General features: G+C 29.5%; 51 protein-coding genes, 6 tRNA genes, 1 pseudogene, 1 riboswitch and 1 other annotated feature. Of the genes and pseudogenes, 11 read left to right on the forward strand and 47 right to left on the reverse strand.

Annotated features, from left to right (window positions below):
• Together B3N22_RS19430 and B3N22_RS19435 are read right to left on the reverse strand one after the other, a co-directional pair.
• Positions 1 to 132 (reverse strand): annotated as a pseudogene (locus B3N22_RS19430) (sulfide/dihydroorotate dehydrogenase-like FAD/NAD-binding protein); the annotation flags it as partial.
• A 173-nt stretch (positions 133 to 305) separates the two neighbouring features.
• Positions 306 to 1,472, reverse strand: coding sequence for an iron-containing alcohol dehydrogenase (locus B3N22_RS19435; RefSeq protein WP_286909701.1), 1,167 nt, complete (start codon positions 1,470 to 1,472; stop codon positions 306 to 308).
• Positions 1,473 to 1,673: 201 nt separating this feature from the next.
• Between B3N22_RS19435 and ilvA the strand changes: the two genes are divergently transcribed.
• Positions 1,674 to 2,873 (forward strand): threonine ammonia-lyase, encoded by a 1,200-nt coding sequence (ilvA, locus tag B3N22_RS19440; protein ID WP_286909703.1) that lies wholly within the window; start codon positions 1,674 to 1,676, stop codon positions 2,871 to 2,873.
• 74 nt (positions 2,874 to 2,947) lie between these two features.
• On the opposite strand, the gene B3N22_RS19445 is transcribed toward ilvA, so the two are convergent.
• The 6 genes from B3N22_RS19445 to B3N22_RS19470 all read right to left on the reverse strand — a co-directional run bounded on the left by B3N22_RS19445 (position 2,948) and on the right by B3N22_RS19470 (position 8,658).
• Positions 2,948 to 3,796: a 3-hydroxybutyryl-CoA dehydrogenase gene (locus B3N22_RS19445; RefSeq protein WP_021800324.1), complete on the reverse strand. Its 849-nt coding sequence runs from the start codon at positions 3,794 to 3,796 to the stop codon at positions 2,948 to 2,950.
• A gap of 88 nt (positions 3,797 to 3,884) precedes the next feature.
• Positions 3,885 to 4,895, reverse strand: a complete 1,011-nt coding sequence (locus B3N22_RS19450) for an electron transfer flavoprotein subunit alpha/FixB family protein (RefSeq protein ID WP_286909705.1) — start codon at positions 4,893 to 4,895, stop codon at positions 3,885 to 3,887.
• Positions 4,896 to 4,913: 18 nt separating this feature from the next.
• Positions 4,914 to 5,693, reverse strand: a complete 780-nt coding sequence (locus tag B3N22_RS19455) for an electron transfer flavoprotein subunit beta/FixA family protein (RefSeq protein ID WP_021800322.1) — start codon at positions 5,691 to 5,693, stop codon at positions 4,914 to 4,916.
• A gap of 19 nt (positions 5,694 to 5,712) precedes the next feature.
• Entirely contained in the window at positions 5,713 to 6,852 is a 1,140-nt protein-coding gene (locus tag B3N22_RS19460; protein WP_021800321.1) for an acyl-CoA dehydrogenase, read from the reverse strand.
• A 28-nt stretch (positions 6,853 to 6,880) separates the two neighbouring features.
• On the reverse strand, positions 6,881 to 7,663 hold the full coding sequence (locus B3N22_RS19465; RefSeq protein WP_286909709.1) for a short-chain-enoyl-CoA hydratase: 783 nt from the start codon (positions 7,661 to 7,663) through the stop codon (positions 6,881 to 6,883).
• Between the two features lie 362 nt (positions 7,664 to 8,025).
• Entirely contained in the window at positions 8,026 to 8,658 is a 633-nt protein-coding gene (locus B3N22_RS19470) for a redox-sensing transcriptional repressor Rex (protein ID WP_238903328.1), read from the reverse strand.
• A 349-nt stretch (positions 8,659 to 9,007) separates the two neighbouring features.
• Between B3N22_RS19470 and B3N22_RS19475 the strand changes: the two genes are divergently transcribed.
• The gene (locus B3N22_RS19475; protein ID WP_286909712.1) at positions 9,008 to 9,520 is read left to right on the forward strand and encodes a ferritin; all 513 of its coding nucleotides are present in this window, start codon (positions 9,008 to 9,010) and stop codon (positions 9,518 to 9,520) included.
• A gap of 445 nt (positions 9,521 to 9,965) precedes the next feature.
• On the opposite strand, the gene B3N22_RS19480 is transcribed toward B3N22_RS19475, so the two are convergent.
• The 5 genes from B3N22_RS19480 to B3N22_RS19500 all read right to left on the reverse strand — a co-directional run bounded on the left by B3N22_RS19480 (position 9,966) and on the right by B3N22_RS19500 (position 14,793).
• Positions 9,966 to 11,678: an ABC transporter ATP-binding protein gene (locus tag B3N22_RS19480; protein ID WP_286909714.1), complete on the reverse strand. Its 1,713-nt coding sequence runs from the start codon at positions 11,676 to 11,678 to the stop codon at positions 9,966 to 9,968.
• A gap of 116 nt (positions 11,679 to 11,794) precedes the next feature.
• Positions 11,795 to 12,346 carry a DUF3867 domain-containing protein gene (locus B3N22_RS19485; RefSeq protein ID WP_286909716.1) on the reverse strand — a complete coding sequence of 184 codons (552 nt, stop codon included), beginning with the start codon at positions 12,344 to 12,346 and terminating at the stop codon, positions 11,795 to 11,797.
• An 81-nt stretch (positions 12,347 to 12,427) separates the two neighbouring features.
• Complete coding sequence (locus B3N22_RS19490) at positions 12,428 to 12,970, reverse strand: restriction endonuclease (protein ID WP_286909718.1); 543 nt, start codon at positions 12,968 to 12,970, stop codon at positions 12,428 to 12,430.
• A 10-nt stretch (positions 12,971 to 12,980) separates the two neighbouring features.
• A complete protein-coding gene (locus B3N22_RS19495; RefSeq protein WP_286909721.1) occupies positions 12,981 to 13,484 on the reverse strand; it encodes a restriction endonuclease in 504 nt (167 codons plus the stop codon).
• A complete protein-coding gene (locus tag B3N22_RS19500) occupies positions 13,477 to 14,793 on the reverse strand; it encodes a hemolysin family protein (RefSeq protein WP_286909723.1) in 1,317 nt (438 codons plus the stop codon). The genes B3N22_RS19495 and B3N22_RS19500 overlap by 8 nt, the downstream gene beginning before the upstream one ends.
• A gap of 120 nt (positions 14,794 to 14,913) precedes the next feature.
• On the opposite strand from B3N22_RS19500, the gene B3N22_RS19505 reads away from it, so the two are divergent.
• Complete coding sequence (locus B3N22_RS19505) at positions 14,914 to 15,594, forward strand: DUF554 domain-containing protein (RefSeq protein WP_286909725.1); 681 nt, start codon at positions 14,914 to 14,916, stop codon at positions 15,592 to 15,594.
• Between the two features lie 32 nt (positions 15,595 to 15,626).
• Here the strand turns inward: B3N22_RS19505 and B3N22_RS19510 are convergent, their stop codons facing one another.
• The 4 genes from B3N22_RS19510 to B3N22_RS19525 form a co-directional block, all read right to left on the reverse strand.
• Positions 15,627 to 15,923, reverse strand: a complete 297-nt coding sequence (locus B3N22_RS19510) for a hypothetical protein (protein ID WP_073021549.1) — start codon at positions 15,921 to 15,923, stop codon at positions 15,627 to 15,629.
• A 102-nt stretch (positions 15,924 to 16,025) separates the two neighbouring features.
• Entirely contained in the window at positions 16,026 to 16,451 is a 426-nt protein-coding gene (locus tag B3N22_RS19515; protein ID WP_073021547.1) for a MarR family winged helix-turn-helix transcriptional regulator, read from the reverse strand.
• Between the two features lie 169 nt (positions 16,452 to 16,620).
• Positions 16,621 to 24,069, reverse strand: a complete 7,449-nt coding sequence (locus tag B3N22_RS19520; RefSeq protein ID WP_286909728.1) for a glycoside hydrolase family 3 N-terminal domain-containing protein — start codon at positions 24,067 to 24,069, stop codon at positions 16,621 to 16,623.
• A gap of 36 nt (positions 24,070 to 24,105) precedes the next feature.
• Positions 24,106 to 25,425, reverse strand: coding sequence for an ABC transporter substrate-binding protein (locus tag B3N22_RS19525; protein ID WP_286909730.1), 1,320 nt, complete (start codon positions 25,423 to 25,425; stop codon positions 24,106 to 24,108).
• Positions 25,426 to 25,632: 207 nt separating this feature from the next.
• On the opposite strand from B3N22_RS19525, the gene B3N22_RS19530 reads away from it, so the two are divergent.
• Together B3N22_RS19530 and B3N22_RS19535 are read left to right on the forward strand one after the other, a co-directional pair.
• Positions 25,633 to 27,468, forward strand: coding sequence for a sensor histidine kinase (locus B3N22_RS19530; protein ID WP_286909732.1), 1,836 nt, complete (start codon positions 25,633 to 25,635; stop codon positions 27,466 to 27,468).
• Between the two features lie 24 nt (positions 27,469 to 27,492).
• Positions 27,493 to 29,100: a response regulator gene (locus B3N22_RS19535; RefSeq protein ID WP_286909735.1), complete on the forward strand. Its 1,608-nt coding sequence runs from the start codon at positions 27,493 to 27,495 to the stop codon at positions 29,098 to 29,100.
• A gap of 59 nt (positions 29,101 to 29,159) precedes the next feature.
• Here B3N22_RS19535 and B3N22_RS19540 read toward each other — a convergent pair whose 3' ends face one another.
• Together B3N22_RS19540 and B3N22_RS19545 are read right to left on the reverse strand one after the other, a co-directional pair.
• A complete protein-coding gene (locus B3N22_RS19540) occupies positions 29,160 to 29,447 on the reverse strand; it encodes a putative quinol monooxygenase (RefSeq protein ID WP_286909737.1) in 288 nt (95 codons plus the stop codon).
• 74 nt (positions 29,448 to 29,521) lie between these two features.
• On the reverse strand, positions 29,522 to 30,592 hold the full coding sequence (locus B3N22_RS19545) for a mannose-1-phosphate guanylyltransferase (RefSeq protein WP_286909739.1): 1,071 nt from the start codon (positions 30,590 to 30,592) through the stop codon (positions 29,522 to 29,524).
• A 208-nt stretch (positions 30,593 to 30,800) separates the two neighbouring features.
• On the opposite strand from B3N22_RS19545, the gene B3N22_RS19550 reads away from it, so the two are divergent.
• Complete coding sequence (locus B3N22_RS19550) at positions 30,801 to 31,421, forward strand: hypothetical protein (RefSeq protein WP_286909741.1); 621 nt, start codon at positions 30,801 to 30,803, stop codon at positions 31,419 to 31,421.
• Positions 31,422 to 31,511: 90 nt separating this feature from the next.
• Positions 31,512 to 32,594 (forward strand): [FeFe] hydrogenase H-cluster radical SAM maturase HydE, encoded by a 1,083-nt coding sequence (gene hydE, locus B3N22_RS19555; RefSeq protein WP_286909743.1) that lies wholly within the window; start codon positions 31,512 to 31,514, stop codon positions 32,592 to 32,594.
• Between the two features lie 322 nt (positions 32,595 to 32,916).
• Here hydE and B3N22_RS19560 read toward each other — a convergent pair whose 3' ends face one another.
• The 6 genes from B3N22_RS19560 to B3N22_RS19585 all read right to left on the reverse strand — a co-directional run bounded on the left by B3N22_RS19560 (position 32,917) and on the right by B3N22_RS19585 (position 38,808).
• Positions 32,917 to 34,065: an ABC transporter permease gene (locus B3N22_RS19560; RefSeq protein WP_286909745.1), complete on the reverse strand. Its 1,149-nt coding sequence runs from the start codon at positions 34,063 to 34,065 to the stop codon at positions 32,917 to 32,919.
• The gene (locus B3N22_RS19565) at positions 34,062 to 35,189 is read right to left on the reverse strand and encodes an ABC transporter permease (RefSeq protein WP_286909748.1); all 1,128 of its coding nucleotides are present in this window, start codon (positions 35,187 to 35,189) and stop codon (positions 34,062 to 34,064) included. The genes B3N22_RS19560 and B3N22_RS19565 overlap by 4 nt, the downstream gene beginning before the upstream one ends.
• A 13-nt stretch (positions 35,190 to 35,202) precedes the next feature.
• The gene (locus tag B3N22_RS19570) at positions 35,203 to 36,138 is read right to left on the reverse strand and encodes an ABC transporter ATP-binding protein (protein ID WP_286909750.1); all 936 of its coding nucleotides are present in this window, start codon (positions 36,136 to 36,138) and stop codon (positions 35,203 to 35,205) included.
• A gap of 99 nt (positions 36,139 to 36,237) precedes the next feature.
• Positions 36,238 to 36,858 (reverse strand): response regulator transcription factor, encoded by a 621-nt coding sequence (locus B3N22_RS19575; RefSeq protein ID WP_286909752.1) that lies wholly within the window; start codon positions 36,856 to 36,858, stop codon positions 36,238 to 36,240.
• A 10-nt stretch (positions 36,859 to 36,868) separates the two neighbouring features.
• A complete protein-coding gene (locus B3N22_RS19580; protein WP_286909753.1) occupies positions 36,869 to 37,990 on the reverse strand; it encodes a sensor histidine kinase in 1,122 nt (373 codons plus the stop codon).
• Between the two features lie 98 nt (positions 37,991 to 38,088).
• Complete coding sequence (locus B3N22_RS19585; protein ID WP_286909755.1) at positions 38,089 to 38,808, reverse strand: DUF3298 and DUF4163 domain-containing protein; 720 nt, start codon at positions 38,806 to 38,808, stop codon at positions 38,089 to 38,091.
• Between the two features lie 190 nt (positions 38,809 to 38,998).
• Between B3N22_RS19585 and B3N22_RS19590 the strand changes: the two genes are divergently transcribed.
• Positions 38,999 to 39,886 (forward strand): polysaccharide deacetylase family protein, encoded by an 888-nt coding sequence (locus tag B3N22_RS19590; RefSeq protein ID WP_286909757.1) that lies wholly within the window; start codon positions 38,999 to 39,001, stop codon positions 39,884 to 39,886.
• A 26-nt stretch (positions 39,887 to 39,912) separates the two neighbouring features.
• Here B3N22_RS19590 and B3N22_RS19595 read toward each other — a convergent pair whose 3' ends face one another.
• The 12 genes from B3N22_RS19595 to B3N22_RS19650 form a co-directional block, all read right to left on the reverse strand.
• Positions 39,913 to 40,284, reverse strand: a complete 372-nt coding sequence (locus B3N22_RS19595; RefSeq protein WP_286909759.1) for a response regulator — start codon at positions 40,282 to 40,284, stop codon at positions 39,913 to 39,915.
• Complete coding sequence (locus tag B3N22_RS19600) at positions 40,266 to 41,219, reverse strand: sensor histidine kinase (RefSeq protein ID WP_286909761.1); 954 nt, start codon at positions 41,217 to 41,219, stop codon at positions 40,266 to 40,268. The genes B3N22_RS19595 and B3N22_RS19600 overlap by 19 nt, the downstream gene beginning before the upstream one ends.
• Before the next feature lie 130 nt (positions 41,220 to 41,349).
• Complete coding sequence (locus B3N22_RS19605) at positions 41,350 to 41,667, reverse strand: PTS sugar transporter subunit IIA (protein WP_021800293.1); 318 nt, start codon at positions 41,665 to 41,667, stop codon at positions 41,350 to 41,352.
• A 126-nt stretch (positions 41,668 to 41,793) separates the two neighbouring features.
• Positions 41,794 to 43,116 (reverse strand): PTS sugar transporter subunit IIC, encoded by a 1,323-nt coding sequence (locus tag B3N22_RS19610; RefSeq protein WP_286909764.1) that lies wholly within the window; start codon positions 43,114 to 43,116, stop codon positions 41,794 to 41,796.
• Between the two features lie 64 nt (positions 43,117 to 43,180).
• Positions 43,181 to 43,480: a PTS sugar transporter subunit IIB gene (locus B3N22_RS19615; protein ID WP_021800291.1), complete on the reverse strand. Its 300-nt coding sequence runs from the start codon at positions 43,478 to 43,480 to the stop codon at positions 43,181 to 43,183.
• A 26-nt stretch (positions 43,481 to 43,506) separates the two neighbouring features.
• Positions 43,507 to 44,949: a glycoside hydrolase family 1 protein gene (locus B3N22_RS19620; RefSeq protein WP_286909766.1), complete on the reverse strand. Its 1,443-nt coding sequence runs from the start codon at positions 44,947 to 44,949 to the stop codon at positions 43,507 to 43,509.
• A 124-nt stretch (positions 44,950 to 45,073) separates the two neighbouring features.
• On the reverse strand, positions 45,074 to 45,820 hold the full coding sequence (locus B3N22_RS19625) for a MurR/RpiR family transcriptional regulator (RefSeq protein ID WP_073021498.1): 747 nt from the start codon (positions 45,818 to 45,820) through the stop codon (positions 45,074 to 45,076).
• A 139-nt stretch (positions 45,821 to 45,959) separates the two neighbouring features.
• A tRNA-Lys gene (locus B3N22_RS19630) sits at positions 45,960 to 46,035 on the reverse strand.
• Positions 46,036 to 46,041: 6 nt separating this feature from the next.
• Positions 46,042 to 46,115, reverse strand: a tRNA-Gly gene (locus B3N22_RS19635).
• A gap of 51 nt (positions 46,116 to 46,166) precedes the next feature.
• Positions 46,167 to 46,241, reverse strand: a tRNA-Gln gene (locus tag B3N22_RS19640).
• Between the two features lie 7 nt (positions 46,242 to 46,248).
• A tRNA-Arg gene (locus B3N22_RS19645) sits at positions 46,249 to 46,325 on the reverse strand.
• A 48-nt stretch (positions 46,326 to 46,373) separates the two neighbouring features.
• The gene (locus B3N22_RS19650) at positions 46,374 to 47,042 is read right to left on the reverse strand and encodes a hypothetical protein (RefSeq protein ID WP_286909979.1); all 669 of its coding nucleotides are present in this window, start codon (positions 47,040 to 47,042) and stop codon (positions 46,374 to 46,376) included.
• Between the two features lie 211 nt (positions 47,043 to 47,253).
• On the opposite strand from B3N22_RS19650, the gene B3N22_RS19655 reads away from it, so the two are divergent.
• Positions 47,254 to 47,658, forward strand: coding sequence for an HNH endonuclease (locus B3N22_RS19655; protein ID WP_238903353.1), 405 nt, complete (start codon positions 47,254 to 47,256; stop codon positions 47,656 to 47,658).
• Positions 47,659 to 47,689: 31 nt separating this feature from the next.
• Here the strand turns inward: B3N22_RS19655 and B3N22_RS19660 are convergent.
• The 3 genes from B3N22_RS19660 to B3N22_RS19670 all read right to left on the reverse strand — a co-directional run bounded on the left by B3N22_RS19660 (position 47,690) and on the right by B3N22_RS19670 (position 48,935).
• A tRNA-Gly gene (locus tag B3N22_RS19660) sits at positions 47,690 to 47,764 on the reverse strand.
• 5 nt (positions 47,765 to 47,769) lie between these two features.
• A tRNA-Leu gene (locus tag B3N22_RS19665) sits at positions 47,770 to 47,853 on the reverse strand.
• A gap of 305 nt (positions 47,854 to 48,158) precedes the next feature.
• Positions 48,159 to 48,935, reverse strand: coding sequence for a hypothetical protein (locus B3N22_RS19670; protein WP_286909770.1), 777 nt, complete (start codon positions 48,933 to 48,935; stop codon positions 48,159 to 48,161).
• 120 nt (positions 48,936 to 49,055) lie between these two features.
• Positions 49,056 to 49,260 (forward strand) — a binding site (T-box leader).
• Between the two features lie 58 nt (positions 49,261 to 49,318).
• On the opposite strand from B3N22_RS19670, the gene thrS reads away from it, so the two are divergent.
• Positions 49,319 to 51,256, forward strand: coding sequence for a threonine--tRNA ligase (thrS, locus tag B3N22_RS19675; RefSeq protein WP_286909772.1), 1,938 nt, complete (start codon positions 49,319 to 49,321; stop codon positions 51,254 to 51,256).
• Between the two features lie 28 nt (positions 51,257 to 51,284).
• Here thrS and B3N22_RS19680 read toward each other — a convergent pair whose 3' ends face one another.
• Positions 51,285 to 52,496, reverse strand: a complete 1,212-nt coding sequence (locus tag B3N22_RS19680) for a homoserine dehydrogenase (protein WP_286909773.1) — start codon at positions 52,494 to 52,496, stop codon at positions 51,285 to 51,287.
• A 171-nt stretch (positions 52,497 to 52,667) separates the two neighbouring features.
• A riboswitch (SAM riboswitch) is annotated at positions 52,668 to 52,776 on the reverse strand.
• A gap of 173 nt (positions 52,777 to 52,949) precedes the next feature.
• On the opposite strand from B3N22_RS19680, the gene B3N22_RS19685 reads away from it, so the two are divergent.
• Positions 52,950 to 54,041 carry an SIS domain-containing protein gene (locus B3N22_RS19685; protein ID WP_286909775.1) on the forward strand — a complete coding sequence of 364 codons (1,092 nt, stop codon included), beginning with the start codon at positions 52,950 to 52,952 and terminating at the stop codon, positions 54,039 to 54,041.
• Here the strand turns inward: B3N22_RS19685 and B3N22_RS19690 are convergent.
• The 6 genes from B3N22_RS19690 to B3N22_RS19715 form a co-directional block, all read right to left on the reverse strand.
• Positions 54,032 to 54,589 carry a 5-formyltetrahydrofolate cyclo-ligase gene (locus tag B3N22_RS19690; protein WP_286909777.1) on the reverse strand — a complete coding sequence of 186 codons (558 nt, stop codon included), beginning with the start codon at positions 54,587 to 54,589 and terminating at the stop codon, positions 54,032 to 54,034. The two genes, B3N22_RS19685 and B3N22_RS19690, sit on opposite strands and share 10 nt — an antisense overlap.
• A 44-nt stretch (positions 54,590 to 54,633) precedes the next feature.
• On the reverse strand, positions 54,634 to 54,903 hold the full coding sequence (locus tag B3N22_RS19695) for an ATP cone domain-containing protein (protein WP_021800282.1): 270 nt from the start codon (positions 54,901 to 54,903) through the stop codon (positions 54,634 to 54,636).
• Positions 54,904 to 55,039: 136 nt separating this feature from the next.
• Positions 55,040 to 55,228 carry a hypothetical protein gene (locus B3N22_RS19700; protein WP_286909780.1) on the reverse strand — a complete coding sequence of 63 codons (189 nt, stop codon included), beginning with the start codon at positions 55,226 to 55,228 and terminating at the stop codon, positions 55,040 to 55,042.
• Positions 55,229 to 55,349: 121 nt separating this feature from the next.
• Positions 55,350 to 56,144, reverse strand: a complete 795-nt coding sequence (locus tag B3N22_RS19705; RefSeq protein ID WP_286909783.1) for an EFR1 family ferrodoxin — start codon at positions 56,142 to 56,144, stop codon at positions 55,350 to 55,352.
• A 121-nt stretch (positions 56,145 to 56,265) separates the two neighbouring features.
• Positions 56,266 to 56,550 carry a hypothetical protein gene (locus B3N22_RS19710; RefSeq protein WP_286909785.1) on the reverse strand — a complete coding sequence of 95 codons (285 nt, stop codon included), beginning with the start codon at positions 56,548 to 56,550 and terminating at the stop codon, positions 56,266 to 56,268.
• 76 nt (positions 56,551 to 56,626) lie between these two features.
• The gene (locus tag B3N22_RS19715; protein WP_286909788.1) at positions 56,627 to 57,106 is read right to left on the reverse strand and encodes a hypothetical protein; all 480 of its coding nucleotides are present in this window, start codon (positions 57,104 to 57,106) and stop codon (positions 56,627 to 56,629) included.
• Positions 57,107 to 57,671: the final 565 nt, after the last annotated feature.

Raw genomic sequence — 57,671 nt, forward strand, 5'->3', positions numbered from 1 at the left:
TCTTTCACCTTTTTCATCCATCTTAACTATGATAAATTGTCCTGGATTTGATGATTTTGCTACTCTTGGTGCTTCTATATCCATTAGATAGATATTTTCGTTTAGTTGTCTTTTTTTAACTATCTTGTACACACATATCCCCCCAGATTATCTATTAATAAAACTTTTGCCATGATAATATATTAACATATTTTTCGTTATTCTTTAATTAATTTATTAATGTTTTTCTTATTTTATTATTAATCATTAAATTATATATAGAGAAATTAGCTTAAGGGAATCTATTCCCCTAAGCTAATTAATTTTTAGAAATCTACTTTAGTTCCGTAGTAAGCACATTCATATACTTTTTGCATTTGCTCTTTATCTATTGTTCTTGGATTAGATCCAGTACAAGCATCAGCTACAGCTCTTTCAGCCATAAGTGCTGCTTTTTCTTTAAATAAATTTTCATCAATTCCATACTCTTTTAATGTAAGTGGAATATCCATTTTTCTATTTAATTCTCTAATGGATTCTGTTAAAGAATCTACTAATTCTTCATCAGTTTCACCCTTTAAGCCTACGCATTTAGCTATATGAGCATATCTATCCATACATGCTTTTTTATTAAAATCTATAACATATGGAAGGTATATTGCATTAGCACAACCATGAGGTATATGGAATACTGCTCCTGATTTATGTGCCATAGAATGAGTTATTCCAAGTAGTGCATTTGTAAATGCCATTCCTGCTAAACATTGAGCATAATGCATTTGTTCTCTTGAAGACTTGTCCTCATTATAAGAATCAAATAGGTGTTCATAAACCATTTGTATAGCTTTTATTGCTAAAGGATCTGAGAAAGGTGAATTTAAAGTTGCTACATATGCTTCTATAGCATGAGTTAAAGCATCCATTCCTGTATGAGCTGTTAACTTTTTAGGCATAGTTTCAGCAAGGTCTGGATCAACTATAGCAATATCTGGTGTTATATTATAATCCGCTAATGGGTATTTTATTTCTGTCTTATAGTCTGTTATTACAGAGAAAGCAGTTACTTCTGTAGCTGTTCCTGAAGTGGAAGGTATTGCTAAGAATCTAGCTTTGTTTCTTAGTTCTGGAATAGTGAAAGGATCTTTTATGTCATCAAAAGTTTTTTCTGGATGTTCGTAGAATACCCACATAGCCTTGGCAGCATCAATTGGTGAGCCACCACCCATAGCTATAATCCAATCTGGTTCAAATTCTCTCATTAATTCTGCACCTTTAAATACTGTTTCTACTGATGGATCTGGTTCAATTCCTTCAATAAGTTTAGTTTCTATTCCTGCCTCTTCTAAGTAGCTTATAGCCTTGTCTAAGAACCCAAACTTCTTCATGGATCCTCCCCCTACAGCTATAATTGCTTTTTTACCTTTTAGAGTTTTTAAATACTCCATAGAGCCTGATCCGAAATACAAATCTCTTGGCAAAGTAAATCTGTTCATATACATCCTCCTCAAAATAAATTCCCTCATTTTATCCTACATTTACCACAATATATATTATATACCTGTGTGATAATCTTAACAATATGTCTTATAATATTTAATAAATTGTTGAAATAATATACTCTTAATTATGTAATAAATTCTTCCTTATATGTGCTATAATATTCTACAGTAACTTATTCATAAGGGGGCAGAACAATGTATTTGGACAAAATAAAAGAGGCTAGAAATACAATAAAGGATGTAGTTATAAAGACTCCCATAATGTATAGCGATATTTTTTCTAAAGAAACTAATAACAAGGTTTATATGAAGTGCGAAAATCTTCAATTAACTGGAGCCTATAAATTAAGAGGAGCTTTAAACAAACTTCGTTCATTAACTGAAGAGCAAAAATCTAGGGGAGTTGTATGCTCATCTGCAGGTAATCATGCTCAAGGGGTGGCTTATGCTGCAACACTTGAAGGTGTTAAGTCAAAAATAGTTATGCCTAAAACTACTCCACTTATAAAAATTCAATCCACTAAAAATTTTGGTGGAGAGGTAGTTCTTCATGGAAACGTGTATGACGATGCCTACGCTGAGGCTAGAAGAATTGAGGAAGAAGACGGCTTATACTTTCTTCATCCTTTTAACGACATAGATGTAATATTAGGACAAGGAACCCTTGCTCTAGAAATTTTTGAAGAGATAGACGATATAGATGTAATAGTTTGTCCTATAGGTGGAGGGGGACTCATTAGTGGTATTGCTTTAGCTGCAAAAGAATTAAAGCCTTCTATTAAAGTAATAGGTGTTCAGGCAGAGGGAGCTAATGCTATGGAACTATCCTTTAAAAAAGGTTCTTTAATAAGCCTCGATACGGTTAGCACAATAGCAGATGGTATAGCTGTTAAGGTGCCTGGTGATTTAACCTATGAATTTATAAAAACCTATGTTGACGACATAGTAACAGTATCTGATGCAGATATAGCAGAAAGCTTTATTCTTCTTACAGAAAAACATAAACTTTTGGCTGAGGCTTCTGGTGTAGCTTCATTAGCTGCTTTAAAGAAATTAAATCTAGAAAATAAAAAAATTGTTTCTATTATAAGTGGTGGAAATATAGATATGGTTACTATCTCAGCACTTATTAATTCTGGTCTAGTATCTAGAGGAAGACTTTTCTGTTTTTCAGTTGAACTTCCTGATACCCCTGGACAACTTCTAGAGATCTCAAGAATACTTACTTCAGTTAGAGCTAATGTAATCCAGCTTGAACATAATCAATTTAAGGCTATAGATAGACTTAAAAATGTGCTTCTAGAAGTTACAGTTGAAACTAATGGACACTCACATATAGAAATGATTAAGAATGAATTATCTAAAAATGGATATGTAATAAATCATGTTTATTAAATCCAAAAAAATCCCCCTGCAATAAATTGCAAGGGGATTCTTTGGATTTATATAGTGGTAAAATGTAAGCTAAATTAAGCGTTGTAGTTGTGGAATCCTCTTCCACTCTTTCTTCCTAACCATCCAGCTCTAACATACTTTCTAAGAAGTGAGTGAGCTCTGTACTTAGTGTCACCTGTTTCAGTGTAAAGTACATCCATGATAGCTAGACAAACATCTAGACCTATAAGGTCTCCTAATGCTAAAGGTCCCATTGGGTGATTAGCACCAAGTTTCATAGCTGTATCTATGTCTTCTGCAGAAGCGATATCTTCTGCAAGTATTCCTACTGCTTCATTAATCATAGGGATAAGGATTCTGTTAACAACAAATCCTGGAGCTTCTGCTACTTCTACTGGCTCTTTGCCAATAGCTACAGAAACTTCTTTAACCGCTTCAAATGTTTCATTTGAAGTAGCCATTCCTCTGATTACTTCAACCAATTTCATTATAGGTGCTGGGTTGAAGAAGTGCATTCCTATAACTTTATCTGGTCTTTTTGTAGCTGCTGCTACTTCTGTTATTGAAAGAGATGAAGTATTTGAAGCTAAAATAGTTTCTGGCTTACAAATCTCATCTAATTGAGCGAATATTTCTCTTTTAATTTTCATGTTTTCTACTGCTGCTTCAACAACTAAATCACAATCAGCTGCTAAATTTAAATCAGTAGTTCCTGAAATTCTTGAAAGGATTGCATCCTTATCTTCTTCAGTTATTTTTCCTTTTGCTGCTAGTTTTTCAACATTCTTTTGAATTCCAGCAAGTCCTCTATCTACAAATTCATCTTTAATATCTCTTACTATTACTTCAAAACCTTTTTGTGCAAACGCTTGAACAATACCTGCTCCCATAGTACCTGCACCAAGAACAAAAATCTTTTCCATATTACTAACCTCCATTATTTTAAGGTATTTTCTAAGGGGGGGATTTCTCCCCCTATATTATTGTAACCTAAATTTAGGTAATTAACAATTATGCATTTTCTTTTAATGCTTTTACTTGAGCTGTTAATTCTGGAAGAACTTTTGTTAAATCTCCAACTATAGCATAGTCAGCTAACTTCATTATTGGTGCGTTAGCATCTTTGTTTATTGCTATAATTAAATCTGAATCTTGCATACCAGCAACGTGTTGAATAGCTCCTGATATACCACATGCTATATATATAGTTGGTCTAACTGTTTTTCCTGTTTGACCTACTTGTAAATTTTTATCTAACCATTCTTTTTCTATAGCCGCTCTTGAACCACCAACAGTTCCACCTAAAGCTTCTGCTAACTCTTCTAATAGTTTGAAGTTTTCTTTAGATCCAACTCCTCTACCACCAGAAACTATGAAATTAGCTTCACTTATATCAACTATATCTTTTTTCTCTTTTACTATTTCTATAACTTTTGTTCTTACATCTTCTTGTGTAAGCTTAACATCAACTTTGATTACTTCAGCATTGTTTCCAGCTTTTTCTGATTTTGAGAAAACGCCTGGTCTTACTGTAGCCATTTGTGGTCTGTGATCTTGGCAAGCTATAGTAGCCATTAAGTTACCACCGAAAGCTGGTCTTGTAGCTAATAAGAACTTTCCATTTTCATCTATATCTAATGAAGTACAGTCTGCTGTTAATCCTGTTGTTAATCTAGCTGCTACTCTAGGACCTAAATCTCTTCCTACAAATGTAGCTCCTATAAATAATATTTCTGGTTTTCTATCATTTGCAAGGTCACAAATAACCTTTGTATATCCGTCAGTTGTATAATGAGTTAGTAATTCATGTTCAGCTACTAAAACTTCGTCTGCTCCATGAGTAGCTAATTCTTCTACTAAATTTGATACATTATTTCCAAGAAGTAAAGCCGTAAGTTTTACTCCTAATTTATCTGCAATTTTTCTACCTTCGCCTAATAATTCAAGAGAAACCTTTTGAAGTTCTCCTTCTCTTTGCTCAGCGAAAACCCAAACTCCTTTGTAATCTGCTATATTACTCATTACTCTTACCTCCTAATATTAGATGTAGTGTTTTTCTTTTAATTTTTCTAAAACGTAACTAGCTGCTTCTTTTGCTGGTTTTTCAACTAATTCTCCAGCTCCCTTAGTTTCCTTAGTCATAGATTTCTTAACCTTAGTTGGAGAACCTGGCAATCCAAGCTCAGCTTTATCTACATCAATATCATTCACTGACCAAACTTTAATTTCAGCATCTTTAGTATCAAATATACTTGCGATGTTCATGTATCTTGGGTTATTTAATTCTTTTATTGCTGTTAATAATACTGGTGTTTTTACTTCAACTAATTCATATCCATCTTCTAATGCTCTGTTTATAGTTAATAAGTCACCATTTACTTTTACTTCTTGAACGTAAGTTACTTGTGGAATATCTAAATGTTCAGCTATTTCTGGTCCAACTTGTGCAGTATCTCCATCAATCGCTTGTCTTCCAGCAAATATTATATCGTATTCTAATTTCTTTAAAACTCCTGCTAGTGCTTTTGAAGTTGCAAGAGTATCTGATCCTGCAAATGCTCTATCAGTTATTAATATAGCTTCATCAGCTCCCATAGATAATGCTTCTCTTAAAGCATCCTTTGCTTGTGGAGGTCCCATACTTACTATTGTAACTGTTGCTCCGTAAGTTTCTTTAAGAACTAATGCTTCTTCTAATGCGTGTTTATCTTCTGGATTTATAATTGATGGAACTCCATCTCTTATAAGTGTTCCTGTTTTTGGATCTATTCTTACAGCTGTTGTATCTGGAACTTGCTTTAAACAAACTACTATTTTCATATTATTAAGCCTCCCTTAATTACTTTATAACATTTGCAGCGATAACCATTCTTTGAACTTCTGAAGTTCCTTCATAGATTTCAGTTATCTTAGCATCTCTCATTAATCTTTCTACTGGATATTCTTTAGTATATCCGTATCCACCAAATATTTGAACTGCTTTAGTTGTTACTTCCATAGCTACTTCTGACGCAAATAATTTTGCTCTTGCAGCATCTAATGAATATGGAAGTCCTTGATCTTTAAGCCATGCAGCTTTATAAACAAGTTGTCTTGCAGCTTCTACTTTAACATCCATATCAGCTATCATCCATTGTAATCCTTGGAATGCTGAAAGTGGTCTACCAAATTGTTTTCTTTCTTGCATGTAAGCAATTGCTTCTTCTAAAGCTCCTGCAGCAAGTCCTAATGCTTGAGCAGCTATACCAATTCTTCCTCCATCAAGAGTTTTCATTGCTATACCAAAGCCTTTTCCTTCAGCTCCTAATAAGTTTTCTTTTGGAACTATACAGTTTTCCATGATAAGTTCTGTAGTTGAAGATGCTCTTATACCCATCTTGTTTTCTAATTTACCTATTGAGAATCCTGGGAAGCTTTTTTCTACTATGAAAGCAGATATTCCTTTTGTTCCTTTGCTTCTATCTGTCATAGCAAATATTATGAAAGTTTCTGCAACTCCACCATTTGTTATGAATATTTTTGATCCGTTTAATATATAATTATCTCCATCTAAAACAGCAGTAGTTTGTTGTCCTGATGCATCTGTACCAGCACCTGGTTCAGTTAATCCGAAAGCACCAAGTTTTTCACCCTTAGCTAATGCTGGAAGATATTTTTCTTTTTGTGCTGCATTACCAAATGCGTCAACTACACATGCACATAATGAAGTATGAGCTGAAACTATAACGCCGTGAGTTCCACATACCTTTGATAATTCTTCTACTGTCATTATATATGATAAGGTGTCTCCACCAGCTCCACCATATTCTTTTTTAAATGGAATACCTAACATTCCAAGTTTAGCCATCTTTTTAGTGTTTTCCATTGGAAACTCTTCTGTTTCATCAATTTCACCTGCTATAGGCTTTACTTCATTTAATGCAAATTCTCTAACCATTTGTCTTACTAATTGTTGTTCTTTTGTCAATGCGAAATTCATATTTTTACCTCCTTAATTCGTACCTTAATTATTTATTTTGGAAGCTTTTAGCTCTTCTTTCGATAAAAGCATTCATTCCTTCTTTTTGATCTTCTGTTGAGAAACATTTGCCGAAATCTTGTGCTTCTATTGCTATTGCTTCATCTATATTAACTTGCATTCCTCTGTTTATTGCATCTTTGCATAGCTTAACTGCTATAGGTGCATTTTCTGCTATTTTATTAGCCATAGCAAAAGCTTCTTCCATAAGATTTTCTAGAGGAACAACTTTATTAACTAATCCTATTCTTAATGCTTCGTCAGCCTTGATAATGTCACATGTATAAATTAATTCTTTAGCTTTTCCTAATCCAACTAATCTTGGTAATCTTTGAGTTCCACCAAAACCTGGAGTTATTCCTAGACCAACTTCTGGTTGTGCGAATTTTGCTTTTTCAGATGCTATTCTTATATCACATGCCATAGCAAGTTCACAACCTCCACCTAAAGCAAAACCTGATATAGCAGCTATTACTGGCTTGTCTAAATTCTCTAATCTTCTAAAAACTTTATTGCCTAAAATACCGAATTCTTCACCTTGTGCTTCGTTTAAATCTTTCATTTCTGAAATATCTGCGCCTGCAACAAATGACTTTTCACCAGCACCTGTTAAAATAACTACATAGCAATCTTTATCATTTTCTAATTCGTTAATAACTACGTCTAAATCCTTTAATGTTTCTGAATTTAAAGCATTTAAAGCTTTTGGTCTATTGATAGTCACTACCGCAACTCTTTCTTTCTTTTCAAGAGTAACATTTTTTAATTCCATGGTGGTAATCCTCCTTAAAATATAAAGCTAAATTTTTAGTAGGTTTCATAATACAATTTTAGACAAATTATTGGTTTTTTGTTAAATTATATAACCGTTTTATTAACTCTTTGTTAATATTATAACAATTAATTTCAAAAAAAATGACCAACTCTTTGACTTCAATATGATTATAATATGTATAAAAGTTATTTGCAAGGCTTTTATGGCATTTTTCTCTATTAAATAAATTAATATCAAAGTTGTTTTATCTATCATCAGGATAAAATTGTATTGAATATAAAATTTATCCTATCTATATTGATAATACTCTGTCAAATAAATTCACAGTTTTTTTAATGAAAAAAGAGAGGTTTCCCTCTCTATTGCTCTTTTTCATTCAATAAATATATTAACGTAAGTACACTTTCACTTAAGTGAACATTTTCTATTGTTATATCCTCTGGAGCATCTAAATCAATAGGTGCAAAATTCCATATTCCTTTAACTCCACCTTGAACTAATTTATCACATACCTTTTGAGCATTGTTTTTAGGTACACATATTACCCCTATATCAACTATATTATTTTTCAAATACTCAGGCACTCTATCTATGTCTTGTATCTCTATGTCTCTTATTTTTATTCCTACAAGTTTAGGATTTGCATCAAAAATACCAATTATATTAAAACCAAATCTATCAAATCTATAGTTAGCAATTGCCTGCCCTATATTACCAGCACCTATTATTATTGTGTTATAATCTTTATTTAACCCTAAAATGGAGCTTATTTGGGCATGAAGTTCTCTTACATTGTATCCGTAACCCTGTTGTCCAAAATCGCCAAAACAATTCAAATCTTGACGTATCTGTGATGCTGTAAAGCCTATCTTTTCACTTAATTCTTTTGAGCTTATTCTATCAACATCGTTTCTTAAAAGTTCTCCTAAGTATCTATGGTATTTAGGCAATCTTTTTATAACTGCCATTGATATATTTTTTTTCTTTTCCATATTAGCACCTCTTTCAATATTTCTCTATACACCAAATGTCAAATTCTAAATTGTGAAATTATTATATATTTTTACTCATATTTATATTCTTAAATAGAATTATCAGTATATTTATTATAAATACCCTATATTAATTCTTAACTATACTATTTTATCATAAATACTGCATATTATCTAGTATTGTAAATGTTTAATATAATTATTAGTATACTAATAATTATATATCAATATCCATTTAATAACAAAACTTTTGTTTTAAACTTATAGTAATACTACTTTTCTCATAATTATTGAATAATAATTCTTCAAATAGTATAATTTAACTAAAGAATATTTTGGAGGTGTTTTAATGTTAAGTGATAAATTACAAGCCGCTTTAAATGAACAAGTAAACTATGAACTTTATTCTTCTTATAGCTATTTAGCTATGTCTGCTTATTGTGAAACTTTAGATTTACCTGGTTTCGCTAATTTTTTCAGAGTTCAAGCCCAAGAAGAACTTTCTCATGCTATGAAGTTCTATGATTACATATTTCAAAAAAATGGAGAAGTTAAACTTAAAACTATTGAACAACCACTTTTAGGTTTTGATAGTGTAATCCATGCTTTTGAAACTGCCTATGAACACGAACAAGGTGTTACAAAAAGAATTTACAATCTAACAGATTTAGCTACAGAAGAAAAAGAACATGCAACTATAAGTTTATTAAAATGGTTTATAGATGAACAAGTTGAAGAGGAAGATACTTTTAACAAGCTTATAAAGAAGTTAAAAAGATCAATAGAAAATCCTGCTGCACTTTATATGCTGGATGATGAGCTTGCTCAAAGAGTATACACTCCCCCAACTACTACTGTATAAAATCTAGTTACTATATTAAAAAATGAGACTTATATATAGCTCAACCCTTGCTATATATAAGTCTCACAATTTTAATTAAGATTCAAACCTAATTGTTGATAATCTAAAACAGGAAATTCCTGTAGCTACTCCCTTATGCCTGAAAGTATTCTCAACCAAATAGATTATATTTAAAATATCATAGTTTGTCAATATAAATCGAATTATGACTTTTAATATTTATCAGCTCTTCTTAATCCCATAATAGTAAAAATGATTCCTAACATTATAATTATAATGCTCATATTAAATAACATAAAAACACCTCTATATTTAATTCATCTAAAGTATATTACTTACATTTACTTTCTTCAATAACTATATATTTAACTATTAAACTTTAAATCTTACTATAACTAGCTATTAAATCAAATACCTTCGTTTTTCTCAATATAGCAGTATTTTTCTATCTTTCTGAAAGACTATATAAAGAAGCATATATCCCATCATTTTTTATTAACTCTTTATGAGTTCCTTTTTCAGCTATTCCCTCTGGAGTTAATACAACAATCTCGTCTGCATTCTTTATCGTTGATAGTCTGTGAGCTACTATTAATGTTGTTCTACCTATTGTTAGTTCTTCTAAGGATTTTTGTATTATCATCTCAGTTGTGTTATCAAGTGCAGATGTAGCTTCATCTAAAATAAGTATCTTAGGATTCTTTAAAAACACTCTAGCTATTGATAATCTTTGTTTTTGTCCACCTGAGAGCTTTAATCCCTTTTCTCCAATATAAGTATTATATCCATCAGGTAAATTTATAATAAACTCATGTATATTAGCTCTTCTAGCAGCCTCAACTACTTCTTCTTCTGAAGCTTCTGGATTTCCATAAAGAATATTTTCTAATATAGTTCCAGTAAATAAGAATACATCTTGCTGAACTATCCCTATATTTTTTCTTAAAGATTCTCTATTCACAGTAGTTATATCTACTCCATCAATCTTAATTATACCTCCGTCTAGTTCATAGAACCTAGGAACTAAGTGACAAAGAGTAGTTTTCCCTCCACCAGATGGACCAACTAACGCAACTGTTTGTCCAGATTTTATATTTAGATTTAAATCTTGTAATACATGTGTTTCTTCGTCATCATATTTAAAACTTACACCTTCAAATTCTATATTTCCGTCTACAGTTCCCATCTCAATAGCTTTTTCAGAATCTTCCTCTTCTTGTTCAGCCATAAGTTCTTGGAATCTTTCAAATCCTGTCATTCCCGATTGTAGCTGTTCTACAAAATTTATTAATCTCTTTATGGGATCCATAAACAGTTTTATATATAATAAATATGCAACATAGTCACCTATAGTTATATATCCTTTGAATGTAAAGAATCCACCTATACCTAATACTATAAGATTAAGTATATCAACAATAAAGAACATTCCAGAATAAAATTCTGCCATAGCTTTATATGCATATTCTCTTGCTTTTCTAAATTTATTGTTACCTACTTGAAATTTGTCTATTTCGTATTTGGTATTTGTAAAAGCCCTTGATACTCTTATTCCTGCAATAGAGTTTTCTAACGACGCATTTACATCTCCTATTTCTATTCTAGTTTTCTTAAAGGCATCATTCATTTTAATTCTTTTCTTTATTGCATACCATATTAAAACAGGTATAAATGCAAAAGTTATAAGTGTCAGTGGTATATTTATAGTACATAAAACTATAAATGATCCTATAAGCATTATTAATGATATAAATAAATCCTCTGGACCATGGTGTGCTAATTCTGATATCTCCATTAAATCATTCATTATTCTAGACATTATAACACCAGTTTTATTATTATCAAAATAATTAAATGGAAGCTTTTGTAGATGTTTAAAAATCTTTTTTCTCATGTCAGCTTGCATTCTTACACCGACTACATGTCCCCAATATTGAATAAAGTAGTTTAATACTAATTTTAATGCATATATAAATATTAAGGTTATGCTCCAAACAACAAGTAATCTTAAATTTTGATTTGGTACATAATCATTTATTATATTTCTGGTAATCATAGGATAAAATAAATCACATATTGATACTAAAAACGCACAGAACATATCAATAGCAAATAATTTTTTGTGTGGTTTATAATACTTTATAAATTCTTTAATCAAAATATCCCTCCTTAGTTAGATAATTTCATCATTCTATTATAGCATTTTGAAAATTTATTGCAAATTTCAGAAAATACAATTTCTAAAAGAATAAAAAAATAGCTATAAAAGCTATTTTAATAAATGTAATTATTCACATTTTCACATAATGATATATTAAGCTTATCGTCTTTTAATATCTTTTTATATGAGCACAAAAATTCATTTAATTCGTTATCTGTTAAATCTATCTTTCCTGAGCTATTAATCATAACTTGATTATTATCTAAATATATCGTAATATCATTTTTGCTATTTTTTATAGAATAATTCTGTATGCTTTTAGTAGTAAGTCTATTTTTATATTTTTCTTGAAAACCTATTACTTTCCTAGCTTCCTCATAGTTTGCTCCATTTAGATCTACTCCCATAGTCTTCATCTGAGCTTCTAGGTTTTCAGCATCAAAACCGTATCTTTTCATAATTTCTTTTTGTATATTTACTAGCTTTTCTTGAGATATGTTATTTTCAGCAGTATATTTATTAATTTCTTTCATCATATCTGCCATAGTTATTTTCCCTTGTGTTAAGTCATAATATAAGGAATAAATATATGTTTCAAATTTATCTATATCTTTATCTCTAGCTTTATTCTTGAGGTCATTAAAGTCTATAATTCTATCATCCATAGCCATTCCTCCAATATTCTGTATACTACCTATTATAATAGATTTTTATCTATAATGGAACTAATTGAAACTTAATAACATTTAATTTAAACCATCTATTATATTATATTCCTTATTTGCTTCAGTTTTTAAAATTTCTTCAATATCTACAAAAACAATAGAAAACTTATTTTTATTGCTTTCACTTATCTTAATTGCCTTTGTTTCAACTTTCCCGCAATATACTATTACACCTTCGAATATATTATTTTTTATCATAGCACCTATAAAATCCAATACCACTTCACTATCAACCGATTCCTTACTGCATCTTAATAATACTTTCTTATCTTCTTTTCTACATATAATCTCTTTTACTGTATTTTTATTATTAAGTATTCCAAAGTTCTCATATCCTAGTTCCTTAAAATAACCTTCACAAAATAATATATACTCGTAATCAGTCAACCTATTTACTTCCTTAATATTTAGTCGTTTATTCTTAAGCGCTTCTAATCTCTCTTCTTTTCCCCTAATAACTTTTACACTATTAATAAAGTTTTGTAACAAAATTATTGATTTTAAAGATACTATAACTAATAGTGTTCCATATATAACTCCATAAAAACTATCTAAAATACTCATGACACCCTCCTCAATACCACAATTGTCTTTTTTTATTGCATATAGAATCTCCATCAATTAAACTTATATTAAATTTATCTGATATTGATTTAATATACGCTTTAGATTCATCATCAAAAGCACTCGATGTTATAAATACTCCCTGAATCAGATTCTTTGATGCCATAAACCCGACCTCTTGTTGTAAAGATTCTACCCCTATCTTACCAGAAGAACTATAGATCATTTTCATCAACCCTAAAGAAGAGTTTTTTTCATAAATAAACTTAGTTTCACTTTTATTTTTATTTGCATATTCACGTATGAACTTGTATCCCATTTTATTTACAAGCTCTTTAATCCAATCATAGAATTCATACTCATCTAATTCTTTTAAATCCTCTATAGATATAAACCCATATTCTAAAAAATCTCTATTAAACTGCTTTTCTTTGTATATGTTAAAATTATTAAGACTTTTCTCTAACAGATTAATTATAAATATAGCAATTAATAAAATAATTATTTTAGTCATTTATTTTCTCCTTTTTCTGAATAGCTAACTTTACTCTCTCTATTCTCTTATCACCTAAAGTATCAACATTTATTAGTAGATTATCATATTCTATTAAAGTATTATCTGTTTCTTTAGGTATATTCCCTAACTTCTCCAACATAAATCCACCAATAGTTTCTGCATATTGAGAAACTATCTCTATATGTAGTTCTTCATTAATATCTTCTAATGAACACTTACCATCTATACTGTAAGTACTAGAATCAAGTTTTATAATAGAATTTTCTTCTTCATCATATTCATCAGATATATCTCCCATAACCTCTTCTATTATATCTTCTATAGTTACTACCCCCGAAAAACCTCCATATTCATCTATTAAAATAGCCATATGATTTTTACTTGTTTTCAGTTCTTTAAACAATTCGTCTATATTTTTATTCTCTGGTACAAAATAGGCTGGTTTTATAATATTTCTAATATCTGTACTTTCTATATCTCCTTTAGACAAATGAGTTAGTATATCTTTTATATTAAGTACACCTATTATATTATCTATATCCTCTTCATATATAGGTATCCTTGAAAATTTTTCATTTATTAATTCATCAATCAATTCAGTAAAATTATCTTCTGCATTAATCATATATACTTCTGTTCTAGGCGTCATTATTTCTCTTGCAACTTTATCATCGAACTCAAATATTCCATCTAACATGTCTCTTTCAGTTTTATTTATTACTCCATGCTCTTCTCCTATATTAATAAGAGACTTTATCTCCTCTTCTGTTACTTTCTCCTCCAATCCTTCTGTGCTTATCCCTAATATTCTTATTAATAGATTTGTGGATGCCGAAAGAAACTTAACAAATGGCTTAGCTATTTTAGATAAAAATACAATTATATTAATTGAAAACATAGCAACAACTTCAGCCTTTTGCAAAGCTATTCTCTTAGGTAACAGTTCACCTAAAACCAAAGTCAAATATGATATGACTATAGTTGTTAGTATTAATGCTATTTGCTGACTATAGGGAATATTATAATAGCTTAATTTATTAGCAAAATTATTAGAAATGCCAGTAGCTGCTGAAGCACTAGCAAAAAATCCAGCTAATGTAATTCCAACTTGTATAGTAGCTAAAAAATTACTTGGTTCATCTAGTAGTTTTATTAATGCTTCTGCTTTTTTATTTCCTTCAGCTGCTAACATATTTATTTTATTTTTATTTAAAGAAACTATTGCCATTTCTGAGGCAGCAAAAAAGGCATTTATACACACTAATATCAAAATTATAATAATACTGCTTAACGAATTTTCTTCCATTAAAAACACTCCCTCATAATTGCATTTTACTATTTTAAGTATTGAACTATTTAGGCTTTGTTATTCAATATTATCGATTAATGTTATAATATTTATGTTAATAAGAAAGGGGCTTTAAAAATGTTAGGAACTATAGTTAATTTTTTTACTATTTTTGTTGGTGGAATAATTGGGGTGTTATTAAAAGGTGGACTACCTAAGAGATTTACCGACACTATTATGAGCGGTGTAGCTTTATGTGTAATATACATAGGTATTTCAGGCACTTTAAAAGGTGAGAATATGTTACTAATTGTAATTTCTATAGCCATTGGTTCATTACTTGGTGAATTAATAAATATTGATGAGAAATTAATTCTTTTAGGTAACTTCATAGAAAATAAAGCTAAGAGTTTTTCTAAAGATACATCTATATCATTAGGTTTTGTCACTGCTAGTTTATTATTTTGCGTTGGAGCTATGGCAGTTGTTGGTTCGCTTGAAAGCGGACTTTTAGGCAAATATGATATTTTGTTTACAAAATCAATTTTAGATGGGGTTACAGCACTAATTCTTTCTTCTACCTTAGGTATAGGTGTTATATTATCTGCTTTTAGCGTATTAGTTTATCAAGGTCTTATCACTCTAGCAGCATCATTACTGCAAAATATTTTAACTACCCCTATTGTAAATGAAATGAGCGCTGTGGGTAGTCTTTTAATCATTGGGATTGGGCTAAACATGTTAGGAATTACAAAAATCAAGGTAGCTAATATGTTACCTGCTATATTTATACCTATCATCTATGGGTTATTCTTTTAAAGTTAAAAGCGAGCTATATTAGCCCGCTTTTATTATAATCCTAAAAGTTTAAGTATATTATCTATTCTTCTTAATCCAAAATCTACTGGTTTGATGTCTAAATATTTTACGCCTCTTTTGCTTAAATCCTCTTTTACCTTTGCTTGTACTAATATCATTTCTGGTGACATCAAAACCACATCTACACCGTCTAGCACGTCAACATATTCATTTTCATCAGCGAATACCCATTCAAATGGCAGATTATTATTTTCTCTATAAGCTTCTGCATCCTTTTTAAAGGCCTTAGATTGTCCTGTTTTTTTGCACATTACTAATACTTTATTCATTTAAATCATCCCTTCTTGCTACTAAAATTATAAAAAATATTTTACCCACTACTATTTTATCACTTATAATAACATTTACAAAGAGTTCCTGAATATTTTTTATTATTCTATTGAAATTATTAGTTTCTTAACAATATTCTCAATAGATTGTCTTTCTTCTACAGTAATAATATTATTTTCAGCTTCACTTTCATTGTATATTTTTATAAACAAAGCCTCGTTTTCTCTTCCTTTATTACTTAACATCATGTAGCACATTCTTTTATCTGATTCCGAATATTTTTTTTCAATTAAATCATATCTTATAAGCTTATTTACTAACTGAGTTACTGTCGACTTATCTTTATTTATAAAAGAAGCTATCTCTTTCATACAAAGTCGTTTTTCTTTAGAAAATATTATTCCAATTAATATAGCAAAATGTGATGCTCCTAATCCAATAAAATTTTCTTGTTTTAATTTGTTTTCTATAGAATTATTATATTTGTCCAAGAATTTACTAAATAAAACACTTATTTCTCTATACACTACGCAACCCTCATATCTATATGTATTTATTTTCCTATAATACTATTATCGTACATGTAGTAGAAACTTTAGAGTAAAAATTAGCTATTACACCAACATTAAATAGCTAGTGTAATAGCCTCACATTATTTTATCAGCAATTAATTAAATATCTTAGGTTTTATTGTTTTTAATAATTTTCTTTTCTCTTTCTCTTGATAACAAATATCCCAGCCAATGTTGCCATCATTCCCAAAGCTAATAATCCATTCATGTCAAGGGTACCACCTGTTTGAGGAAGTACTTCACCATTATTACTATTGCTAGCCTTTTCAGCTACTATGAATTTTGAGAAGTGTGAAGTTGTAAATATAACTTTATTTCCATCAATCTTAGTATCCATAACTTCAAACTTGTTTGTTTCTTCATTATAATAGAATACAGCTAACTTTGATTTATCTAATCCCTTTAATTCTTCATCTGTTAATGTTATTGTTATCTCTGCAAGCCCATCTTTAAAGTTATGCACTTCTACAATACTATCTCCATTAACTACGGATAAGCTGAAGTTAAATACTTTCTTTATCCCTTTGATATTTTTAGTTAAATCATTCCTATCTTCTATAGAAGTTTTAAATATCACTTTTGATCCATCAGTAAGAAGGCTTCTATCTATTAATTCAAATGGTAAACTTATATTTAACTTATCGCTCTTTATTTCTAAACTTCCTTTACCATTTCTTATTGCTTCTATATCCGTTATTTCTACTATAACATCTTTGCCTTCATTTTTAACTTCCGCAACATTTTTACCATCTTTGTTGCTTATCTTAGAAATTTCAACAACCATATTTCCATTTTCATCAGTTATAATTGTCACTGGTTGCTCTCCTGGGTTTCCTGGTTCTTCAGGATCTGTTGGGTTACCTGGATCTGGATTCCCTGGTTCTACTACTTTTTCTACTTTAACAGATCTTTCAAGAGTTACTACATTACCATCTTTATCTACTATTTTATATACAACTTTATATTCTCCAGCTTTTGAGGTATCAACATTATTTGATAAAATTTCTATTACTGAAGTTAAATCTTCTCCATCTATATCATATGCCTTAACCTCTTTAAGTGGATCAAAAGTTTCTCCAACCTTTAATGTAATATTTCCTGCTTCAATAACCCCTTTATCAAGAACTCTAACTATAAATATTCTTTCAGATTTATTCCCTGCATTATCTACAGCTTCAACTTTCACTCTAAATACACCATTTTTAGACGTATCTACCACATGTGTAATTACTGCTTTTGAAGTTATATCTCCATCTTTATTATCAGTTACCTTTAAGCCTAAGTCATTTATAGGGTTAAATTCAGAACCTACTGCTATTATAACATTGTGCCCTTCTATAACTGGTGCTGTACCATCTTCTCTTATAGTAAGCTTAAATATTTTTTCAGTTTTGTTACCAGATTCATCAGTAACTGATGCTGTAATCATATATTCTCCAACTGTATCATACTTAACATTACTATCATCTATTATAACTTTAGAAGTTATATTGCCATCCATATCATCAATAGCTACAACAGATAATACTTTTAGTAGATCTACAGTGGTACCTTTTTCTATTGCTGCATCCTTACCTGTTAATTCAGGTGCTCCACTATCTTTTACTGGCTCAAATGATACTGATCTATAATTATATCCATCACCATCAACATATACCCTTATAGTTTGTATACCCTTTTCAAGTGATACATAAATAGGTGTGCTTGTATCGATAAATTTACCCCAATCTCCTGTTGAAGTTAGTGGCAATCTACCTAATTCTTTACCTTCGCCAGTTTGTATAACGGCTACAGCCCCACCAACATTTGTTGCATAATTTAGGTTAACTTTATACTTTCCTGCTTCAGTTACATTTACTGAATAGTCAAGATAAGTTCCTGCTACAGTACATCCAATATTCTTTATATTATTCTTCGTTTCAATAGCATATCCCTTATCCTTAGATGCACTATAGAAACTATCAGCTAAAATAGTAGATTTCTCTCCTAGAGTTCCACTAATAACTTGAGGTTGTGCTTTTTTCTCAATTTTAATTGAGCTTAATGTGAATCCTGGGTTTACAGCTTCAAATCTCAAAGTTTGAACTCCAGACTCTAGAGTTATAGTATCCTTAAATTCATTTGTTGCTCCCCAGAAGTTACCCATGCTATAAGTTACTAGATTACCTGCAATATTAGTTCCCATTCCTTGACTTACTTTTATCGCATTAGTTACTCCGCCATTATTGTTAGCTGTGTAAGTTAATGTATAAGCCCCAGCATCTTTTACATCTAGATAATAATCTACTCTATTTCCTGCAACTACATTTGCTGCTAAAGAACCTTTTGTCCTATATGCATTAGTTTCAGTTAAAGTCACTGAAGTATTTTCTATTACGTTTGCTGTAGGTAATTGAGTTCCCTTTTCACATGTAATATCTGTAGTTAATGCATTATTGCCTGTAGAATCTGTATAAGCCTCAACTGGTACATTTACTGTTAAAATTAAATCTTCATAATAAGTTTTCCAGTCTTTTAAAGTAACTTTTACATGAGTTGGATCTACATATTGAACTGAATCTAATTTAACATATCCGCTAGAGATTATATCTCCTGATAAAGTAATAGTATTTACTTTATCCTGTACAAAAGTTCCACCACTTAAAGTAATCATTAATTCTTTTGCGTTAAGTTCTATCTTATTAATCGATGATAAAGATTCACCATCATTATTAGCAACTATAACAAAATCATCAGTTATACTATAATTTTTAGATTCTCTACCTAATAATTCTTTAGCTGACATTGAAACTGTAACAGTTTTATCTAAATCAAAATCAACAGCTCTTTCACCTAAAAGAGTTATTTTTGCATGAGTTGCATCTATCCTCTCTACGTCAAAATCTACTCCTGATGGAAGATTAGATATATTCCAATTGCTCTTATCTAAACTAGCTACAAAACTTGCATCTGTAAGATTAACTTTTATTTCTTTTCCATTTAAAGAATTTTCAGTAATTGTGTTTTCTTCTAATTCAATTACTGGCCCTATCGAAAACCAATTAAGATCAAACCCTACTTTATTTACTAATTTAATTATCTGTTCCCCTTCTGTAAGACTTATACTTACAGTTTGAGTTTGCCAGTTATTCCATCCACCAGTAGTATCTAATTCAATATCATTACCTATCTTATTGCCATTTGAATATACTTCAAATGTAGGTTTTTCATTACCTGATGTAATATTTAAATTAAAACTATATTCTCCGGCTTCTTGAACATTAACTTTGTATTCCACAAAATCATTAGGATCAAAATAGCCCACATGTCCATTTTCTATTACAATACCTTGTGAATTTACAACGTTCTCTGCTTCAATCTTTCCTGGTAAAGATTGTACTTCCTTAACTTTTTCAAATTTAATATTTTTAATATTAAATTCTCCATCTATTTTAAGTCTTATTTTCTGAATTCCTGTTTTCTCAAATTTAATTAAATTTTGAGCTACAGAGTAAACATTCCAATCATTACTCCATGATGTTTGAGCTATCTTTACAGTTGATAAGGTTTTTGTTCCATCTTCTGAAGAAACTACAATACTCTTATTTCCACCATATGGATTTGCCACCTCGAAAGAAACATTATACGATCCAGCTTCTTTGACATCAAGTAAATAATCTATAAAAGTATTTTCTTTAAGGTACCCAATATGATCTCCTTCTATTTTTACATTATCAGTTGCCTTAATAAAGTTTGTTGAACTAAATTTTCCTGAAACAGAATTAATTTTTGAAACGTCTACTGGATTCCATATATAGGTTGCAACATTTTTAGCTGGTATTACATCACCTATTTGAACGCCTTCACTTAACACTTTAAACTTTTGAGCTTTATCAGTTTGATTAATAACAACCATAGCAATTGATCCATCTGGATTCTTAAATGCTACATTTGTAACAGTATCTGCTGATCCATAGTTAGTATCAATTCTTATAGCACCCGGTCTTATAAACTTAGAGAATTGACCAGAAATATAATATTCTGGAGTTGCCCAATAATTTTCTCTATCATTAGCATCTTGTACCCACATAGTTGGATCTGGAGTTCCTGTCCATTGTTCAGGAGCTATATTACTATCCAACATGGTAACCCATGAAGTATAAGTTTCAGCATAATTTCTAAAATATTGAGCTATTCTATCAGCACCTTTAGTTCCCCATACAGATCTTTCAGTTAAATTCATAGATTTTTCTGGATATAAATTATGAACTTGAGTCATAGCTGTAGGCTCTCCACCATAATCATGGAATGCAACACCATCTACAGCTGCATATCCTTCTAAATCATTTAATATAGGCGAAACGTAACTTACTGCACTACTAAAGTTATGGTCAAACGCCCAAACCTTAGGGTCTATATTTTTTGCTTTAAGAACGCTACTCTTTGCAACCTCAGCTTTAATAGCTATAGCTAACTTTCTTTCTTGTTCAGAAGTCATTTTACAACTTGGATAGTTAATTTCTAATTCTGGTTCATTTTGAAGAGTCATAGCATACATAGGTATTCCTAATTTCGCATACTCTTCCATAAATCTTATATAATATTTAGCAAGATCATCTATATAATCATCATTTAATGCACCACCTTTTAAAAGTTTTGCATTATTTTCATAGCTTTTACTACTTGATGTTTGAACTTTCATCCATCCTGGAGGTGTCCAAGAAGAAGCAAATATTTTAACATCTGGGTTTATAGCTAAAGCTTCTTTTATTGTTTCTACTATCTTATAATCTATATCCTTTTGAATTGAGAATCCTTTACCAGTTGTATTATACCAATCTGGATTGCTTGGATCTTGAATATTATCATAATAAGTGTAGAATTCTTGTCCTGTGAAGTCAGCTGTTCCTATAGTAACTCTTAGTAAACTCATTCCTGCTCCATTTTCTGGATCTAAAAGTTTAGTTAAGAATTCAGTTCTTTTTTCTTTAGACATTTTAGCTAAGTTATTAACTGTAGATTCTTCCATAGATGTTCCCATACCTACAAAGGTTTGATATTCTTTTGAAGTATCAACAGTTATAGTTGTGGCTTCTTGACCATCAGGTGAAGTAATATCAATATTATCTTTTTGACTAAGTGCATTTGATATTTCCTTTGGAGAATCATACCAACTCATACTACCTGATTGCTCAGATGAACTCATATATACTTCAACAGCACTATCTTCAATAATTTGCCCTTGAGGAGTATAAGTTACATCATCATCTGGAACTTCTGGTGCTTCATAGTCACCTATTTTAGTAAAGCTCATCCAATTGAAATTGAAGTTACCACTTCCAGCTCTAAATCTTAATGTTTGCTTCCCTGCTTTAAGGTTAGCTACACCTTTTACAGTTTGCCAATTCTGCCATCCCGTTGTATCAGGAACATTAGTCTTGGTTAATAATGTTGATCCTAGTAATAATTCAACACCACCTGTTGATCCACCTGGACTTGCAACTCTAAATTCAACTTCATATTTAGCATCTTCAGCAACATTTACATAATAATCTAACCAATCTCCAGCATCAGTATAACCTGCATTTTGTCCACCGCGAGTATCACTAGTAGTTTCAAACTGGAAGCCACTTTGGGTTGAATAAGCTTCTGTTTCTACTTTTCCTGGTACTGGAATAGAAGGTTTATCTTGTTTCTCTGGTTTTGCTGGTAATTCTTTATTTTCACCTTTTTTAAGTCCAAAACCATAATTGAATAATGCTTTTCCATTTTCATGTTTTGTTGTTATATCTTCTGCATACCATGGCCATGTCATAGTAAGCTTTCCTGTAAAATCGTAATTACCGAATAATACATCAGCTACGCCTTGACCTTCAGTCCCTGGTAGCCATGCTTCAACTAAACCGTCAAAATCTTCTACTTGATCAGCTATAGTAATAGGTCTTCCTGTTACTAAAACTGCAACCACTGGTAAATCAGGATTAGTTTCTTTTATATTTTTTAGTGTTAATAAATCATCTGCATCTAATGTTAGCTTATCTGGAGTTCGATCTCCATCTGTTTCTGCATAAGGAGTTTCTCCTATAACTACTATTGCTACATCATTTTCAGCTGATGCTCTACCACGTTTGTTATAACTTACTTTAACATCTGAGCCTACAGATTCTTGTATACCTTTAAGTATAGTTGTTCCTGGAGTAATGTTACCTGTGCTTCCTTGCCAAGTTATAGTCCATCCACCACTTTGTATTCCTATATCATCTGCACTCTTTCCAGCTACAAGAATATTTTTCTTATTCTTTAATTGTCCTACTATATCGTTATCATTTTTGAGTAAAACTAATGATTCTCTAACAGCTTGTCTTGCTATTTCTCTATTTTCTAATGAACCAACAGTGCTTAATAAGTCTCTTTGAGCATATGGATCTTCGAAAAGCCCCATTTCAAACTTAACTGTTAGTATTCTTGTTACAGCATCATCTATTCTAGTTTCCGATACTTTACCCTCTTTTACTAAAGCAGTTAGATCAGTTATAAAGTTCTTCCATTCATTAGGTTCCATAGCCATATCAACACCTGCGTTTATAGCTACAGCTATCTTATCTTTCTGACTACTTATACCGTTTCCTGTTATTTGTTTAATACCCTCATAATCAGATACAACAATGCCTTTAAACCCTAAATCTTGCTTTAATACTTTAGTAATTAAATCAGCATTTCCATGACACTTTACTCCATTTATACTATTGTAAGATACCATTACAGATCTTACTCCTGCATTAACTGCTGCTTGATATGGAGGAAGTAATTCTTCTTTTAATGCTTTTTGGAATTCTTCTTCACTCATTACAACATTACCTTGATTAGTTCCGTTTTCTGTTATCCCTTCACCAATATAATGTTTAGCAGTAGCAATAACCTTATCATCCCTCTTAAGAGTTCTATCAGGATTTTCTCCTTGGAGACCCTTAATATAAGCTTCACCCATCTTAGCTACTAATTCTGTATTTTCTCCGAATGCTTCATAGGTTCTCCCCCATCTTTCATTATGAGGTATACCTAAAGTTGGAGCAAAAGTCCAGTTTACTCCAGTTGCTCTTACTTCTTCAGCAACTGCTTGACCTACTTTTTCTACTAATTTTTCATTTCCTGTTGCACCTAACCCTATGTTATGTGGAAATATTGTTGCGCCATAAACGTTATTATGTCCGTGCACCGCATCTACTCCATATAGAATAGGAATTTTTAATTCTGTAGATAGAGCCGCCCTTTGATAATCATCAATCATGTCAGCCCATCCTTCAGCAGTATTAGTAGATGGTAATGATCCTCCTCCACTTAACACTGAACCTAATTGATACTTCTTTAAATCCTCTGCTGTAGTAGTTTTTCTTTCCGATTGCACCATCTGAGCTACCTTTTGCTCTAGTGTCATTCTTCCAAGCAAATCTTTAACCCTATCTTCTACTGATACTCTTGAATTAAGGTAAGTTGGCACATTTCCCTCAGCGGCACCTGCTGGAAAAACATTTCCTAAAAGCATTGTAGTTGTAAAAGTTGTGGTTACGAATCTGGATAACCATTTCTTTAACATTATATAGATTTCCCCCTTCAATCAATTTATTTTTCATTACTCACTTTTTTCTTTAGCTATTTCTTTATCAACTTCCAAAAGAAAATCCTCTATGTTTTTTCCACCTAAGGCTAATTGGTAGCTTAAATCTTCAATGGAAGCCTTAAAATTAGGAGTTAAGCTATCATACCAAGGAGTTCCACTTTGAGATTCAGCATTATTAAGAATATTAACTATTTGTTTTTGTAATACACTTTCATTCTTATATCTGTTATCTTCATTTTTTTGTGCTGGAACTATAAGTCCATTTTCCCAACCCATTTTGGACCAGTTTTCTGGTTTCATCATATACTCCAATAACTTAATAGCCTCATCCTTCACTTCAGATTTTGATGAAACAGCATATCCACCTCCATTCCAAGCTACTAAACCGCCCCCATTACTTAATGGTAGATTTGTAACTCTAATATTTTGTTTGAATCTATCTGAAAGGGTAGGATTATTTTCCATTCCTACTTCCCAGGATCCCATATAGTACATTGCTGCCTTTTCTTGAGTAAATAAATTCATTGAAGCATTAAAATCTTCCTGAGATATCATTTCTTCTTTTCCATTAACTTCAATAAGCTTTTTTAAATCTTCAGCAGCCTTTTTTAAAACAACATTTTCAGAAAACTTTATATCTCCTTTTATCGCGTTATATATCAGATTTTGGTCTCCTCCCTCCATTAAAACTAAATTTTGATATAAAAGTGCTAAAGGCCATTTATCTTTAGCATTTATAGAAATAGGTGTTATTCCTATTTTGTTAAGCTTATTACATACTTCTATTAACTCTCCAAAAGTATTAGGTACATCAATAGCATATTTTTCAAATAGCGCTTTATTATAATATAGAACCATATAATCACTGCTCTTTGGTACTCCATAAAGCTTTCCATTCAAAGTAAAACCCTTCAATGACTCTTCCATAAAACCAGTCTCTTTAAAACTATCCTTATTGAGTTCTGCTACATAGCCCCCTTTCATGATTGGGCTAAAAAAAGATGGTTGTCCCCAAGTAAAAAATATATCAGGTAAATCATTACTTATAGCATAAGCTTTAAATCTCTGCTTATAAGGTTCATCTTGATAAGCTTCTACTTCAATAGTTACATTTTTATTCTCTTCCATGTATTTATCAATAAGTAGCTGCTCTAGCTTTCCTTGACCTGACCATCTCTCTGGCAAGTTTGATAAAAATTTTATTGTTATGTTTTCTTTACTAGAATTTTGCTCTTCAATACTATAATTTGAGCCTATGGCACAACCCCATAGATACATAGGTATTAAGACCATAAAAACTACTTTAATTAGATACGATTTTGTTTTTTTCATTATTCTATCTCCAGTTAAAATATAACTTATTGCTTTGTCATAATCTTCTATAAATAAATTATATAAACCTTTACAAAGTTTTCATAGTATACAAATTCAATAAATAGTGTCATTTTTTCAGATGTTTTTAATAGTAGCTTTAAGCAAATTGAAATAATATTTCTTTTAATGTAGAATAAAGATATCCTACTATTGGGAGGTAGACATATGCAAAATTACTCGCCTTTATACCATAAACTTAATTTGAAGTATATGAATTTAAGCATTAAAAATAAAATCTTAATTTTCTTTATTGCAATAATCATATTTATATCTACAATACTTGGTTTATACTCATATATGATTTCTTCAAAGTCTCTTAAAGATGAAGTTACCTCCATAAATGTTAAAGACATTAAGCAAATCAGTAGTAGTATAAATTTTTTGCAGCAAGATGTAATCGATTTATCGACCTTTATCTGCTTAAACCCTTTGGTTCAATCTTTTACTAACTCCAAAGATTCATCCATAGAATATCAAAACTTCACTAAATACGGTCTTGAACCTTTAAATATTTTATTAGCTTCTAAAGATTATATAAGTTTTATGTCTATATATGGAAATGAAGGATCTAAGTATTATCTAAGTAAAGATGGTAGCAATGGTGCTTACTCTTATGAAAAAATAAAAGAAAGTGCAATATATTCAAAAATAAAAGAACTTAAAGGTTCTCCATTATGGATTAATTTAGATGATGAAAACAATGTTTTTATAGCTGATAATAAAAATCCTAAAATAGCTATGGTTCGTTCAATTATAGATACTAACACCTTAGAAGAATCTGGACTTATGTTGATTTGTATAAACACTTCATTTATACAAAATCTTTACTCCACTGATTTTAATACAAAAAATAGTGGTATTTTTTTGCTTGATAATTATAATAAAATAATTACTCAAAGTGATGCAGAGAATATACTTCATAATGGTGAAAATATCCAATCAATAATTCCTTATATACACGATAAAAAAAGCTACAACACAATCTGGATAAATGGAGAAAAATATTTAACAACATTTAGTAAAGTTTCTAAAAGTGATTGGACTATTGTATCTATGACAAGAGAAAGTACCTTGTTTCATAACTTAAGATCTATAATGTTTATAACTTTAGCTGTAATTATTAGCTGCTTCGTAATGTCATTTTTAATATCAATTTTCCTTTCTTCAAAAGTTACACAACCTATTAATCAGCTGCTTTCTTCTATGAAAAAAGCTAAAGAAGGTAACTTTAGAGAAAAAGTAAACTTTAAATATACTGATGAGCTTGGAATGTTGGTATACGAATATAATGACATGATAGACAATATAAAAACTCTTATAGATAAAGTGTACAAACTTCAATTGAAGGAAAAAGAGGCCGAGCTTAAGGCTCTCCAGGCACAAATAAATCCACATTTTCTTTACAACACCTTAGATATGATTTTTTGGAAGGCAGAAAAAAGTAACCAGCAAGAAATAAGTGACATGATTTATGCTCTTTCTCATCTTTTTAGAATTACTCTAAGTAAAGGAAATGAGTTTATACCTGTAAAATCTGAAAAAGATTTTATAGAACACTATTTACTACTTCAAAGTAAAAGATATAGAGGTAAATTAATCTATGATATAGATATAAGTGATGAAATATCAAACTACCTTATACCAAAGTTAATTATTCAGCCATTTGTAGAAAATTCTATAATTCATGGTACCGAAGCTGATAATGAGCTCAGTGTAATTAAGATAACTGGATACTTATCAAATAACTACTTAGATTTTACAATTGAGGACAACGGCAAAGGAATAGATGAAGATACTATGAATCTCTTAATACATTCCTCTATAAATCAAGAAAAAAAGAATACTAATTTTCAAAAAGGGTATGCAATAGGTAACGTAAATCAACGCCTATCTCTTTACTACAACGACGATTATAAATTAAATATAGTAAGTTGTATAAACGAGGGTACAAAAGTAAAATTATCAATTCCAATATCCCCTCATAAAATTGATACTAACTAATAGCTTATGGAGGTACTCATTCACATGTATAAATTATTTTTAGTGGACGATGAAATTGATTTAGTTGAAGGCATTCGAACATCAATCGATTGGGCTTCTTATGATATAGAAATTTGTGGTGAAGCAGATAATGGAATTACAGCTTTAGAAAAAATACTTTTACTTAATCCAGATATTATAATAATGGATATAAGAATGCCTAAAATGAATGGCCTTGAGCTTCTCCAAAATATAACTTCACATAAATTAAAATCTAAATGTATAATCCTAAGTGGTTACGATGATTTTTCTTATGCTAAGAAAGCCATAGAATTAAACGCTTCCAATTATTTATTAAAACCCTGTAGGCCTAAAGACATATTAGAGTCTGTTTTAGATATCATAAAGGTTATAGAAAAAGAAAATATAAAAGAAGATCTACTAAAAAAATATCAAATAGAATTTAATGAAAACTTACCTACTATTAAAGAAAACTTTTTAAAAACAATACTTAAAAACCCTATTGGAGATAGCTACTATATATTAAATAAATTTGAATCTTTTAATATAAATCTTAGAAACAGTAATTTAGTTGCAAATATAATAACACTAGATTATTCTACTGTCCTCCATGAACTTTATAGTGATATTGATATTTGTAATATAAAAATCTCAATAAAAACCTTTATAAATATCTGTATGAATGAGTTGAATTTTTATGAAGTATTAGAGGATGAAGATGATATAATACTTGTTATTTCATTGGATAAAAAAGAAGATTTTAATAGCTACCTATTAGAGGTATTAAATAATATAAAAAATTCTATAAAATTAAGCTTAGGATTTTCAGTTACAATTGCTATCGGCAGCTTAGTAAACTCACTTACTAATATTAATGAATCTTACAGCTCAGCAAATATTGCAATTGGTTCTAAATTCTTTTTAGGAGATGACAGATTGATTACTCCAGATGATATTAATATCATTGATTATAAACCTAACTCCTATCCTGTAAATGAAGAATTAGAAATAATAAACTCACTAAGGATATTAGATGAAAGTTCACTTAAAGAAAGTATAGAAAGATTTTACACTTATCTATTCTCAAATGGAATTCCTTCTAAGAGTCATATGAAAAGTGCAACTCTTTCTTTACTAGGAAGTGTTTATAAATTTTGTATAGAGAGTAATATTGATATAAATCCATCTTCTAATAGAGATCTTTCTGCCTTTGATAAAATATTACAGTGTTCAACCCTTTCAGAAATAAAAGACCAAATTAGACTTATATTAAATAGCATATTTTATAAAATCAATGATATAGAAAAACATAACTCCTTAGTTAAAATAGCAGTTAATTATATTACACAAAATTATAATAAAGACATATCTTTAGAGAGCATATCAAAACAAATATATATAACACCAGGATACCTAAGCCAACTATTTAAGCAGGAAATAGGCATAAACTTCTTAGAATTTGTTAATAAATATCGTATAGAAAAATCAAAAGAACTCTTAAAAGATAAAACACTAAAAAATTATGAAATAGCAACACTTGTAGGATATAGCAATGAAAAACATTTTTCTAAGACCTTTAAGAAATACACTGGTTTAACTCCAACAAAATATAAAGATAGTATAAATAGCTAATTTTTTATAAAATAAGCTGTATAGAACTTTAATTAGTCTATACAGCTTAAATGTTAAAATTATAAAATTTGTTTATATATATTAATTTCTCCGTCTCCTTCACGGAATTCTCCAAGCATAGGAACGTATTTAACAAAATGTTTTGACTCCATATGTCTTTTTAATGCTTCTTCATCTTTCCATTCTTCTATAAAAGTCAATGTACTAGGATCATTTATATCTTGAAATAAATCGTAGGATACGCACCCCTCTTCTTTTCTTGTTTCATCAATTAAAAACTTAACTAATTCCTTATATTTTTCTAACTCATTTGTTTTAACTTTACTTTTAGCAACTACCTTAACCATTTATAATCTCCCTTTCTATGTCATTTTCTTTATTTTAACATAAAAAGTTGTGGATTTAAAAATCCACAACTAAATTATAAATAATCCTTTAAATTATCTTCTTTACCAATTGTATTTAATAGATGCTTTATCTCTTGATCCCTGTTTTTATCCATTACTAGCAGTACATCTCCCGCATCTACAACTACTAAATCCTTGATACCAAAACCTATTATAAGTTTATTTTCATTTCCAAAGACAGAGCAATTTTCACACTCTTCTAGAAATACACCATGACTTACAGCATTACCATCATTTTTATTTAAAAACCTGCTAAGTGCACCAAAACTTCCTATATCGTCCCAAAAAAAATCACCTTTTATAACATAGGCTTTTCTAGTCTTTTGCATTACTCCAAAATCTATAGATATTCCGTCAATAAGCCTATATTGCTCTGTAATTACCTCTTCTTCATTTTCTTCGCCTATATTTTTATAAATCTCCATTAACGACTTATACATTTTAGGTAAATATTTTTCTATTTCTCTCAATATAGTATCAGCTCTAAAGATAAACATACCAGAATTCCATAAATAAGTTCCTTTTAATAAAAAATCCTTGGCAACTTCTACATTTGGTTTTTCTGTAAATCTTGCAACTCTATAACTTGCAAAGTTTCCTATAATTCTTTCTCCCATTTCTATATACCCATAGCCAGTTTCTGGTCTTGTGGGCGATATTCCTAGAGTTATTATCCCTCTTCTTCTTTCTGCAATTTCAACAGCTTGTTTTAAAGTTTCTAAATAACTCTTCTCATCCCCTATATAGTGGTCTGATGGAAGAACTATCATTACTGCATCTTTATCTTTTTTAAGGAGTTTAATTGCAGACAGCCCTATACATGTTGCAGTTTCCTTATTCTCTGGCTCTGTGAATATATTTTCTTCCTTGATATCATTTAATTCCTCTATAACTTTTTCTCTATACTCTTTATTTGTAACGATATAAATATTCTCTTTATCTACAATAGGTGATATTCTATCCACAGTATTTAACAAAAAGCTTTTATTATTAGTTAACTTTAAGAATTGTTTTGGATTACTCCCTCTTGAAAGTGGATAAAGCCTTGTTCCTTTTCCCCCAGCTAATATTAATGAATATAACAATGCCTTCACTCCATAAATTGCTATATAATATTTTATGATATTTCCATATTTTATGTGCTTGCTATGATCTTTATATATTTTATGGAATCTATTTAAATTTCATTAAATTTATAATTAAATTCCTTCTAGATATAATTAAGATTATATAAAAGTTTACGATAAATTTACCATAAAACAAAATTTATCGATGTAAAAAGGGGAATTTAGTATGTCTAAACTTATTTCTGTATTAGAAAAGCTCAATGTTGTAGAAAAAGTTCAGCAGGAAGTATCAAATAATGATTCTACTAATAATAACATTATAAAAAAAGAAGCTTCTCCAAAAGAAGATTCAAAAGTCTCTGTTTCCACACAACAAGAAACTAAAATATTTACCAGCCCCACTCCTCCTAAAAATAACTTTGAAAATAGTACAATAGATAAAAGTCTAGACATCTCAGAAATATATTCATTATTTGGAATAGACTCTAATAAAACAAATACTATATTTATGCTGGGTCAATTTATAAATGCTATTCCTGAAAGTTTACCACATGATATAAGAAAAGAATCAGTAATGAATATATTAACTGCTGCTAAATCTAATTTTACTGATCTTATAAAAGATGGCGAAATTAGATTAAACACATTAAACGACTTTACAGAAAAATTCCATGATACTGTCAACAGCAAAATAGATGAGTATAATATGGAAATATCCAAACTTAAATCTTTAATTTCTGATTATGAAATTAAAATTGAAAACAAAAAGAACATGTTATCTAAACAAGATAGCACTGTAAAATATGAATTGCAGAAAATCAATAGAGTAATTAATTTTTTTAAATAAAACTTACTATAAAGTGTGTATATTTTTATCTAATATAGTATAATTTCTTTAGTTATTAATTTAACTAATATTTTTCCATTAGGAGGAATTATGCAAAATATTGATTTATCAAATGAACATATTTATAATTTAGAGCTTATAGAAAAAGCTAAAGAAACTCATGAGCTTACTAAAGATGAATTAATTTCTATCTTAAAAGATGGCTCAATAAATGAAGCTTTATTTAAAGCAGCTGATGAAACACGTCAAAAATATCTTGGTGATTTTGTTCACCTTAGAGGCCTTTTAGAATTTACGAACATATGCAAAAGAAATTGTCTATACTGCGGTCTTAGAAGGGACAATAAAAATATAAAAAGATATAGATTAAGTTATGAAGAAATAATGGATTTTGCTAAAAAGGCTGTAAGCTATGGTTATAAAACTATAGTTCTTCAAGGCGGAGAAGATGATTACTTCACTGTTGAAAGAATGACTAAAATAATTAAAGATATAAAAGCTTTAGGAGTTGCTATAACCTTAAGTATAGGTGAAAGAAGCTTTGAGGAATATAAAGCCTTTAAGGAAGCTGGTGCTGATAGATATCTTATAAGAATCGAAACAACTGATAAAAAACTTTATGAAGATATGGACCCTGGTATGAGTCATGAAGAAAGAAAAAGATGTCTTAAAGATTTAAGACATCTAGGTTATGAAGTTGGATCTGGTGCCTTACTAGGACTTCCTGGACAAACTATTGAATCTTTGGCAGATGATATCCTATTTTTTAAAGATTTAGATGCAGATATGCTAGGAATAGGGCCATTTATACCTAATGAGGACACGCCTTTAAAAGATGCCGATGGTGGTGACTTTGACTTAGCCTTAAAAATGATGGCTCTAGTAAGATTAGTTCTTCCTGATATAAATATTCCAGCAACTACTGCAATGGAAACACTTAATAAAAATGGAAGAGTTATTGCTCTTCAGTGTGGAGCAAATGTTGTAATGCCTAATATCACAGAGGGAGAATATAGAGCTCTATATGCACTATATCCTGGCAAGATATGTATCAGTGATACCCCAGCTCACTGTAGAGGATGCATAACTGGAAAAGTAATTAAACTAGGTCGTAAAATTTCTGATGGTCCAGGCTTTAGAGCGAATGGTATAGCTCCTAAAATAAGGGCTTAACCCTTTTAAATATTTTAAGGAAGGAATAATAGTCCTTTCTTTTTTATTTATATCTTTCTTTCACTCCATCATACCACTGTTTCGCTGTTGTTATTCTGCACTGTTCCTATGCTCCACTTTTCTACTTTTCCTATTTTCCTATGCTCCTATGTTTCACTTTTTTACTGCTCCGCTGTTTTTATGCACTTTTGGCATTTTAAAGCCTGCCTAAACTTCATTAAATCTCTTTTAATATTACTGATTCTTCACAACAATAGAAAAAACTCAGCTATACTGAGTTTTCACCTAAACTATTCACTCTTATCTATTGCCTTTTAACTTCTTAATCATTAAGTGCTGTCATTTCTTTATTCGAAAACTTCATTCTAAATGAAGCTATCAATAGCAGTGTCACAGCAAAGGCTATAAGAGTTATTATATTAATATATAATTTATCTATGGTCACACTTGAGGTTTGATATTTTCTAAAAATATCTAGTACCCAAGTTTGAGGAAATAGAAAAGATATCTTCCTAATATTTTCTGGAATAAATTCTATAGGGAAATAACATCCGCTGGCCATACAACTTATGTTTATAAATAAGTTACTTACTATAGATGCTGTAGAAAAATCCTTAGAACTTACCATTACCATTGTGCTAAATGCAACTGCTACAAAAGCTATCAAAACTAGGAAAAATAATAATATACCAAAAGGAATATCTGTTTCAAGTTTTAATATCCATTTCATAGAAAGCAAGGTTACTACCGCCTGTATAATCAATACTAAAAGATTAGCTACTACATTTGCACTGATAAACTTAATTGGTGTAATTGGTGATGCAAATATTCTACTGTAACAATTGCTTCTCTTTTCTTCTAACATAATATAAGATGTAGAGTTTGCCCTAAGCATCATAAAAAATATTAAAAGTCCTATAGACATCTGAGTAACTTGATACACTGAAGATTTATCATCTAGCCTAGCTTCTTCAACCTTTATAGTTTTATTTTTTGTTTCTTCTATTATTTTTATATAGTTGTCTTTATTATTTGATGATCCTGTAGAAATCTGCTCTAATGTAGTTACTGTATCATTTATATTAGACTCTAGACTTTTTTTGAAATTATTATTTGTTCCCATATAAATGTCTACATTTTTTATATTTCCACCTATTATGCTTTCTTGAAATCCTTCTGGAACTAAAAATCCTCCACTTATATCTCTGTTGGTTATATCCTTTATTAATGTCTCTTCATTGTCATAGTATTTTATTGTAGATCTATTTACTTCAAACTTACTTATTAAAAACTTTGAACTTACACTACTATCTTTATCTACTACCCCGTAGATTAAGTTACCTCCCATGCCTGTAAATAATTTTAGTATTAAAAGAGATACTGCAACAGGTGCTAGTAGTTGTATTATTGAAAACTTCGATTTGAATATTAATTTTATATTTTTTCTAACTAAATAATAAAACTCACTCATGCTACTCTCTCCTCCCCTTTTATTTTTATATACGAGATCAATATTAATAAAATTGTTAACCCTAAATTAATTGCTATGGATATTCCAACCTTTCCATAATCACCAGCATATATGACATTTATCATTGCTCTATTAGCCCACCTTAATGGAGATATTTTTGTAAATAAATCAAATATATAATTAATATCCTCGCCTAAATACACATAGCTTCCTCCAAGCAAACTTAAAGTTGGAACTACAGCAGCTTGCAATATTGTATCTCCTACATTTTCATCTTTAACTAAAAATCCAACTGCTACTCCTATAGCTGATGAAAGTAAATTTAAAGTACCCATAATTGCAATGAATGTAAGATAATCTGTTCCATATTCTACTCCAACTATAAACTTCAAGATCAAGAAAGGTATAGTCATAATCACGAAATTAAATATAGCCATACTTAATGTTCTTGCGATTATATATTGGATTTTAGATACTCCTGCTATAAAAACTCGTCCTTCTGTACCATTTCTTCTCTGTGCATTTATTAAGCTAAATGAAAACATTGATATATATAATATCATCATTGTAAATTCTGCTACTCCATAATAATCATAAGATGTCATCTCTTTTTTTAACTCTATCTGCTTAAAATTGGCAAATTCTTTTTGAACTTCTTGAAAGTTAATTTTACTCAATCCTTCTGGTGATACTTTCCCTATAGAATAAGCTACATTAAATTTATCTACTATAGTGTTTAAAACACCATAAACAACTTCACTAGAAATACTAGCCCCATCATTTTTATATATCTTTATATTATCTTTAAGCTCAATAAATACCGTATCTGTATTTCTTTTCACTAGCTCTTTTGCTTCTTCCTGATTTTCCTCTTCACTAATGCTAATATCAAGTTCATCTTCTAAACTCTTGAAAACATCTATAATTTGGTTGCTTTGATCACTTTTATCACTTAAATAAACTATATTTACATGTTCCATATCAAAACTTGAACTGAATGCATTTTTTAATAAAAATCCTAAAATTAAAGTGAATATAACAGGATAAATAATCATTTGAATAACATATTTACTAGATTTATTGGCTAGAATATCATATTTTATTATGGCTGCTATTTCTCTCATAACCCTTATCCTCCTAATCCCTTAAAGTTCTTCCTGTAAGATTTAAAAATACTGTTTCTAAGTCTATTTCTTTGTATCCTATATTTTTTATATTAATGTTTTTAGATGTAAGAAATTCTATTATGAGATTAAGATTAGTAACCTCTCTTTGAGAGTTAATAGTAACTATATCTTCTTTTACAGTTATATTTTTTACACCTTTTATTGCTTTTAGATCTTTTTCATTAATTAAAGAGATATCTCCAACTTGTACCTCTAGGCTTTGTATATCAGATATTAAAGATATCAGCTCTTCTTTAGTCCCTTCTGCAATTATTTTTCCTTTATCTATTATGGCGATTCTATCGCATATATTTTCTACTTCCTCCATGTAATGAGAGGTATAGATTATAGTACATCCATTTCTATTAAGCTCCTTAACTGACTCTAAAATATGATTTCTAGATTGAGGATCTATACCTACTGTTGGTTCATCCATTATTACTAACTTAGGTTTATGAGCTATTCCGCAGGCAATATTTAATCTTCTCATCATTCCCCCAGAAAAATTCTTTGCCTTAGTTTTTCTATGCTCAATCAGTCCTGTAAACTCAAGTGCATATTCTACAGCCTTTTTTAGTTCCTCCCCTTTTACACCATATATAGATGCAAAAAACTTAATATTTTCTTCTGCTGACAACTCACTGTATATGGCAAGGGTTTGAGGTACTACCCCTATCTTCTTTTTTATCTCTTTTTCAAACTTTTTTAAGGGTTTATTAAATATATTAACTTCTCCAGCACTACTTTTTATTAATCCACTTACAATATTTATGGTTGTACTTTTTCCAGCTCCATTAGGTCCTAAAAATCCAAATATTTCTCCTTCATTAACTTCTAAAGTTATATTATCTACTGCTGTAAAATCACCATATCTTTTTTCTAAATTATTTATTGATAATATCTTCATATGAATCTCTCCCTATTTAATACTTTAAAATAATTATAAAAAAAATCCTTCTCCAATGTTAGTGGAGAAGGTCATAATTATTTTATTACTTTAGTCATATTACATTCTGCCTTTTAGATAATAAATAGCTATTTGCGTTCTATGATTTAAAGAAGTCTTGCTTAAAATACTACTTATATAATTTTTTACAGTTCCTTCAGATATAAATAACCTATTAGATATTTCCTTATTAGATAATCCCTCAGAAATAAGCTCCATTATCTGAAGTTCTCTTTCTGTAAATAAAGTTCTATCTATAGAAGTTTTATTTTCTAAAGACTCTTTGAGTTTATCTATTATTTCTCTTCCATATACATTGTTCCCCCTATAAACCAAGTTTATAGCATCAACAATTTCCTCTGGTGGTGTATTCTTTAATAGATATCCCGAAGCCCCGTTTCTTATTCCTTCTCTAACATATTCATCTTCATCAAAGGTTGTAAGGATTATAACTTTTGTATTTTTAAACTTTACAAATTCCTTAGTAGCCTCTACACCATTTATAATAGGCATTCTAACATCTAATAGAACAATATCTATTGGCTGCTTTTTACACTCATCCATAGCTTTTAGTGCATTATCAAAAGTTCCAATTATATTTAAATTTTCATTCATAGACAAGATTATTTTTAAGCTTTCCCTTATTAAAGCATCATCATCAACTATAACTATATTAATCATATATCCTCCATTAAACAGGTAGTAGCATTATAACAGAAAAACCATAATCTCCATTTATAACAAGCTTTCCACCTATATCTTCACATCTTTGTTCCATACCTTTTAGTCCCATACCTTTTACTACTTTCTCTTCTCCCTTTCCATCATCTTTAAGTTCAACTCTTATCATCTTATTCATAACATTAATATTTACCCAAAAACCTCTACAATTTGAATACTTTAAACTATTAGTTAAAGCTTCTCTAGTATTTTCAATTATAGCTTTCCATTTAGTATAATTTATTTTCCCTAGGTCTCCATTGATATTCACATATCCTTTTATTGATGATTCTTTTAACGAATTTTCGACCTGAAACTTCAACCTATTTATTCCTAGTTCTTCTTCTATGGGCTTTAGTCCTCTTAAAGTTAACCTAATATCATCTACCCCGCTTCTTAATACTGAAATAGAACTCTCAAGTAAGGTTTTTGATTTTTCACTATCTGAATTTATAAGAAGTTTTGCAGCTTCAAGCTGCATAATACTACCTGCTATAACATGTCCAACTTTATCATGCATCTCTTGCGCTAGTTTATTTCTATCCTCTAAAAGAGAGGTATATATTGCTTGTCTCTCAAATTCCTTAGAATTTTCTATTATTCTTCCATATTCATTTAATATTTTTTTATGATTTTGTATTTCTTTAAGAAGCTTTTTATTCTCTTCATAATAAAAAGAAATACTTCTTGAAGATAGATAGGTTATACTTAACAATAAATAATATATTGCTCCATACTCTACTCCCATAAAAAATCCAACTGTTACTAAAATAATAGTTCCTACCTTATCTAATTTATCATCTATTTCATATAATTCCCCTGTTATCTGAGAAAGCAAAATAATAAACATATAATTTATATTAAGCGCAAGATATAAAATCAAGGCTATATCTAATAATAAACAACTTACTTTTATTAACTTGTTGCTAGTTATATAAAAGACTAAATTAATAGACATGTAAAATAATAAATATAAAGTAATATTTTTATTATAATCTTCTATAGATAAATTTATATAGATAATTAAAATAAAGACACCTATTAATACTTTAAAAATTAAATGACAATACTTAAAAAGCTTAATCTTAATCACCTCAAACTTGTCCTAATATTATAGCATTGTAATATTAGGATATTCTAATATTATAATAACACAATGAATGCTTATTAAACATCCATTGTGTTATCACTTTAAATCAATCCATCTTTTAAAAGACTTTTAGGAATATTGAAGGTTGGTATGCCTGTAACATATGGAGCAATTTCATATTGCTGAAAGTATATAGTAATTTCTTTATCATTAAAAGTAAATGCTTGATTATCACTTATCCCTTTAAAACCATTTTTATCTGTAAAATAGTTTTCTTTATTTTTTTGGATCTGATTACCTATTTCTTTATTTATTATATCTTTATAATCATATCCTTCTTTGAATAAATCTTTTAATGCTAGCTCCTTATTATCGTTTAAATTATAATTATAGGTTTTTCTAGTAGTGATGCCATGAGCACCTCCTGTGAACTGATAATAATCAATATAAAAACTTAAATATGGACATTTCTGATTTTGTATAGAATAAACACTATCAACCTCAAAAGGACGAAATGGAATGTTATCCTCCTTTGAGTCTTGTGCATACTTTTGAGCTAGATCTTCTAAATCCTTTAACCAACTATCATTCCAATCTTTTAATTTTTGATTTATATCTTTAGTAAAATTATTATTTGGAGCTGTAATTGTAGGTGTTTTTATTTCTCCTTTTATACTCTCCATGTTTATGTCTTTCTTATTTTCCTCAATTACTATTTTTTCACATTGAAATGACATATCCACATTTTTTTCCACAGCCCTAGCAATATTGGAAGTACTCATCATTAGACATAATAGAGTTAAATTCAATATTTTTTTCATTTATTGCCCTCCTTATTAACATATTCATAGGTTAGTATTTGCAGAATTCTGTAGATTATTAACACTGTAATCAACAAGTTTTCCACAATTAATCCACAGATTTTGTGGATTATTATTCATACTATTTAATTTTTTCTTCATATTTTTATGTTATAATCTTTTTAGATACAAATTAGGAGGACATACTTTTATGAAAAAAAAGAATTTGCTCATAGTATACATAATAGCGTTATTAATATTAGCTATTCCTGTTACAATATATGGAGTTATGCACTTTAGTACTTATACAAGCTCATCAACAAATAAAAACGATAACAAAACTCCAAGTGATGACTCTTCTACCTCTGATGAAACTACTAACAAACCAGTAGAAGAACCTAAGGTAGTGGATAGATTTGAAGGAAAGACACTCATTAATCCTAAAGGAATTCCTGTACTATGTTATCATGCTATAGGAGATGATAAAACAAATACTTTATATGTGTCTCAAGAAAAGTTTAAAGAACAAATGGACTATCTAAAAAATAATGGATATTTTACACTTACTATGAAAGAATTCAATGATTATATTTTAAATAATAAGTCAGTCCCTGAAAAGTCTGTATTGATTACATTCGATGATGGGTACTCCAATAACTACACATTAGCCTATCCTATTTTGAAAAACAACTTACAAAATGCTACTATTGCATTAATCACTGATTTTTCTAATGATAGCTTTTATCTATCTAAAGATCAAATTTTAGAAATGCATAAGAACGGGATTGAGTTTGTATCTCATACTACAAAGCATCAATCCTTAGATGAATTTAGTTATGAAGAGCAACTTAAAATATTGAAAGATTCTAAATTAGCTTTAGAGAATCTTTTAGGCGAACCTCAAACTGTATTTATATATCCTTATAGTAAATATAATCAATATAGTGAAAAGGCTGTTAAAGAATCCGGTTATAACATGGCTTTTGACCTAGATGGAGGAATCGCTTCTCGAAATGATAGTCCCATTCATATAAAAAGACAATATGTAAATGGAAATTATAACTTAGAACAATTTAAAACTCTTCTTATTGTAAAATAATAAAGCAGGACTTTTCCTGCTTTTTCTTATTGTAATAGCTCTAAAGTTTTTTCAACTATGAAATCTGGATCAAAGGGCTTAGTTATATATAAATAAATATTATATCTGTTACTCATCTTTATTTCTTCAGTACTTCCTTTTGCTGTTAAAAGTATTATTTTAATATCTTTTAATTCATCCTTATCTTTAATTTTATCCAAGACTTCATATCCAGTTAATCCAGGCATCATAACATCTAGAAATACTATATCTGGTTTTTCTTGTAATATTATTTTTAATCCCTCTTCGCCATCTTTCGCTCTATACAGTTCAAACTCTTCTTCTATCTCTTCTAGTGTTTGTTCTAATAACATTCTAATTGGTGCTTCATCATCAACTATCAATATTTTTGTTTCCATAATTCTTCTCCTTTATATATTGGTAATGTAAAGAAAAAGCAGCAGCCTTTTGTCTCATTATTTCTTACACCTATTGTTCCCCCATGTTGCTTAACTAAATTTTTAGTTATATAGAGTCCCAATCCTGTTCCCTTAGGTTTATCTCCATCCTTGCTTTCAACCTGCTTAAACTTATTAAAAATTAAATTTTGATATTTTTCTGGAATCCCTATCCCAGAATCCTTTACTTCTATAATTATAAACTCTTTATCTTGCCTTTTCGCAGAAATTACAATCTCACCTTCGTTAGTAAATTTGAATGCATTACTTAATAAATTAATAAGTATTTGCATTATCTTGTGTTCGTCTCCATATACGTAAGGTATATTAGCTTCAATTAAATCAACTACTTCTATATCTCTTTCTCCTATTAAGGAATATGTTGAAAGAATTACTTTATTTATAATAGTTTCTATACTTAATTTTTCACATTTTCCAAGTTCATTTCCAAAATCTATTTTAGTAGTATCTAATATATTCTCTATCATTAATGCTAGTCTTTCCGATTCTGATATTATTATTTCTAGATTTCCTTTAATAAGTTCCACTTGGTAACTTAACTTTTCATTTGATTCCATCAATTTTTTATCTTCAAGAGCTGGAATTACATGTCTTGAAAATTTCTTTTTTATTATTTTAGTAAATCCCATTATTGATGTTAGTGGAGTTCTAAATTCATGGGAAACTAGCGATATAAACTCGTTATTATCATTGTTTAACTTTTTATATTCATTTTCGTCTAATATAATCTTATTTTCAAGTTTTTCAACTTTTAATCGCAACTCATTATTATCTTTTTCAAGTTTGATTGCCTTTGTTTTTAAATATATAAAAGTAATAGTAAAAATTAAAGCAATAATTAACTCCCTATAATTTAATTTAACAAAATTAAACATACAAACCCTCTTTCTAAACCTTATTATACCTTTTAAAATTAATGAATTAAAGAGCCTCTATTTTATATTATCGTATTATAATAAATAAACTAAAATAATACTAGATTAAAAGCNNGCTTTTAATCTAGTATTATTTATTTCCTTTTAAATCAACATACATTTCTATCATTTCTCTAACTAATTCTTTTATAGTTTCTGCACTAAGCATTTGATCTTCAGCATGCATCAAAATTAAAGAAAATTCAACCTTTTCTCCAGATGCTTCCTTTTGAATTAAATCAGCATGAGAATGGTGTGCTTCTACCATATAAGTATCAGCTTCTTTTAACTTTTCCTTTGCAACTTCGTAGCTTCCGCCTCTTACTTCACGTAATGCTTCCATTGCCAAAGATTTAGACATTCCCACATTACTAATGATATTAAATGCAATTAACTCCATTTCTTCCATACAATATGTCCCCTTTATTTTTATTTTACTGCGTATTAACTAAATCTTATTGTCAATACTGGGCGTTAAATATCAATATTATAAAAACCAGGGACGCTTACGCAGTCCCTGATAGATTTTTAATAATTACATTGTAACTTCTTCAGATCCCGCTACGGTTTTATTCGCCGCCAATACAAATGGTAAATATACCACTGTTGCTGCTGCCAAACATAAGAAACCTACTAGTAATGCTCCAAAGTTTGCACCTGAGCCTAGGAATGCTATTAATGGTCCTGGAGTAGTCCATGGCACACTATAGGCTATTGGAGGAATAATCTTAAGTGATATAAATGTATATCCTATAAGTATATTAACAACTGGTGCTAATATAAATGGTATTATTAACATTGGATTTAATACAACTGGAAGACCAAATACTATTGGTTCGTTTATATTAAATAATCCTGGAGCGACTGAAAGTTTGATTATATCTTTATAGTCAGCTCTCTTAGAAACTAAAAATACAGCTATTATTAATCCTAAAGTACATCCTGAACCACCATAGTTAGCAAAAGCATCATTTAGTGCCCATGTAGTTGTGTAAGGTGCTCCCCATGCTGAACCATTAGCATTAACATATGCTAAGTTAGCATTGTTAGCTTCTGCAAACATAGTATCTCTGATTGCAGCAATTGTGTTTGGACCATGTATACCTAATATCCATAAGAAGTTAGATACAACCGCAAGGATTATAACTGTTACAACACTGTTACTTAATCCAGTTAATGGTGACTGTATAACTTTATAAACTAAAGCATGAAGACCATCAGCGTATACTAAAGTAATTAAGTAGTTGATTACAGCAAATAATACTGTTACCATGATTATTGGAATTAATATCTTAAATGATCTTGCAACTGCTGGTGGCACTTGCTCTGGCATTGTGATTTGTAACTTTTCTGATTTACCAAGTTTAGTTACAAGTTCACCAACAATAAGTCCTACTATTAATGCAACGAATAAACCTTGTGCATTAAAATATTGAGTTGAAATATAGTTTCCTGCTACACCTTCAAAAGATTTAGCTGGTTGATATACTATAAAGTAAACTGAGAATGAAGTTAGTCCTGCTAACAAATCATCTCCCTTAAGAGCTAAAGCAACATTTCTTCCTACTAGGAAAACAATCATAAGAGCTAATATATCATTAGATCCTCTTAAAACTGGTGAGAATATTGCTTGTGCTGAGCTTAAGTTAGGGAATATATCACCTAAATTTAGTAAGCTAGCTATAAATCCATCTGGTGACAAAACAACGAAGTTTAATAATACTATTATTGCTCCCGCCATAGTAATCGGGAAAGTTAATATGAACGCATCACGTACGGCACATACATGTCTTTGCGCATTAAGTTTAGTAGCTATTGGAACTAGTAATCTTTCCATTACAGCTTCAAGTTTATTCAATTTGATCCCCTCCATCATTCTAATCTTTAAGATTAGTTTAAATAATTTACCCAATTATAAGTTCTTAGATTTTTGATAATGCATTTTCTAAAACAGCTTTTCCATTCATAGTTCCATAAAGTCTCATGTCGATAACTTCAACAGGAATTCTTCCTTTAACTAAAGCATCAACTTGCGGCTTTTGAAAACGAACTTGTGGTCCTAAAAGCACTATGTCCACTTCATCAGTAAGCTTGTCTGCTTCTGATACTGGCAGAGCTGTTATTTCTACTTCCACCCCCTTTTCTTTTGCAGCATTGTTCATTTTATTAACTAAAAGACTTGTTGACATGCCTGCTGCGCATACTAATAAGATTTTTTTCATAATAAAAACCCCTTTCGATATATAAATTATAATTGCTGACCATTTGTTTTTATTACATTTTTGTACCAATGAAAACTCTTTTTCTTTATTCGTCTTAGGTCTTTTTCATCATTTTCATCTCTATCTACATACACGAATCCATAACGCTTTTGGTACCCATTTAACCAACTCAATAAGTCGGTGAAAGACCATGTGCAGTATCCTATTAATTCAACTCCATCTGTTATAGCTTCTTGACATGCTTCTATATGTTTCTTTATATACTCTATTCTGTAGTCATCGTTTACATTGTCATTTTCAAGAGTATCGAATTCACCTAAACCGTTCTCAGTTATAAGTATAGGCAATTTGTATCTATTTGTCAATCTCCTCATTCCAATTCTTAGCCCTTGTGGATCGATTTCCCAATCCCAATTCGTAGCTTCTAGATAAGGATTGTTTTTACTTTTAAATACTCCAGGAACGCCACTTTCAGCAGTAGTACCTTTTTTCCCAGTAGTATTCATCTTTGCAACAGCTTCTTCAACTCCACCTTCTAAAGGATTCATTTCAACTGTTCCACTTCTATAATAATTAACTCCCATAAAATCTGGTTTACCTGCTTTTAATAACTCTATATCCCCATCTTCTATAGTTGGTGCTAATCCTAATTTACTTAAATATTTCCATGCTATTTTAGGGTATTCTCCCCAACAATACACATCTAGCCACCAATAATTACTTATTTCCTCAACATTTTCTAACGCTAGTACATCTTCTGGCTTTGAACTAAACGCATATATTGGTGAAAATGCAAAACTTGGTCCAATCTTTCCATTTGGCACGTATTTTCTAAAAGATTGAATAGCTTTAGCATTCGCTAAACTTGCAATATGGTTTGCTTCATACATTCTTTTTTTATCAGTAACTTTCGGTGGGTGTACAGCTTTCTCATATCCATGAGTTATAAAAACATTTTGTTCATTTAATGTTACCCAATATTTAACTCTATCCCCATATCTCTTATATAGAGCTATACAATATTCATTAAAATCATCAATTATTTTTCTTGACTCCCATCCTCCGTATTGATCTTGCAAACCTTGTGGTAAATCCCAATGGTAAATAGTTATGATAGGTTCTATATTATATTGTATTAATTCATTTATCAAATTATCATAAAATTTTAAACCTTCTTCATTTACCTCGCCATTACCTTGAGGATATATACGACTCCAGGCTATCGAAAATCTATAAGCCTTTAATCCCATGTCAGCCATAAGCTTAACATCCTCTTTATATCTATGGTAATGATCTACTGCTACATCTCCATTGGTATCTTTATATGTAGTACCGGGAATTCTAACATACTCATCCCATACGGATGGTCCTTTGCCATCTTCGTTCCATGCTCCTTCTACTTGATATGCTGCTGACGCAGATCCCCATAAGAAATCGGGACTAAATTCATCAAGCTTTCTATATATCATTCTGATCTCCCCCTCTCACCACTATAGTATTCGTTTCCAAAACATTTGTAAATGGTTTTAAGGGTTAAAAAAACTAGTTTTTTACCTAAAAATAAGTTACCTTAAAAAAACAAGTTGTTTTTTGTTATAGTTGCTTATTTTTATCCTTTTGAGTTAAATTAAATACACGCTTTGCTAATGTTTCTAATATATACATTACAGGTAATTGAGTTGTTATATCAAAGTACTTATAAGTTTCATATTGCACATAATAAGATATGTTTATATCAGACATCTGAGCTAAAGTACAACTTTTACTATTTGTTATACTTATAATAGTACTATTTTTTTTCTTTAATCTTGTTACATGATTTATTATAGTAGGAGTTTCCCCTGATACTGATAAAGCAATTGTTACCCCATTATCTAAGTATTCTCCGCTTACAGGATAAAATGGATCATCTATATATACTGCAAATTTATTTAAAGATGCAAAATAACGAGAACCATAAGTAGCAATAGCTCCTGAATTCCCTATTCCTATAATTAATAAATTACTTGATTTGTATATTGCATCACAAGCCATTTTCATTGAATCCTCAAAATCCTTTGTTGCTGCTCTATTCATAAATTCTATAAAAGTGCTTTTATCATCATTTAAAAGTTTGCCTTCTTCTTCCTCAATAAACATCTTTAGTTTAACTTTAAACTCTGCAAATCCATTACAATTCATTTTTTTGCAAAATCTCAATATTGTTGTTGTTGATACATGAACTTCATCAGCTAAATCTCTTATTCTCATATATATAACTTTATCTTTATTTTTACTTATGTAGTTATATAGTAGGAACTCTAATTCATTTAAAGATTGTATTTCCTCTGGACTAAACATTATATCACTCCTATTTAAGTTCATTTTGGAATTGCATTACGTATATTTTAACATATTAGTATCATTGAAACAATTATTGGATGAAATAGATATAATTTAAGACAACAAAAAAAAGAACTATGTTAACATAGTTCTTTTCTGGTGCACCATCACGGGTTCGAACCGGGGACACCCTGATTAAGAGTCAGGTGCTCTACCAACTGAGCTAATGGTGCATAAAATGGAGCGGGTGATGGGAATCGAACCCACGTAACTAGCTTGGAAGGCTAGGGCTCTACCATTGAGCTACACCCGCAATAACACAAGAATTATTATACATATTATGCATAATCTTGTCAAGTTTTTTTGGCTGGGATGGCAGGATTTGAACCTACGAATACCGCAGTCAAAGTGCGGTGCCTTACCGCTTGGCGACATCCCAAAAAAACTGGTGCGTCTTAAGGGATTCGAACCCCTGGCCCACGCCTTAGAAGGGCGTTGCTCTATCCAGCTGAGCTAAAGACGCAACTCACATTGTTTATTATATTTACTCATAAAATAAATGTCAAGTTTTTTATAATATTTCAGTAAGCTTTTTAGCTAAGATGTCCTTAAGCTCTTCTCCACTCTTTTTAACCGAAGATGCTGTTTTACAGACTCTTATGAAATTGTTTTCATCCATACCTATTTTATCCTCAATTTTATTATCAGTATTTAATAATTTCCCAGTTTCTAATACAAAAGATCCCAAGTCCTCAGCTTTAGAAAAAGTCTTTAAATATATGAACTCAGTATTGTCCCCTAGCCACGTCTTGTTAAAATCTATAGAGAATTTTCTAAGTTCTAAAAGAATCCTATCTTCACTTAAATCCCAGCATTTTTTTATCATATTTAAATGCCTTCTCATATTATTTTCTTCTTTACTTGTTATTTTTTTATCTCTAGCAGCTTTACTAATCACTTCTTCGGTTGTATTGTATGGAATAAAGTTGATCTTTTCTTCCCTACTGTATATCCACTTATAAAAAGCTTCTTGCAAAAAAGAATATTGTATATACCCTAATAATGCTTTAGCATTTGGAAATGGTGCCCATACATTCTCTATACCAGTATTTTTACAAAAAATAAGGCTATGGAGATATACAGTTTTCTTATTTATAGGTTCATCTACAAATACATGACCTCTTATAGTTCTGCTTTTGTTTATCTGTTCCTTCCAGTAGTCAAATGAATTAAATTGCATCCTCAAATTCATCACCCTCATTTTTAATATATCTATAACTTTAGTATATAGTATTATTTACCCTATTTCAAGCTCTCCAATTACTTTTAGTTTATCCCATACAATCTTTAATGTTCATATTTTCATATTCACATCTATAGATTGAACTTTTACTCCCAATATCATATAATATTAGTAAATAAAATATTTTGAATAGGAAGGTGTTAGTTGATTGTATTATTGTGAGATTTGTGGAAAAAAAGCTGATATTCATCACATTGTTCACAGAAGTGAAGGTGGATTAGATTTTCCTCTAAATTATAAATATCTATGTCAAGAGCATCATCGAGGTAAAAATGGTCCACATAGATGTGAGGAAACAGATCTTAAGTACAAGTTAGAGTTACAGAATAAGCTTTTAAATATATTACCAAAAGAATATTATACGGTCTATGAGTTATCAAATATTCTTAACATCTCCAATAACTCCTTTAAAAAATTAACTAAAAGTTTAAAGTTATATAAAGAAGGTTACCTAAAAGAAGATATTGTATTCTATCTTATGGGCAATTACTTTTACACCTACGAAATGTTAGAAGATTTGAAATTAGCTCAATTAGCGTTAAAATTATCGTAAAAAAAGAAACAGCTTTAGCTGTTTCTTTTTTTGGAGCGGAAGACGGGATTCGAACCCGCAACTTTCACCTTGGCAAGGTGACACTCTACCATTGAGTCACTTCCGCATATTTGGTGCAGATGAAGGGAGTCGAACCCCCACGCCGTAGGCGCTAGATCCTAAGTCTAGTGCGTCTGCCAATTCCGCCACATCTGCAACTTCTACATTTAATATTATACATGTATTTAACAAGAAATCAATAATAAATTTACTAATTTAATGGAAAAATTATAAATCGGTGATTATCTTATATAATAACCACCGATCTTGATCCTTCATTAGTTTCTTTATTAAATTTAATATAGTATTTTAGACACGTATTCTTTAGTATTTATTAATTATCTTTTGTATAGTTAAATTATATATTTTTCACCATAATTCGTCAATATATTCGCAACAACTTTCTATTAATTATTTTTCGACATTGATTTTAATATTATCTATATATAATATTAAAATATCTATTTCAACTCTATGGCTTTCACATCACTTTTATCCTCTATAAATTTCATTAACTTATAATTTTCTTCCGATTTAGAATTCGTTAGTATTCCTGAGCTATTCCATATGGATCCATCCTTAAACACTAGAGTAAACTTATGCTCCTTCCAGCTATATTCTTCAACTATAATTCCTATATCATCATAACTATACTCTTTTTCTAATATTGAAAAGTAATTATTAATAATGATACCTTGATTATTTATATTAGAATAATAAAGCATACCTAAAAAAATATACACTGATAATACAGTAAGTATAACTTTAGAGTAAATCCTGTATATCTTAGAGCTAAAATATATTCTTATTATCATTTCCTTTAAAGTAAAACATCTTTGTTTACAGAACATAAAAATTATAAATTCTTCGTAAGATTCCTCTAGTATTGCTTTAAAAAGTCTTTTAACGACTATATTTGAGAGATGTAACGAAAAGATTAACGCTGGAAATATCCAATACTCTTTCCTTACAACCATGGTATTTATCATGTCAAAACCCACATTTAATCCAATCAAATCAAAAAAATTAACTATTATCAAAAACAACACTAAATATATTAACCACGCCATTAAATAATATACAATTAAATAGCTGCTATACTTTTCTTCTAAATCTTCATATATATACTTTTTAGTGAAGTTTGGTATATATAGTATGACTAACTCTCTATACTTAGATAGTAAAAAACTAAGTATTATTGTAAATACACCAGCTACTAGCCCTCTTAAAAGAATCAATATTTCTTCCTCCAGCAATTATATGATTTATTATATGAGACAATCTGTAAAAGATTGCTTTTAATTTTTCTAATCTATTGACATACAAAATTTTTAAAACTATAATTATCTAAAACAATATTGAATTCTATGATGAGAAGAGTAAGCTTTTTTATATTTTCAGAGAGAGGATACATTGGTGTGAGTATCTTTAAATATGTTTAGCTGAAAACCACCTCTGAGTGACTCTAATAAAGTCCGTTATAATCACGTTACGATTTTCTTAAGTGGCTATTAGTTAGCAATTTAGGGTGGAACCGCGGGAATTAATACTCTCGTCCCTTTATTTTTATTGGGACGGGAGTTTTTTTGTTATTTAAATTTGAAAGGAGATATAAATTAAAATGGTTAAAATTACTTTAAAAGATGGATCTATAAAAGAACTTGAATCGGGTTTATCAGTCTATGAAATAGCTAAAAGTATCAGTGAAGGTTTAGCTAGAGCTGCATGTTGTGGTATTGTTAATGGAAATGTGGTTGATTTACGTTATGTAGTTAATGAGGATGTTGAATTAAGTATATGCACATTTGATTCTGAAGAAGGGAAAGCTGCTTTTAGACACACTGCTTCTCATATGCTAGCTCAAGCAGTTAAAAGATTATATCCAGACACAAAACTGGCTATAGGACCTTCTATAGAAAATGGTTTCTATTATGATTTCGATAAAGATGGAAATTTTTCTCAAGATGAGTTAGATAAAATAGAAAAAGAAATAGCTAAAATAGCTAAAGAAGATTTAAAAATAGAAAAGTTTGAACTTCCAAGAGCAGAAGCTTTAAAACTAATGGAAGAAAAAAATGAATCTTATAAAATAGAACTTATAAACGATCTTCCTGAAGATGAGGTTATATCTTTCTATAAGCAAGGAGAATTTGTAGATCTTTGTGCCGGTCCTCATCTTTTATCCACTAAGACAGTTAAAGCAGTTAAATTAATTAGATCTGCTGGAGCTTACTGGAGAGGAAACGAAAAAAACAAGATGTTATCTAGAGTTTATGCTACTGCTTTCCCTAAAAAATCTGAGTTAGATGCTCACTTAGAAGCTTTGGAAGAAGCTAAAAGAAGAGATCATAACAAACTTGGCAGAGAGCTTGGAATATTCACTACTAATGAAAATGTAGGTCAAGGTCTTCCACTATTAATGCCTAAAGGAGCTAAAATAATTCAAGTTCTTCAAAGATGGATTGAAGATGAAGAAGAAAAAAGAGGTTATTTATTAACTAAAACACCTTTAATGGCAAAAAGTGATCTTTATAAAATATCTGGTCATTGGGATCATTATAAAGATGGTATGTTTGTTTTAGGAGATGAGGAAAAGGATGATGAGGTTTTTGGTTTAAGACCTATGACTTGCCCATTCCAATATACAATCTACAATGCTGAACAACACAGCTATAGAGATCTTCCTAAAAGATATGCAGAAACTTCTACTTTATTTAGAAATGAAGCTTCTGGTGAAATGCATGGACTTATTAGAGTTAGACAATTCACTTTAGCTGACGGTCACTTAATAGTTACACCTGAACAATTAGAAGATGAATTTAAAGGAGTTGTAGATTTAATAAAATATGTAATGACAACTTTAGGAATTCAAGATGATATAACTTATAGATTCTCTAAATGGGATCCTAACAATAAAGAAAAATATATAGATGACCCTGAAGCTTGGGAAAAAACTCAAAACTTAATGAGAGATATTTTAAATCATCTAAATATAGATTTTTATGAAGCTGATGATGAAGCTGCCTTCTATGGTCCTAAGCTAGATATTCAGTTTAAGAATGTTCATGGTAAAGAAGATACTATAATAACAGTTCAAATTGACTTTGCTATTGCTGAAAGATTCCAGATGACTTATGTTGATAAAGATGGAGAAAAGAAAACTCCTTATATAATTCACAGAAGTTCTATAGGTTGTTATGAAAGAACTCTAGCTATGCTTATAGAAAAGTATGCTGGCGCTCTACCAACTTGGCTAGCTCCAGTTCAAGCTAAAATACTTCCTATATCTGATAAGTATAATGACTATGCTGAAGAAGTTAGCAAAACTTTATTAAACAAAGGTGTTAGAGTTGAAGTTGACTATAGAGCAGAAAAAATAGGTTATAAAATAAGAGAAGCAAGATTAGAAAGATCTCCTTATATAATAGTAGTTGGAGAAAAAGAAGCTGAAAACAAAGAAGTTTCTGTTAGAAGTAGAAAAAATGGAGACGAAGGTGCTCTATCTTTAGAATCTTTTGTTAACAGAATCGTTCAAGAAATAGCTACTAAAGAGAACTAAAAAAGAGGCCTAGGCCTCTTTTTTTTATTTAAACTGCTCTAAGTAACTTTTTAAAAGAAATTATATTCCCAGCAAGTTTTAGTCTCTCTAAAGCATCCTGTATTTTATTTTCACCTAAAGCATTTATATATAATGCCAGCTCATCTCTCTTTTCCCCTACTAATTGTAAATCTGGGAATTCTAATCTTAACTTTTTAATAACATTTTTCTTTTCCTTTGTTTTTATCCTTATTAAAACTCCTACCTCACTATCTATATATCTATTTACTAATATTTCATTAAGATAATTCTCAGAAGTTTCTTTTCTTCCTCTAATTATATCTAAAACATCTCCAAAAACAGCTGAACCTGTTGGAAGCATTCCAGCTCCTTTTCCAGTAAAGCTAACCTCTCCCACTGCATCTCCATGGAACACAACTCCATTAACTTCATTATTAATAGTAGAAAGTATACTTCCTTCTTTAACTAAGGCTGGTCTTACAGATGCATACACCTGATCCCCCTCCATTATACTTTCTGCTATTAACTTTATTCTATACCCAAGTTCCTTTGCATATATAAAATCTTGTCTTTCTAAATTATTTATACCCTCTATGTTTATATTCTTCCATGATATTCTATTCTTATAGGCTATAGTTGATAATATGGCAAGCTTTCTTGCAGCATCATATCCTAAGACGTCTGAATCAGGATTAGCTTCAGCAAACCCTAAAGCCTGAGCTTCTTTTAAAGCCTCTTCGTAATCAACATTTTCATTGTACATTTTAGTTAAAATATAGTTAGTAGTACCATTTAATATTCCTCTTATGCTCTTTATGCTATTTCCTTCTAAAGATTCAATTAGTGGTTTTAAAATAGGAATTCCTCCACCTACAGACGCTTCAAACTTTAGAGTCACTCCACTCTCCTTAGCTAAAGATAATAGTTCTCCACCATATTCTGCTATAAGGTCTTTATTTGCAGTTACCACATGTTTTTTAGCTTGTAGTGCCCTTTTCACATATTCATAGGCTGGATGTAATGAACCCATAACCTCAACTACAATATCGCTTTCTTTACTAAAAAACTCCTCAACATTATCAGTCAAATATTCACTATACTTTTTACCCTCATGTTTGCTTAAACATCGTACAAGTATCGAAGACACTTCTAAATTGTCTATCTTGCTTTTGTTATTATCTATTAGTTCAATTAGTCCACTTCCTACTACTCCATAACCCATTAATGCAATTTTTGCCATAAAAAAAGCCCCCTTATTATTTAAAAGTGGCCTTTTACCAAATATAAAAACAGCTAAAGCTAAACTATTAAACAGCTCACTTACAGAGAAATAAAAAAAACTACTTCTACTATAAGATAAGCAGAAATAGCTAATAAAGCACATTAATATACATATGCAAAATTATTCTTCCTCTTATCTATCAGGATATACCTGCAGGATTTAGCACAATTCCAACATAATGAGTGTTAGCTGTTGCTAGGTTTCATAGGGCCAGTCCCTCCACCATTCTTGATAAAAGACCATTTTGTATTTTTCATTACTTTTATTATACTTCTACCATATAAAATTGCAATGATTTTTAAATAAATAATTATTTTTAAATATAGTAACCTTTTTCATCATACTTAATAATATATTAAAAAGAAAAGGTTTTCTATCTCTTTCCATCACATTTTAAGGAGTTGATATTCAATGAAAATTCTTCCTAACAACAGTTGCTACACATTGGAAGAAATAAAACAACAGCCTAGGTTATGGCAAAAAATATATTATTCTATCAAAAGCAAAAAGGATGAAATTAATAATTTTCTAAAACCTTTATTAGATAATACTATATCCAGAATATTATTAATTGGTTCAGGTGCATCAGCCTATGTAGGAGATACCCTTATGCCTTATTTATCAGAAGAGTTTAAAATTCCTGTAAACTCTATTCCAGCATCTGAGATTCTAAATAATCCATATACTTATTTAAAAGATTTATCAAATATACTAGTAATCTTATATTCTAGATCAGGAAATACTAAAGAAACTCTAGATGCGTTAAATACATGCACAAAGCTATTACAAAATTCTCATTTTATACTTGTAACAAGTAATAATGAAGGTATATTCTCAAAGGAATACTCAGATAAATCAAACTTTTATATACTCACACTGCCAGAAGAATCAAATGATAAAGGATTCGCTATGACTTCTTCTTACACCTGCATGATTTTATCCTCAATCTTACTATTTAATATTAATAATTTAGAAAACCAAAAACTATATTTAGAAGAAACTTTGGTTAATTCAAAATATATACTTAATACAATTTGGAGTGATACACTAAACATAGTTAGAAGAAATCCAAGTAGAGTTCTTTATGTAGGGACTTCTGAACTAAAAGGAATGAGTAATTACTGTGCATTAAATACCTTGAAATTAACAAACGGAACAGTATACTCATTAAGCTGGTCTCCTTCTGATATCAATCAAAGTATAAAACCTTTTATAAATGACAATACATTAATATTCTTATTTAAATCAGTAAGTAATCCTGATATAGATTATAATCAACAATTTTTAGATATCATAAAAACTCAAGATAAAAAACCATTTGTTATAGTTATATCTGAAAATTCTTCTTATTTAGATTCCTGTAATAAATGCTTTTATGTAAACTATAAAGATTCTCTATTACCTAACATATACTTGGTACTTAACTATGTTTTATATACTCAAATATTTAACTACATGTATTCCTTACATCTCGGTTTATCTCCAGATTTACCTTATTCGTGACACTTATATGTAAAGTCCTCAGTGACTATATAATCTACAGTTTTATCATAACTTTCAGTAGGAATGAAATCTATCACTTGTATGGAGTAGGCAATTGCTATTTTTAAAGTATTACTATTATATTGTGCTAAATATTTATCATAATAGCCTCCTCCATAACCTAATCTTTTTCCCTCCTTAGTAAAAGCTACTCCTGGCATAAGTATAAGATCACAATCTTCATTAAGCTCTTCTCCATCTTCAGGCTCAAGTATTCCAAAAACTCCAGGTTTTAAGTTGTCCAATGAATCTATTCTTATAACCTTCATTTCCTTATTTCTAACTCTTGGAACATATACCTGTTTCCCATCTCTTAGTGCACCCTCTATTATTCCAATAGTATTAACTTCACTTCCAAATCCAATAAAACAAAAAATACTTTTAGCTTCTTTATAAAAAATATTACTTAAAATTTTATTTGTTATTTTTTCACTAAATTTATTTCTTAAATCCGAATCAAGTGAATCTCTCTTCTCTACCATTGTTTTTCTTATACTTACTTTATTCAAAAAAATCACCTCATTATAAAAGTAAGGCAAGAATAAATTCTTACCTAATTATTTAACCCTAAATATTTATCTAAAATATTTTTAAACCCATTAACTATTAAAGCCTCAATAACTAATCCTTTTATCTCATAAGATGAAGTCTTAGAATTATCTTTCCTGAGATCTTTAATCATATTTTCAATATATCCTACAAGAAAATTTAAATCTGATTTATTTAAATATATTTCATTATCTCTTGCTGAATTTTCAATGCTAGTAGATAATTTCTTTTCATTAAAACTTTCTATTCTTCCATCTTTTTTTATAATTTCCATAAAAACACCCCTTTTATTTTATTATAACATTTATTTTAATACTCATTTAGAAATATTTCCTTATTTTTATATTTTTAGTTTTCTTAATAATTAAAATAAGGAGCTGCCCATTATAAAAGGCTGCTCCTTATAATTTTTATGATTCTACATAGTTATTTATTGTATCTTGAGCTTTTGTTAAAGCACTTTGTACTGCATCACAAGTTTGTTGGATTCTAGCTTTGTTTTCTTGTTTTTCTACACTTTGTAGAGCCTGATCCAAATGTTGTTTAACCTTTTGTAAATCGTCTATTGAACATTCAACATTTTGTCTTGCGTTTTTCATTATAAATCCCTCCAAGAAAATAATATTTGTGATTGAACACAATATTATTATTATCTTTTATAAGATTAAAATACTACTAAATACTTAACTAATTTAACATAAATTTTATAACATTAAATTATTATTTTTGATTAATTATATCATTAACATGAACATAGGGATTTATGTATCTTTTTCTATTAACCGTCTTTTTACCTATATTTATAGACTTTTTAGGACAGGCTTGTATACATGCCATACATTGTTGGCATTGATGTTTCCAGCTTGGAAATCCATTCACTAGATATATATTATCAACAGGACATATTTTTTGACATAACCCACATCTTATACACTTTTCATCTATAATAAGTTTTTGATCTTTAAAATTTACGTTTCTGATAAAACTTTTATAAAGAGGTGAAATAGTATAATAATATAAGCCTTTTTTTATAGGCTTTATTTTATTATCCTTAACTAAATTTAACTCTCTTAATAAAATTCTTTTTTCTTTTTCAATTAGATTTTTAATATATTCATCATTTTTAACCTTATATATTTTAATATAATTATCCGGCATAGTAACGTAGTGGCTAAAACTTAGTTTATTATTTTGTTTTTTCAATATAGAATCAATTTGCTTCATAGGTACACCTTCTGTACCACCTTTAGTGCTAATAGCAAATACATATGTACTTTCTTTAATTTTTAATTTCTCCATAAACTCCACAACAATTTTAGGTAAACCTCCATAATACATTGGAAAAATTATACCTACTTTATCATAATTACATTCTATGTAATCTTCATTTATTAGCTTAGCTATAGGAACTATTTCGCAATCACCCAAATAGCAAGCTGTTTCTCTAGCTATATAGAGAGAATTACCTGTTCCAGTAAAATAATATATAATTGTATTCATTTCTTTTCTCCCCATAAAAATTATCCCCTAGAATAAGTATAAATAAATTTGTAGAAAATACAAATACAAATTCTTTCACTTTATGTAAATAAAAACAAGGTAGATAAATTATTAATATTTATCTACCTATTTAATCTTACTTATTTTTCTTTTTACTTTTTTTCTTATTTTTGTTCTCTATAACAGGCTCTTTAACTTCTTCAACCTTTGGAGCTTTTTTCTTTTTTATAAAATAAAGTACAACCTTTACTGCACCTATAGCTAAAAGTAAAATCCCTATTCCAGATTCAACAGTTATAGTTCCACCATTTTTCATCTTACCTGAAAAATATAAAATAACTCCTAAAGAAAGATAAAATAATGCAGGTAGTTGAGTGCTTTGTTTCTTTTCTTCATTATTGTTTTTCTTATCCTTTTCCATCTATTTCCCATCCTTTTAAACTATATAATATTAACATTATATCACAGCAATTTATTTTTAAAAGGTTTTCAGGTATTTAATTTACATTATTATAAACTTTTAATAGAGGTAATGCACAGATTATTCCTACTATAATCATGATATCTTTTATACTATAAAAATCAACAATGTTTTCTTCTCCTACATAAATAAAAACTAATGCACCAATAAAATTTATAAGAAATCCAACACCTAAGCTTACCATAATAAAAAGCAATCTTTTTTTTCTTAAATCTACATAAAACTCTTTTAGCTTTTTAAAAATTACCATTATAGCAATATAGAAAGCTATCAGTTTCAATGCTAAAGTATCTAACTCAGCATATCTACCTATATATATAGAATATGTATACAAAATCATTCCTAATAAACTAATCCCTTCTAGCTTTTTCTTATCTATATTTCTTTCTGCAAGAGGAACACTTCTCTTATTTCTTACATTATATTGATATAAAAATATAATCCCGCTTAATACTATTCCAATTGCAATTACAGCTAGCCTATTACCTAAAGTCATACTTAACCCAAACCTACTTAAATTTAAGTTTGTAATTAAGAATATTATAAATCTCAAACATAATTCCGAATTTTTATAGAAAAATATCTTTTTAGAATATATAGTTTTCTTTTTATGAATGTACGCTGAATTTACAGTAATAAATATTAGCTGGGAGTAAAACAGAAGAAGTATAATTAGTCCGTTTTTTAAATGATTATAGTCACTCTCCTTACTTATAAAAATTGAATAAATAGCACATAAACTATATGCTATAATAGCAAAAATCATATCTTTCCTTATAATATTATAATTTCTAAACAATACTACCTTACCGCCCATTCTTCTTTTTTAAACTCAAAATTAAATATATAAATAGTATATATATTATAGGTTGTACTATAGAATAAATTCCTAATAAAACTATTTGCTTATTCTCTTTATAAAGAACATTTAAGCAGATATTTACTAGAAATAATAGTATAACTAATATCCAAGCCATTTTTCTATGTATAGTCATAAAGTTAAATTTCTTGTAATTAAAAATTATCAATATAGTTATTATTGTTGAAATAATTATTTGTAT

Origin of the sequence: Clostridium sp. UBA1652 (assembly GCF_002320975.1) — a bacterium.
Classification (GTDB): Bacteria; Bacillota; Clostridia; order Clostridiales; family Clostridiaceae; genus Clostridium_T; species Clostridium_T intestinale.

What these genes read in the sequence shown, in the direction of transcription:
- B3N22_RS19435 (WP_286909701.1), bottom strand. Translation starts at nt 1,472, where the DNA reads ATGAACAGATTTACTTTGCCAAGAGATTTGTATTTCGGATCAGGCTCT.
- ilvA (WP_286909703.1), top strand. Translation starts at nt 1,674, where the DNA reads ATGTATTTGGACAAAATAAAAGAGGCTAGAAATACAATAAAGGATGTA.
- B3N22_RS19445 (WP_021800324.1), bottom strand. Translation starts at nt 3,796, where the DNA reads ATGGAAAAGATTTTTGTTCTTGGTGCAGGTACTATGGGAGCAGGTATT.
- B3N22_RS19450 (WP_286909705.1), bottom strand. Translation starts at nt 4,895, where the DNA reads ATGAGTAATATAGCAGATTACAAAGGAGTTTGGGTTTTCGCTGAGCAA.
- B3N22_RS19455 (WP_021800322.1), bottom strand. Translation starts at nt 5,693, where the DNA reads ATGAAAATAGTAGTTTGTTTAAAGCAAGTTCCAGATACAACAGCTGTA.
- B3N22_RS19460 (WP_021800321.1), bottom strand. Translation starts at nt 6,852, where the DNA reads ATGAATTTCGCATTGACAAAAGAACAACAATTAGTAAGACAAATGGTT.
- B3N22_RS19465 (WP_286909709.1), bottom strand. Translation starts at nt 7,663, where the DNA reads ATGGAATTAAAAAATGTTACTCTTGAAAAGAAAGAAAGAGTTGCGGTA.
- B3N22_RS19470 (WP_238903328.1), bottom strand. Translation starts at nt 8,658, where the DNA reads ATGGAAAAGAAAAAAAATATATCAATGGCAGTTATAAAAAGATTGCCT.
- B3N22_RS19475 (WP_286909712.1), top strand. Translation starts at nt 9,008, where the DNA reads ATGTTAAGTGATAAATTACAAGCCGCTTTAAATGAACAAGTAAACTAT.
- B3N22_RS19485 (WP_286909716.1), bottom strand. Translation starts at nt 12,346, where the DNA reads ATGGATGATAGAATTATAGACTTTAATGACCTCAAGAATAAAGCTAGA.
- B3N22_RS19490 (WP_286909718.1), bottom strand. Translation starts at nt 12,970, where the DNA reads ATGAGTATTTTAGATAGTTTTTATGGAGTTATATATGGAACACTATTA.
- B3N22_RS19495 (WP_286909721.1), bottom strand. Translation starts at nt 13,484, where the DNA reads ATGACTAAAATAATTATTTTATTAATTGCTATATTTATAATTAATCTG.
- B3N22_RS19500 (WP_286909723.1), bottom strand. Translation starts at nt 14,793, where the DNA reads ATGGAAGAAAATTCGTTAAGCAGTATTATTATAATTTTGATATTAGTG.
- B3N22_RS19505 (WP_286909725.1), top strand. Translation starts at nt 14,914, where the DNA reads ATGTTAGGAACTATAGTTAATTTTTTTACTATTTTTGTTGGTGGAATA.
- B3N22_RS19510 (WP_073021549.1), bottom strand. Translation starts at nt 15,923, where the DNA reads ATGAATAAAGTATTAGTAATGTGCAAAAAAACAGGACAATCTAAGGCC.
- B3N22_RS19520 (WP_286909728.1), bottom strand. Translation starts at nt 24,069, where the DNA reads ATGTTAAAGAAATGGTTATCCAGATTCGTAACCACAACTTTTACAACT.
- B3N22_RS19525 (WP_286909730.1), bottom strand. Translation starts at nt 25,425, where the DNA reads ATGAAAAAAACAAAATCGTATCTAATTAAAGTAGTTTTTATGGTCTTA.
- B3N22_RS19530 (WP_286909732.1), top strand. Translation starts at nt 25,633, where the DNA reads ATGCAAAATTACTCGCCTTTATACCATAAACTTAATTTGAAGTATATG.
- B3N22_RS19535 (WP_286909735.1), top strand. Translation starts at nt 27,493, where the DNA reads ATGTATAAATTATTTTTAGTGGACGATGAAATTGATTTAGTTGAAGGC.
- B3N22_RS19540 (WP_286909737.1), bottom strand. Translation starts at nt 29,447, where the DNA reads ATGGTTAAGGTAGTTGCTAAAAGTAAAGTTAAAACAAATGAGTTAGAA.
- B3N22_RS19550 (WP_286909741.1), top strand. Translation starts at nt 30,801, where the DNA reads ATGTCTAAACTTATTTCTGTATTAGAAAAGCTCAATGTTGTAGAAAAA.
- hydE (WP_286909743.1), top strand. Translation starts at nt 31,512, where the DNA reads ATGCAAAATATTGATTTATCAAATGAACATATTTATAATTTAGAGCTT.
- B3N22_RS19560 (WP_286909745.1), bottom strand. Translation starts at nt 34,065, where the DNA reads ATGAGTGAGTTTTATTATTTAGTTAGAAAAAATATAAAATTAATATTC.
- B3N22_RS19565 (WP_286909748.1), bottom strand. Translation starts at nt 35,189, where the DNA reads ATGAGAGAAATAGCAGCCATAATAAAATATGATATTCTAGCCAATAAA.
- B3N22_RS19570 (WP_286909750.1), bottom strand. Translation starts at nt 36,138, where the DNA reads ATGAAGATATTATCAATAAATAATTTAGAAAAAAGATATGGTGATTTT.
- B3N22_RS19575 (WP_286909752.1), bottom strand. Translation starts at nt 36,858, where the DNA reads ATGATTAATATAGTTATAGTTGATGATGATGCTTTAATAAGGGAAAGC.
- B3N22_RS19585 (WP_286909755.1), bottom strand. Translation starts at nt 38,808, where the DNA reads ATGAAAAAAATATTGAATTTAACTCTATTATGTCTAATGATGAGTACT.
- B3N22_RS19590 (WP_286909757.1), top strand. Translation starts at nt 38,999, where the DNA reads ATGAAAAAAAAGAATTTGCTCATAGTATACATAATAGCGTTATTAATA.
- B3N22_RS19595 (WP_286909759.1), bottom strand. Translation starts at nt 40,284, where the DNA reads ATGGAAACAAAAATATTGATAGTTGATGATGAAGCACCAATTAGAATG.
- B3N22_RS19600 (WP_286909761.1), bottom strand. Translation starts at nt 41,219, where the DNA reads ATGTTTAATTTTGTTAAATTAAATTATAGGGAGTTAATTATTGCTTTA.
- B3N22_RS19605 (WP_021800293.1), bottom strand. Translation starts at nt 41,667, where the DNA reads ATGGAAGAAATGGAGTTAATTGCATTTAATATCATTAGTAATGTGGGA.
- B3N22_RS19615 (WP_021800291.1), bottom strand. Translation starts at nt 43,480, where the DNA reads ATGAAAAAAATCTTATTAGTATGCGCAGCAGGCATGTCAACAAGTCTT.
- B3N22_RS19620 (WP_286909766.1), bottom strand. Translation starts at nt 44,949, where the DNA reads ATGATATATAGAAAGCTTGATGAATTTAGTCCCGATTTCTTATGGGGA.
- B3N22_RS19625 (WP_073021498.1), bottom strand. Translation starts at nt 45,820, where the DNA reads ATGTTTAGTCCAGAGGAAATACAATCTTTAAATGAATTAGAGTTCCTA.
- B3N22_RS19650 (WP_286909979.1), bottom strand. Translation starts at nt 47,042, where the DNA reads ATGCAATTTAATTCATTTGACTACTGGAAGGAACAGATAAACAAAAGC.
- thrS (WP_286909772.1), top strand. Translation starts at nt 49,319, where the DNA reads ATGGTTAAAATTACTTTAAAAGATGGATCTATAAAAGAACTTGAATCG.
- B3N22_RS19680 (WP_286909773.1), bottom strand. Translation starts at nt 52,496, where the DNA reads ATGGCAAAAATTGCATTAATGGGTTATGGAGTAGTAGGAAGTGGACTA.
- B3N22_RS19685 (WP_286909775.1), top strand. Translation starts at nt 52,950, where the DNA reads ATGAAAATTCTTCCTAACAACAGTTGCTACACATTGGAAGAAATAAAA.
- B3N22_RS19695 (WP_021800282.1), bottom strand. Translation starts at nt 54,903, where the DNA reads ATGGAAATTATAAAAAAAGATGGAAGAATAGAAAGTTTTAATGAAAAG.
- B3N22_RS19700 (WP_286909780.1), bottom strand. Translation starts at nt 55,228, where the DNA reads ATGAAAAACGCAAGACAAAATGTTGAATGTTCAATAGACGATTTACAA.
- B3N22_RS19705 (WP_286909783.1), bottom strand. Translation starts at nt 56,144, where the DNA reads ATGGGGAGAAAAGAAATGAATACAATTATATATTATTTTACTGGAACA.
- B3N22_RS19710 (WP_286909785.1), bottom strand. Translation starts at nt 56,550, where the DNA reads ATGGAAAAGGATAAGAAAAACAATAATGAAGAAAAGAAACAAAGCACT.
- B3N22_RS19715 (WP_286909788.1), bottom strand. Translation starts at nt 57,106, where the DNA reads ATGACTTTAGGTAATAGGCTAGCTGTAATTGCAATTGGAATAGTATTA.